Genomic DNA, 56,776 nt, shown 5'->3' on the forward strand with positions numbered 1-56,776 from the left:
GACTGGGCTTGCGGCCGCCGTCATCGCCACCTGGCTCATCGCCACGCAGGGTGACCCCAGCGCGCTGTACCTGCCGCTCATGGGCCTGGCGTGGGGTATCGCGAACGGGCTGTCGGTGGCGTTCTACATCATGTACCCGAAGAAGCTGTTCGCCCGTTGGGGAAGCTTCGCGGTCACGGGCATCGGCATGTTCATCGGCGGTATCGTGGCCGCAGCGGTGTACTTCAGCGGCGTGGCGCTTGGCGAGCCGCTCGCGCTGCCGGCGCTCGATGCTGCAGGCGCGGCCGTGTTCGCAGCGTTCGTGCTAGTGGGCACGTTCGCGGCGTTCGCGCTGTACCTACACGGCGTGTCGGTGGTGGGGTCGGTGCAGGGAAGCCTGCTGGGCGCTGTCGAGCCGGTCAGCGCCACGCTGTTCGCCACGCTGTGGCTAGGCACCGCGTTCACCGGCGCCGACCTGGCGGGGTGCGCCCTCATGATCGCGATGATTTTCCTGGTGACAGGGGAGAAGCCGAACGTCCGGCAAGACGGCGCGCAGGCGGTTGAAGAGAGTCACTCGGCGAAGTCGTAGTGCTTTCGGTAGTACACGTACGAGGCGACGATGCTCGCGCCGGCTGCCGCCAAGAGGATGGCCACCATGGCGGGCATGACCAAGTTCATGGGCAGTGCGAGCCCGGCTACGACGGTCAGCACGCCCGAGGCGATCATCGCGTACCCGCCGAAACGCTGCGATTTGCGCCACACCTCGTCGTTGCTCAGGCTCCAGGGCGTGCGAAGGCCGAAGGCTTCGTTTCGATCGGATTTCGGCATGATGTTGCCGCAGATGACGAAGGCGATGCCCGCGACGAGGGCGGCGCCTCTTCCCACGTTGAGGTCGAGTGCTGCGAACGGCGAGCCGCTGCTGGAGAGCCCGTCCGCGAACACGAACAGCGAGAACACCGCCATCAGGGCCAAGAGCACGACATCGGCCTTCAAGAGCTTGTCGCCGTCGTGCGCGTCGCTTCGTTTCGCGATGAACGGAAGCCCCAGGCCGAACGCGAGCGCCAGCGCGGGAAACCATAGATGCTCGTACTTGCTTCCGATGCGGTCCGCCTCGCCGCTCGCGCCGAAATGCACGGCGACCTGGTCGGGCGCGAGCACGAGAAACGCCGCGTCCACGACGAGGTTGAGGACGATCAGAGCGTAGATAACCTTACGGATGTTCTTCATTCTGCCTGCTCCTTCAAATTCGCGATCCAAAGCAGCGTCTCTTCCAGCACGGACGCCTTCAACTCGTAGAAGATGTACTTGCCCTCGCGGTAGTCGCGCACGAGGCCGGCGTTCTTGAGCACCGAGAGGTGCCGGGACACGGCGGGTGCGGAGATGTCGAACAGGTCGGCGATGTCGCCGGCCGGCATGCGTCCGTGCTTGAGGTGCTCGAGGATATCCCTCCTCACCGGGTCGGACAGCGCTTTCAACGTCTCCTGGATGCCCATCGTCCTTCTCCGCAATATTTAACAATATGGTTAAATATAACGCTTTGCAGCTGGAAGGGCAAGCGGGGAGCGGGGCGTGTCGGTTGCTGGGCTCAAAACGGCGCCCATGACAGTTTCGAAGCGCATCTCCTTGGCGTTGCGTCATCTGGTATGAGCAAAGCCCCAGATGGCGAAAAACCAGCGTACCTCTTCTTCGGTCAAACCGGCCCTCGTAGTGTCATGGGAGTCGATTTGCGTCCAAACCTCGAGATGCTCTCGGTAGCCGACGCACGCTTTCCAATCGGATTTCACATCGGCGCAATGGCTCGCGGCACGCCGGCGAAGGGCGCCACGCGTTTCGCGACCGTCTTCGTTTTGTGCGCGTTCGCCTGGACGACATTTTCTCGGACGCCGTCTTTGCTACGATGATCGGGATCGATCGGGCCGGATTCGATGCTGCGCGAATTTGCGCCGCTTTTGCTCTATCGGCCCGGGATACGACGAGGAAGGATGCGCGATGGGTTTGTTCATGACGCTTGAGGGGCTGACGGAGGAGGACGCCGTGCGGCTCGCGAGCGAAGAGGCCGTGCCGGCGGATCGCCTGCGGGTGTTCGACCTGCACTGCGACACGCTCGACCGGCTGGCGTTCCACGGCGACGCGTCGGTGCCGGGCGGCTTCGCCGCGCACGACGCGCGCATTCCCGCGCACCGCATGGCCACGCTCGCCGACAACGATGCCCATGTCTCGCTTGCGCGCACGGGAGGGTTCGCCTGGTGCCAGTGCTTTGCGGCGTTCATCCCCGACGAGGTGCGCGGCGACGAGGCCTGGACGCTGTTCCGGCGCGTGCAGTCCGTGCTGGAGCGCGAGCTGGAACGCTGCGGCGATAAGCTGGCGCAAGCGCGCACGATAGCCGAAGCCGACGCCGCTCTCGCCGCGGGCAAAACTGCAGCCGTGTTCACCGTGGAAGGCGCATCGTTTCTGGAGGACGACGGCGCAGCCGAGGGTCGCCTTGACGCGCTGGCCGACGCGGGCGTGCGCATGGTGACGCTCACCTGGAACGGACCGAACGCGCTGGGCAGCGGCAACGACACGAGCCACGGGCTGACCGGCTTCGGCCGCTCATGCGTGGGCGAGCTGGAGCGCCGCGGCATCATCGTTGACGTATCCCATCTCAACGACGCGGGGTTCAAGGATGTGTGCGCAACGGCGAGGCGCCCTTTCGCCGCCTCGCACTCGAACGCGCGCGCCGTGTGCGGGCATCCGCGCAACCTGGCCGACTGGCAGCTGCGCGAGCTGGCCGATTGCGGCGGCATCGCGGGGCTCAACTTCTGCACGCAGTTCCTGACCGATCGCCTGGCCGATCCGACGCGCGACGACGTGTTGCGTCACGTCGACCATGTGTTGGAGACGGCGGGCGAGGACGTGCTGGCGTTGGGCAGCGACTACGATGGCTGCGACGTGCCCAGCTGGCTGGAACCGTGCGACCGCATCGGCGCGCTGCACGAGCTGCTGGCTTGCGAGTTCGGCCGCGACATCGCCGACAAGGTGTTCTTCCGGAACGCGCGCGATTTCTTCGAGCGGGTCGAGTCCGTATAGCGGCCCCTGTCATCCTGAGCGTAGGCGCGCAGCGCCGAAGTCGAAGGATCCCGTGCGGCGATAGCTGGAAGTCTCACGGTTGGCGCCGCGCGCGATCCTTCGACTGCGCTCCCTGCGGTCGCTCCGCTCAGGATGACAGGCCGTTGCGCTTCGCTCGCCTAGAAAAGCCGGCAGCCTACGACTGCGAGCGCATGATGGTTTCGTGAACCCTCTTTACGAGTCTGATATCGTACTTATACTTTCTCGAGTACGAAATCAGACTCGTTAAGGAGCGAAGCGAGACATGGATACGCGCAACGACCGTGCGAATCGGAAATACAACAACCTGTTCAGGCTCGAGAACGAGCTGTACCACGACATAGCCGTGAAGATGGGACTGTCCGACAGCGCTTTCGGTATCCTGTACTGGCTCGACGATTTGGGCGACGGCTGTCTGCAGCGGGACGTGTGCGTGGCGTCGGGCCTGACCAAGCAGACGGTGAACTCGTCGGTGCATAAGCTCGAGCGCACGGGCTTCGTGGAGCTTCGGGTGGAGCAGGGGCGCGGCACGCACCTGCACCTTACCGAGGCTGGTCGCGCGTTGGTGGAGGAGCGCGTCCGGCCGGTGGCGGAAGCCGAGACGGCCGCGTTCGTTGCGATGGGCTCGCGAGACAGCGAAGAGCTGCTGCGGCTGACCCATCTGCATCTTGAGCTCCTGCGCGAGCAGGTGGAAGCTCTGCCGTACCCGGACGGACGGTGATCGTCGTGGCCATCAAGCTATCCGACCATTTCACCTACGGGCGCCTCGTGCGCTTCGCACTGCCCTCCATCGCCATGATGATATTCACGTCCATCTACAGCGTGGTGGACGGCCTGTTCGTGTCGAATTTCGCCGGCAAGGAGGCGCTGGCGGCCGTGAACCTCGTGTTCCCGCTGGCCATGGCGCTGGGCTCCATCGGATTCATGCTGGGCACGGGCGGCGCCGCCCTGGTGGCGAAGACGATGGGCGAAGGCGATGCCGAGCGGGCGAACCGCCTGTTCTCGTTCATAACGATCGCGGCGGCGGTGGCGGGCGCCGTCTTGATCGCGGTAGGCGCCGCAGCGCTCGAGCCGGTGCTGCTCCTTTTGGGCGCTCAAGGCAGTCTTTTAGAGCAAGGCCTTCTGTACGGGCGCATCCTGCTGGTGGCGTTGCCCCTGTTCATCGTGCAGAACGTGTTCCTGAGCTTCTTCATCGCGGCGGAGAAGCCGCAGGTGGGCTTCGCGGTGACGGTCGCAGCGGGTGTGACGAACATCGTGCTGGACTACCTGTTCATCGCCGTTTTGGGCTGGGGGATAGCGGGCGCCGCGGTTGCGACCGCGGCGGGCCAGGCGCTTGCCGCAGCGGTATCGGTCGCGTTCTTCGCGCGCAGCAAGACGAGCCGCCTTCGCTTCATGCGCCCGGCGGTGGACTTCCGCGCGCTGGGGACGGCCTGCGTCAACGGTTCGTCGGAGCTGATGACCGAGGTGGCCGCGTCGGTGGTGAGCATGCTGTACAACTACCAGCTCATGATGCTGGCCGGCGCCGACGGCGTGGCGGCGTACGGCGTGATCATGTACGTGAACTTCATCTTCACGGCGGTGTTCTTCGGCTTCTCCATGGGAACAGGGCCGGTGGTGAGCTATCACTACGGCGCGCAGAACCGGACCGAGCTCAAAGGGCTGTTCCGCAAGAGCTTCATACTGGTGGGAACCACAGGCGCCGCGATGTTCGCCGCCTCGCAGCTGCTGGCGGCGCCGCTGGTGAGCGTGTTCGTGGGCTACGATCCGGAGCTCGCCGCCATGACGCTGCACGGGTTCCGCATCTACGCGGTGGCGTTCCTCGTGTGTGGGTTCAACATATACGGCTCGGCGTTCTTCACGGCGCTCAACAACGGCAAGGTATCGGCGCTCATCAGCTTCATGCGCACGCTCGTGTTCGAAACGTCCACGGTCATGCTGCTGCCCATCGTGTGGGGCATCGACGGGGTGTGGAGCGCCATCATCGTGGCGGAGGCGTGCGCGCTCGTGCTGACGATGTTCTTCCTGGTGTACCTGCGCAAACCCTACGGCTACGCGTAGGGTTTGCCTGTCCGTCCCCCTATCTCGCGGAAGCGCGAGGAGCCGCGGCTAGCGATAGCAGGTGGCGGTCATCTTCGCGATCTGCTTGCCGAGGTCGTCCTCGACCGTGACGGTGTAGAATCCCAGATGGCGGCCCGGCTTGTCGCAGACGGCCGTGGCGGTGAGCGCCGCGCCCTGCGTGGAGCGGAAGAAGCTGATGGAAGAGTCCACCGACACGGTGGGCTCTTCGCCGATGTTGCAGCATATCGCCAGCGCGAAGTCGGCCAGCGTGAAGATGGCCCCGCCCATGACGTTGCCCATCGCGTTGCGGTGCACGTCGGCCAGCTCCATCGAGCATACGGCGCGCCCGCGCTCGCCCGACACGACGCGGCAGCCCGCCGCCTCGGTGGCGAAGCGATCGTTCGCGAACACGGCCTCGATCTCCTCGAGCGTGGGATCGTCGGAAAGCATCGCGCGCCTCCTATTCCGCCGGCGTGGCGACGGCGGCGAACAGCTCCAGCCATTCGCCGTCCTTCACCGTGACCGTCTGGGTGCCGCCTTTCAGGACGTACTTCGTGTCGATGATGGTATCGCCGTCGAAGTTGAGGCTGTTCATGACGTAGGCCGCACTGTCCTGGTCGGCAACGGCCGCCGCCTCGTCCTGCACCGTGATGGCGTAGGCGCCCGCCGGGATGTCGGTGCCCACATGGTACAGCCCGCTCTTGTAAGGCGCTTCGGGTTTGAAGTTGGCCTGGTCGGCCGGGTACATGCGGTCGTCGCCCGCGCCCATGAACACGACAAGGTCGCCTTCCTCGAGGTCTGCGAAATAGTTGCCGAAATACGTGAAAACCGATTTCACGTCGTAGCCGCCCGACGAACCGTTGCTCGCGAACACGGTGAAGTAGCCTTCCTCGTCCATGCTGCCCTCGAAGAAGTAGCGGCCCGCTTCGATGTCCTGGCCTGCGCCCACGCGGTACACGCCCGAGGAGCACTTACCGTCCGCGATTTCGCTCGGCAGGTCGCCGGCGGCTTCCTTGATGGCCTCGTAGGTGTGGTACCCCGAGCCGTTCGAGTTGCCGCCGGAGCTGCCGTCGAAACCGTCGAAGGGGAAGCTGTAGCCGTAATCATCGAAGAGGTAGGAACCTCCGTATTCGTACGGGCTGCCGTAGCGGTCGTCCAGCATGACGGCGCACGATACGCAGCCCACGCAGCCGCCGATGCCCAGCAGGAGCACGAGCAGGCAGCCCGAGAGCACCCATGGCCACGCCCGCCTCTTCGGCTGCGCGGGCTCGGCGGGGTACGGCGGCTGCGCGGGCTGGCCATACGGAGGATGGGGCATGCCGTAGGGGGGCTGTTGAGGTTGCGGCTGCTGAGGAGCGTACGCATTCCCCGGCAGCGGAGGGGGCACGGGAGCGCCGCCCGTCGGGGCAGCGGGCGGGTTCTGCCGGCCGTCGAGGCCGCCGGGCTCGTTCCGGTCGTCGCGTTCGTCGGCGGGTTGCTCGGGTGCGGTCATGCGATGCTCCTTGCCTCGAGGGCTAATCGGTCGGGGGTTCCGGGTTCTCGTCTTCGTCGGGGAGGAATACGGCCGCGGTGGCTTCGACGAGCTCGATCGCCTGCTGCGGGCACGCGTCCACGCACAGGCCGCATCCGATGCAGTAGCGCGCGTCGAAGGACAGCTTGCCGTTCTCGGGGCTGGGGAAGCGCGCGCCCGTGGGGCACGCGGCGACGCAGTCCAGCGAGTTCGTGCAGCGGCTGCGATCCGTTTCGGACAGCACCACGGGCACGCGCGCCGCGATATCCGGGTTGCGGTCGATGGCCTCGAGCAGCAGCTGGCGCTTCGGCCACATGACGTGCTTCGTGCGGCCCTGCGGAACGAAGTCGTTGAATTGCACGCCGTCCACGAGGTTGAGGCGCGCCCGGGCTCGTGCGCGCTCCTTGCGCTCGTAGAACTGCTGCAGCACGTCGGAGTTGCGCAGGCGGCGCTTGCCCGACGCGATGTCTCCCACGTCGCTCACGAGGTTCGTGAACGCGCTGCGGCGGTCGACGCCCTCGGGGTTCGCCAGGTCGCGGACCAGGTTCTCCTTCTCGGGGATCTCGTCGAGGTAGCCTACCTTCGCGCCGCTCCACTCCTCGGCTGTCTCCACGGCGTGGGCGTACAGCATCTCGCCCATCTCGCCCGCCCGCTCGCAGTCGGCGCAGTAGGCGAGGTCGGCCGCGATGCGCACGGGGATGTTCTCCGTCAGCACGAGCGTCCAGAACTCGGGCGACAGGCATGCCAGGCACGGCAGCACCACCACGTTGGCGGCGGGCTCCAGACCGGGAAAGACGTTTTCCTTGCAGGTGAGCACCACGTCCTCGCCGCGCAGCGCGATGCGGCGGATGCGCGCGTGCACGTCGATCATCGTGACGCGCGAGGACGAGAACGCGTCGCAGATGCCTAAGCAGATGCCGCAGCGCGTGCAGACGTCCGCGTCGATGGTCGGGCGGCCGTCCTCAGCGAAGCCGATCGCGTCGTGCGGGCAGGCCAGCGCGCAGCGGCTGCAGTCGGCGCCGCGCACGCGGGTGCAGTAGTCGCGCAGCACGACGATCTGGTTGGGACGGCCCTCCGTATCGGCGGAGGGGCCGTCGGCCTGCTCGGGCATGTTGTCAGGGGCGTCAGCCACCGAACACCTCTTTCGTCACGTAGTCGATGCGGGCCAGCACGTCTTCGCGGGACAGCAGCTCGATGCTCTCGAACAAAGGCGGCGACACCATGTTGCCGCACACCGCCACGCGCAACGGCTGGAACAGCAGCTTCGGCTTGAGCTCCAAGCGCTCGCCCTCGGCGCGGCACGCTTCCTGCAGCGCTTCGGCCTCCCAGGCCACGTTCTCGTCGGCCAGCACGCCGCGGCAGGCGCGCAAGGCCTCGTCGGCGCGCGCGCCCTCCTTCTTCAGCACCTTGTTGACGCTCTTCTCGTCGAGCTCGCGCACCTCGGGGCCCCAGAACATATAAGGCAGTTTTTCGGCGGCATCGGTTAGGCGCGTCTCGCGTTCGGCAAGCAGGGGATAGAGCCTTGCGTACCATTCGGTTCGAACGTCGATGTCGGCCAAAGCCGCCCGATGAACCGAATCGTCGGGAAGTGCAAGAGGAGAGTAGACGGGTTCGCCGCGAAGCGTTTCGCTGACTTCCGCGGACGGTTCGGCCCGCTCTCCCGTCTTGCCGACAACCCGAGCCTCGGCAAGCCATATTTTCGATGCCTGCACCCAGGCGTTCGCTCCCATCTCCTTGATGTACTGGCCGTTCATCCAATCGAGCTTCGTCTCGTCGAACACGGCGTCCTTTTTCGTGACGCGGTCGAGGCTGAAGCGCTCGCATAGGGTTTTGCGGTCGATGAGCGTCGTTTCGCCGTCCAGCGACCAGCCCAGGAGCGCCAGGAAGTTCACCATGGCGTCGGGCAGGTAGCCGCGCTCGCAGAACTCCTCCACGCTGGCCGCGCCGTGGCGCTTCGACAGCTTCTTGCCGTCGGGGCCCAGGATCATGGACAGGTGGGCGAAGGTGGGCACGTCGAACCCGAGCGCCTCGTAGATGAGGATCTGGCGCGGGGTGTTGGACAGGTGGTCGTCGCCGCGGATGACGTGCGTGACGCCCATGTTCGCGTCGTCGCACACCACGGCGAAGTTGTAGGTGGGGGAGCCGTCGGTGCGCACGACGATCATGTCGTCCATCACCTCGGCCGGGAAGCTGACGTGGCCGTACACGGCGTCGTCGAACTCGATGGCCCCGCGCTCGGCGGGCACGCGCAGGCGCCACACGTGCGGCTCGCCGGCCTCGATGCGCCTGGCCGCCTCGGCCGGGTCGAGGTCGCGGCAGGTGCGGTCGTAGCCCGCGTAGCCGCCCTCGTTCGCCTCGGCTGCGGCGCGCTTGGCGTCCAGCTCCTCCTTCGTGCAGAAGCAGGGGTACACGCTGCCGCGCTGCTTCATCTGCTCGAGCGCCGCGGCGTAGGTGTCCGTGCGTTGCGTTTGGAAGTAGGGTCCGGCGGCTCCCCCCACCTCGGGGCCTTCGTCCCAATCGAGCCCCAGCCACTTCATTGCGTTGAGGATGACCTGCACGTTCTCCTCGGTGGAACGCTCGGGGTCGGTGTCTTCGATGCGCAGGATGAAGTCGCCGCCCATGGCGCGCGCGAACACCCAGTTGTAGATGGCCGTTCGTGCGCCGCCCACATGCAGGCGGCCGGTGGGGGAAGGTGCGAAGCGCACGCGGACTTTCTTGTTCTCGTCAGTCATGGTTGCGGTGATCCTCCAGATTGGATGATTTCTCGTTTCAAGTCCTCGAAACAGGGTTTCGGGGGCGAATGCCAGTATAGACAACCTGGCTCAAGCCGCAAACCGCGCGCGCCGCATCCTCATCAAAATGCTCGACCGCCGCGCTCGCGGCGCATTGGCGCGCGCTTCAATGCGGGCGCGTCGGGCCTCGGTCGTGTCGGGCCGGAATCCCGCATTCCGGGTGGCGGAGGAGCCGCCCGATTGGCCCCCTGCCGCGAAAAACCGCGTTTTCTCCCATGTGCCGGACTTATGTGCACCTCTGCTTTGGGAAAACGCCCCTTGTAGGAGGTGGTGCGACCCTCTGTTTGAGAAAACCGCAGGTCAGAAATTAACCAAGTCATACTTTTTCCTTTTCGGTGCCCTGAGAGGTGCGCATAAGTCGGGCACATGGTGTTTTTCGGCCCTTTTCGATGACGCGAGCGCGCACAACTCAAGGACTTGTCCCCGTTTCGGTTTCCGTGCGCTGCGCAAGGGGTGCTGGGGAGAGGGGCGGGGCGGTCGCCTTTCATAGCGCTCGCTTCGCCTATCGCTGCACCAGCAAGCGGTGGAGCTCGATGCGACGGTTTGCCCATGCGTCCCAGCCCGGTCCGAACTTCTTGCCCAGGGCGCTGGCCACCAGCAGCGCGACGCGTTCGAATTCGTAGTAGTTTCGAGCTTGCCCCCAAGTGAGGGTCACGACTCGTGTGCCCAGGTGCTCGATGCCGTTGCGCCGGATGGCGTCCTCGGAGGCCTTTCGGTCGCCTCGATGGTGCTTGTCGCTGTCGTATTCCACGGAGATGTTCGCGCGGGGCCAAAACAGATCGGGAAGGTACGCCGATTGCGGCAGCGCACGGCGGTTTTTCCTCGTCACTTCGAAACGCGGGTTCAGCTGCGGTTTCTCCAGGCCGAAGCCTCCCATGCGCGGATCGAATACCATGGTTTCCGCGATGTCGGTCTCCATCGGCGACAGCGAGTTGTCGCACGCGTAGCGCAAGGCCCGCTTCACGTCGGCGGCTCCGCGCACTCCTCGAGCCTTGTCGGCGAAGCGCTCGATGCCGGCGACGGTCGTTGCGGGTGGCAACTCGGTGGCGTCGCCTCCTCGGCCGTCGGGCAGGCGGTATCGTCCGCAGAGCTCGTACAGGAATTCGACGAGCAAGGGGAACGGCGTCGACGGCGCGATCGACAGGCAGGTGAGCTCGGGCGAGGCGACCATCACGTGGCGCGACAGCTTGACGAAGGATCGCTCCGGTAATCGATGCGAGCACACGTGGAGCTTCGTTCTCTTGCATCGACGGCGCGACGACGCATCGGGCGCGAGGAGGTGGATTGGCTCGGAGAGCCATCCGACCCCCGCCTCCTCGAGGGCTGCGAGGTCCGAGGCGCTGAACGGAGGCGTCTCGCGATCCTGTCCGAACGGCGTGGCCGCCCTCGCACGGGTCTTCGCGCTCGGATCGGCTCTCCTCCAGTATTCGACGGCCGGCGCATCGGCAAGGTACAAGGTCATGTCGCTCCTTCCCGGTGGGGCCGACTGCGAAACGAATGACATCTTACCAGTTCAAATACTAAAAATATACCGATTTGAGCGCTGGAAACGCGCTGGGTTTTGGCTAGATCCGCGTAGCATTTCCGCTAGATCCGCGTCGGTTCTGCGCGGCTTCGCAGGTGGGAGGGGCGCCCTACGCCCGTTTGCGGCGCAGCAAGGCGCCGACGACGACGGATGCGATGGACAGCAGACCCGTCGCAGCGAGCCACACCGCCCCCATCCCTATCCAGAACTCGGGCGGGTACATGGTGATGAGCAGCGAGTCGTAGGAGAACGTCCACGTGCCGTTCGCGAAGAACAGCGAGTGGAAGGCGGCGAAGAAGCCGTTGAAGTCCGCGACCACCCATGCGGCCAGAAGCGCGAACACCGCGATGACCGCGATGCCCGCCGCCATGAGCACGCCGCCGAGCGCACGGCGCCCCACGCGGACGGCCATGTGCGCGCAGGCTGCTACGGCCACGAGCGCGACGACGATGAGCCCGATGCGCGCGCCCGCCACGACGTGGTACACGTCGTCGAGGTGCGACAGGGCGTCGGCGGGCAGCGTGTACTCCTCGGGCGCGGCGGCCAGCTCGTCAGGGGCGGCGTCGGCGTAGGGGGTGCCCGCGCTCTCGTTGATGGCGTGCAGCATGGAGAACACGGCCTCGCGGTCGTTCGACCCTACGGTGTAGTCGCGCGTGGCGACGGCCGCCTGCACCAGCTCGTCGTGCGAGAACGGCGTGCCCGGGTTGCCGTTGCCGGAGAACGCTTCGGCCAGCATCTCGGTGGTCTGCGGAAACGCCGCGCATGCGGCGAACCCGGCCGCTACGAGCGTGATCGCCAGCGACGCGGCGGCCACCACGGCGGCGAGCTTGTTCATCAGATCGGTCATCTCTCGTCTCTCTCTTCTCGCGACGTTCCCGCGGCATGCTGCGCCGGCAGGGCGCCCCCGCCCCGCCGGCGCCGAAGTTCCTAGTCCACCCAGATCGTGGCGGCGGTCATGCCCTGCATGTCCTTCGAGATCGTGGGCAGCGGCCCCAGGCGGCTGAACACGCCCTGGAACACGCCGTCGTACAGGTACAATCCGTTCAGGTTGTTGTACAGCTTCGGGGCGTCGGACACCTCGTCGTCGGTCAGCTGGTCGATGCCCGTGTCCGGCGGCAGCGTCTCGGTTTTGAAGGGGCGGATGTAGCGCTGCACGATGAACGGGGAGCCCGCGCGACCGTTCGCGAACTTGTCGATGAGACCCTCCCATTCCTCTTGCGACACGTAGCAGCCGGCGTACACGTCGTCGGCGCCGTAGTGGTCGGTGGGCTTGATGATCCACTCGTCCTTGTTCGCGCGGATCTGCGGCACGTTGATGTAGTCGTCGTCCAGAAAGGCCGTCATCGGCACGGTCTCCTCGATGAACGAGATCTCGTCGCCGTCCAGGAACTCCAGGGTCCGCTCGTCGAACAGCACCTTGAATATCTGCTTGTCGTGTACGATGTGCCCGGCGAAGCTGCCGATGAGCGCCACCTTCTCGGCGCGCACCGCGTTGAGAAGCTCCTGGGAGTCGTCCCAGTGGTCGATGACGTCGTTGGTCACGCAGCGCCGCCAGATGGCGTCGATGCGCTGGCCGTCCTTGTCGTGCAGCGCCTCGCCGTCGAAGGAAAGCTCGCGCACGTCGGCCACCACGCACTCGACGCCGCGCTGGCGGAACAGGTCGGCGTAGATGTGGAACTCGTCCACCACGCCGTTCTCCAGGTAGTCGCAGATGGCGATGCGCGGGTTCTCCACGCGGCGGGCGTAGGTGGCGTAGATGTCCAAGAACGCCTGCACCCACGACTCGAACAGCTCGCATCCCTCCACCTGGTGGCGGCTCGCGAACTCCTTGAACGTTTCTGACTGCGCCACCGACGTGGTGATCTCGCGGTTCTCATTCATGCCCGACGAGCCGTCGGCGTTGAACTCGCAGAACTTCACCCGGTAGTCGTCCTCGTCCAGGAACGTGTCCACGCGGGCGAACGGCAGAACCGAGTCGTAGCCGCGCGGCAGCAGGATGAGCTCTTCCAGACGCGGGTCGAAGTCGAAGGCGCGCCGGTACTCGGGGTCGGCCAGGTACCGCTCGATGACCTTGACGAGGATGCGGTGCGCGGTTTCCGCCGTCTCTTTCATCGTGTCGTAGGTTTTTCTATTGAACAGGCGGGGGATGAACGAGCACGCTACCACGCGGTGGTGCACGATGGCCGTGGAGCTCTGCATGTAGTCGTAGGCGGCGCGACGTCCGGCGACGTCGCCGCCGAGCGCGTCCATGATCTGGAAGTACTCGCGCGTGTAGTCGGCGTTGGTTGGCATGGCGATCCTTTCGGGACGCCGCTCCCGAAGCGGCGGGACGTGCTCGGGGCGGAGGCTGGATTTCAACCAAAAAGTCTACCACGAGCCGCGCGCCGCGATCGGGGAAGTTGCCGTATCGCCACATGAACGGCAACGTCACGGAATCTTTCCGGGCTCGGTCGAGGGGCGGGCGAGCGCAGCCGACGGGGCGTTGCCGTCGTGCGGAGCGCGCTTCGCCGGGGCGCGCGCCGCATGCGAACGGCGCGGTCGTGGGGGTTGCGCGCATGCGGGGTTTTCTCTATTGCGCGGACGGTTCTTTCGGGGTACCATCGGCAAGGTTTCACGGGGATTCCGGCTTTTCGCACGGTTCTCTGTTTTATCAAGAGTCGGGGGAGAGAGTTGGCTCTGTGATCCCGACACCAACCTGGCGGATACGCCAAGGTGGTCCGGCCTACAGCGATGAAGGAGGAACGTATGGCCGAAGAATGCTCTACCTATTTGTTCACGTCCGAGTCAGTCACCGAGGGTCATCCCGACAAGGTGTGCGACCAGATATCCGACGCGGTGCTCGACGCCATCCTGGCCAAGGAGATCGAGCTGGCCGCCGCCGGCTACGTGGCTCCCAGCGGGCAGCCCGCCGATCCCGCGCAGGTGCGCGTGGCCTGCGAGACCATGGCCACCACCGGCATGGTCATCGTCACCGGCGAGATCCGCACGCAGGCCTACGTCGACGTGCCCGCCATCGTGCGCGAGGTGCTGCGCGACATCGGCTACGACCGCGCGAAGTACGGCTTCGACTGCGACACCTGCGGCGTGCTGAACGCCATCCACGACCAGAGCCCCGACATCGCGCAGGGCGTCGACGAGAGCTGGGAGGCCCAGCACGGCCTGGACGAGGGCGACCCCTACGAGCGCGTCGGCGCGGGCGACCAGGGCATGATGTTCGGCTACGCCTGCGACGAGACGCCCACGCTCATGCCGATGCCGGTGTATCTGGCCCACCGCCTGGCCGAGCGCCTGACCGAGGTGCGCAAGAACGGCACCATGCCGCTTCTGCGCCCCGACGGCAAGACCCAGGTGTCCGTGCGCTACGAGGGCGGCCGCCCCGTGCATGTGGAGAAGGTGGTCGTGTCCACGCAGCATGCCGAGGAGATCGCCCACGACGAGCTGCGCGCCCAGATCGTCGAGAACGTGGTGAAGCCGGTGCTCGAGCGCGAGGGCGTGGCGCTGGCCGACGACGCCGAGATCCACGTGAACCCCACCGGCCGCTTCGTGGTGGGCGGCCCCATGGGCGACGCGGGCCTCACCGGCCGCAAGATCATCGTCGACACCTACGGCGGCATGGGCCGCCACGGCGGCGGCGCGTTCTCCGGCAAGGACTGCACGAAGGTGGACCGCTCGGCGGCCTATGCGGCGCGCTGGGTGGCGAAGAACGTGGTGGCCGCGGGCCTGGCCGCGCGCTGCGAGGTGCAGGTTGCCTACGCCATCGGCATGGCGAAGCCGGTCAGCGTGATGATCGACACGTTCGGCACGAACGCGGTTCCCGAGGCCGACATCATGGCCGCGGTGGACGCGACGTTCGACCTGCGTCCGGGCGCCATCATCGACGCGCTCGACCTGCGCCGCCCCATCTACCGCTTGACGGCCGCCTACGGCCACTTCGGCCGCGAGCTTCCCGAGTTCACCTGGGAGCGCACCGACAAGGCCGACGAGCTGCGGAAGGCTTGCGGCCTGGCGTAAGCGACAACCGTAGAAGCTTGTGGCGAACCGCCCGTTGCGATCGCGCAGCGGGCGGTTTCGCGTTTGCGGCGCGCGGGACGGTGCCCTGAGGGGGGATCGGCGCTTCGCGTGAAGCGTGAGCGTTCGGCTAGGCGCTTGGCAGGTCTGGAAGGGTTTCTGTCCCGCGTTCTCTCCCGCGTGCCGTTTCGTGCTGCCAGCCGGGCTCTTCGCTGTTGAACCAGGGTTAGCAGGGAAAGCGGGGATCGTGGGCGCGAATCGACGTCCGTGACAATTTCGGGGGTCGTTTCGAGCCGTTTCGAGCCGTTCGCGCCGGGTTTCCGGGAAGGCGCTCGACATATGCCCAGGTCGCTGAAACTCGGAACCGTCGCAATATGAGTTCGCCGAAGGCAACATTGTCATGGTGGTCGATTCGTGCCCACGGATCCCGTCGCCCGCCGCCCGGCCGGGAGCGGCGCCGCCCGGCCGGGCCCCCTCCGATCCCGGCTCGACGGCGAAGGATCGATGACAACTCAGGTTTGACGGCGAACCGGGCTCGAAATGGCGAAAAGTCGGCGAATTCGGAAGAGATCGTGCGTTTCGGTCGAGCTCGTTGCGCGATATCGAAAGTGATCTTTCCGGTGACCTGTCCTTATTCGACAGGAGCTTTCTCTGTGCGCTTGAGGTTCGCTTAAGAACTTCCGAATCCGATGGTTTTTCGTCAACGGTAGCGTGTTCCGCGGTTAAACCAAGATTGACATAGCCCAGGTCGGCTCGTCCCTCGAAAACTCGCCGGCGGTTCGGAAGCCCTCTTCGGCCATCGACCAGGCGCTCGTCTCGCCCGATCGCCAGCCGCCCGATAGGGGAAGCGGCGTGCGGCGGTGCATGTCGATCCTGGTTTAACAACGGATAGCGTGTTCGGCTGCAGGGGCGAACGGGATGCCAAGGGATTTCCTGCGGTGGAGCGGTAGGGTTCCTGCGGCAGCTCGGGGTTGGGATATACTGGGGGCATGAAACTCGCATCCGTCATCTTGGACATACCCACGCAGGCGCTCGACGCGCCGTACACCTACGCCGTCCCTGAAGAAGCGGGCGACCAGCCGATCGAGGTCGGCTGCGCCGTGCTCGTGCCGTTCGGGCCGCGGCAGGCCGTCGGCTTCATCATCGGCATCGAGGAGCGCGCCGAAGGCGATTGGCCCGCAGGTCTCGACCCTGCCAAGCTCAAGGGCATCGTGCGCGCGGTGAGCCGCCCGTACTTCGACGAGGAGGGGGCTGCGTGCGCGCAGTGGCTCTCGGAACGCTACATCGCGCCGTTGTCGTCGTGCGTGCGCCTGTTCACGCCGCCCGGCGGCGTGCCGCGCATGGTGCGCGCGCAGGGAGGCTACTGGCGTCTTGAAGAGCCGACGGTGGGGGAGGTCGACGACCGCTGGGTGGTGCCGGGGCCTGCGCTCGCGGACTTCGAGCCGCGCAAGAACGCCGTGAAGCAGGCGTCCATCGCGGCCGCGCTCGAGCGCGGCGAGCTGCGCGTGGCCGAGTTGACGGCCGAGTTCGGCGCGGTGTCGTCGCCCCTCAAGGCACTGGAGAAGCAGGGCGTCGTGCGCATCGAGCACCGCCGCCGCATGCGGGGGATGGCGGAGGGCTCCGCAGGTTCGGCGCCGTCGGCCGACTCGGCCGCCGTGCCGTCGTTCACCCCCTCGCCCAAGCCGCCGCTGACGCGGGGGCAGGCTGATGCGCTCGCGGCCATCGACGCGGCGCGCTCGCGCGGCGCGGGCGAGGTGGTGCTCGTGGACGGCGTCACCGGCTCGGGCAAGACCGAGGTGTACCTGCAGGCCATCGAGGAGACGCTGGCCGCCGGGCGCACGGCGTGCGTGCTCGTGCCCGAGATATCGCTGACGCCGCAGACCGTGGCGCGCTTCCGTGGCCGCTTCGGCGACCTGGTGGCCGTCATGCACTCGCGCATGAGCCAGGGCGAGCGCTACGACCAGTGGGATTTCATCCGCTCGGGTGCGGCGCGCGTGGTCGTGGGCGCCCGCAGCGCGCTGTTCACGCCGCTTTCGAACCTCGGTCTCATCGTCATCGACGAGGAGCACGAAGGTTCCTACAAGCAGGACAGCGCGCCGCGCTACCATGCGCGCGACGTGGCTGTGTGGATGGCGCGGCGCGCCGGGGCCGCCGTGGTGCTGGGAAGCGCCACGCCCTCCATTGAGGCGCTGCACGCCTGCGCGAAAAACCCCTCATGGCATCAGGTGAGCCTGCCCGAGCGCGCGAACGGCAAACCGTTGCCCGAGGTGCAGGTGGTGGACATGGCGAAGGAGTTCAGCGGCGGGTCGCGTTCGATGTTCGCGCTGCCGCTGGCCCGCGCGCTCGAGGAGGAGCTGGCCGCCGGCCGCAAGGCGGTGCTGCTGCTCAACCAGCGCGGCTTCGCGAAATTCTTGCTGTGCCGGGAATGCGGTTTCGTGCCCGAGTGCCCCTCGTGCTCCACGTCGCTCACGTACCACGAACGCGGCAACTTCCTGATCTGCCATCACTGCGGCTATCGGATACCCACGCCGCCCGTGTGCCCGGAATGCGGCAGCCCCTACCTCAAGAAGTTCGGCGCGGGCACGCAGCGGGTCGAGGCCGAGCTGCGCGTGCTGCTCGACGAGATGCCCGGCGTGGACCCGGGGGTGCCCATCGTGCGCATGGACGCCGACACCACGAGCGGCAAGGGCGCGCACCAGCGTCTGCTCGAGGAGTTCGCCGCCGCCGACGCCGCCGTGCTGCTGGGCACGCAGATGATCGCGAAGGGCCTCGACTTCGAGGACGTCACGCTCGTGGGCGTCATCAACGCCGACACCATGCTGAAGCTGCCCGACTACCGCGCCTCCGAGCGCACGTTCGACCTTGTGGAGCAGGTGGCGGGCCGCGCGGGCCGCGCCGAGCTGCCGGGCCGCGTGCTGGTGCAGACCTACGAGGCCGACGCTCCCGCCATCCGCGCGGCCGCCGCCTACGACCGCGCCCTGTTCCTGCGCGACGAGCTGCCGAAGCGCCGCCTGCTGGGCTACCCGCCCTACGTGCGCATGGCGAACGTGCTGGTGTGGAGCAAGGACGAGCCGGCCGTGCGCCGCGTGGCGGCCGAGCTGCAGGCGGCGCTGGAGGAGGCGGTGCGCGACTTCGGCGGCGACGGTTGGAGCGTGCTGCCCGCCACGCCGTGCGTGCTGGCGAAGCTGCGCGGCACGTACCGCTGGCATATTGTGGTGAAGTGCCCGGCTGACGCCGACCTGTCCGATGCGCTGCTGCCCCTCTTCCGCCGTCGCAAGCCCGACAGGGATGCGAACGTGGCCGTGGACGTCGATCCCGACGATCTGCTGTAGCGCGCTCGCGCCGCGGCTTGCTGACGTTCGGCCTACCAGCCCTCCATGAACCAGGCGACCGTGAACGCCACGCGCTCGCCCCAGGCCAGACCCGCGATGTCCTCGTCCGCAATGGGCGCGCGCAGCGAGGATCGGTTCGCGTACGCCCAGTCGTACAGCGCTGCGGAATCGACGAATCGCTGCGGCTTCGAGGACGACCCCAGCACCACGGCGTAGTACTTGTGCCCGTCTCCGCGGTTCACGGCCGACGCCGCGCAGGGCCCGGCGGCCAACGTGTAGCCGGTCTTGGCCGCGCACGCGCCCGGGTAGCTGCCCAGCAGGGCGTCGGTGTTCTCCAGCGCCAGCGTCACGGGCGCCCCGTCGCGCTGGACCGTGATGTCTGCCTGCGAGAACCCGATGTTCGCTCGGACGAGGTCGATCTGCATGGCCGCGCGCAGCATCGTCGCCACGTCGGCCGCGCAGCTGTACTGCCCCTGGGCGAACGCGTCGAAGTCCAGGCCGTGCGGGTTCGCGAAGAACGAGTTCTCCAGCCCCAGCTCGGCCGCCTTCGCGTTCATGGCCTCGACGAACGCCGCCTCGCAGGCGTACGCGTCGCCGCCCGACCCCTCCTGCGCCAGCATCCGCGCTCCGGCCGCTTGGGCGATGGCCGACGCCGCGTCGTTGCCCGAAGCCGTGAGCAGCGCCTTCAGCGCGTCGTCGAAGGTCATAGAGTCGCCTTGCGCGAGCCCGGCGCTCGATTCGCCGACGCTGGCGGCTTCGGGCGTGACCTCGATCATCGTCGATGCGTCCAGCCAGTCCGCCGCCACGATCGCGGTCATGATCTTCGTCAGCGAGGCGATCTGCGCGGCGTCATCGGCGTTGCGGCCGAACCACAGCGTGCCGTCCTCGTCCATGAGCGCGGCACAGGATGCGTCGAAGTCGGGAAGCCGGTCGGGCGGCAAGGCGCGCTCGGCGGCGCTGAGACGGAGCACCATGTCGTCCTCGTTCACGGAACCGAAGGCGGCCGCGAGCGGCAGGCACGCCAGGAGGCCGACCAGGGTCAGGCAGGCGGCTGCGCGGAGATGGCGGCGTCGGGCGTTCATCGGCTGCTCCTCGGGTGCGTGCGGAGGGTTCGTCTGCGTAACAGTTTACGCGCTGGAGAGCGTCGCATGGGAAGCGGCTTAAAACGGTTTTATCGGTTCTTGCGGGCCTCCGTTCATGTCGGATCGTAGGTTTTCGGCAAGACCGTGGTATCCTAGCTGATCGTGAGACGTTCTCGCGGGTGTCGAAGGAGGGATGGGCTGTGGGAAAGAGAGCGGCGCGTTGCGTCTGCTCGGCGATGGCCGCATTGCTGATGGCAACAACCGTCTTCGTCGTTCCCGCGGCGGCCGATGTCGGCGGTTCGCGGGATGCATCCGAGGACGTTCGAGTGGTGCGCGTGGCGTTCCCCGAGGTCGAAGGCATCAGCGAGACCGATGCCGACGGCGTGCGCTCCGGCATCCTCTACGATTGGCTCGCGGAGGTTTCCAAGTACACCGGATGGACCTATGAGTTTGTGGACGGCGATGTCCAAAGTCTCATGAAACGGACGTCTGCGGGAGAGATCGACCTCATGGGCGGCATGTACTATCGGGAGCAGCTCGTCGATTCGTTCCAGTATTCGAACTTCGCCATCGGTGCGAACCACGCCCTGCTCATCAGCCTCGAAGAGAACGACGATGTCGTCGTCTTCGACTCTCGCACGCTCAACGGCAAGACCATCGGCGTGTTCGAGAACGCTACCGAGAAGATTCGCCGTCTCGAAAACTACCTCGATTTCAACGATATCCACTGCATCGTCCTGCCGCTCGACTACGATGCCTACTCGAAATGCCTGGACGACGGCACCGCCGACGTGGTGCTGGGCGGTGACGTGGACGTCACCGAAGGCCGCAGGGTCGCCGCCGAGTTCGACGGCGAACCGTACTACATAGCCATGCCGTTCGGAAGCGATCTGAAGGACGATCTGGATGCAGCGATGACGTCGATCTACACGGCGAATGCCGAGTTCGCGAACGAGCTCGATGCAAAGCACCTGCCGTCCCGCCGCCAATGCGCCATCAAGTTCTCCGAAGCCGACCGTGCGTTCATCGACAACGCAGGCGAGATCAGCGTGGCCGTCATGCAGGGCCGCTACCCGCTGTACTACGAGCGCGACGGACTGTACCAGGGCATCGAGAAGGATGTGCTCGACCTGGTCACCGAGCGCACGGGGCTCGCGTTTCGCCTCGTGCATGCCAGTACGTACCAAGATGCCGTCGACCTGGTTAAATCGGGGGAAGTGGACATGATGGGCGGCTTCTTGGACGACGGCTACGCGGCGGACGGCCAACAGCTCGCCATCACCGAGAGCTTCGCGTCGCTCAACGAGGTGGTGTTCCGCAACAAGCTGGCTTCCTCCGGGGAAACGGTCTTCGCCCAGATCGAAGGGCGTGATGGCACCGACGGCGTGGAGGCTTCCGAGGTCGTGCACTACCGTACCTACGAAGACTGCCTCGAAGCGGTGAACTCCGGACGCGCCGACGCCACCAGCATGCCCGTCGCGTTCGCGGAAGGCCTGTTCATCGACCACTCGTTCAGCAACATCACGCCGGCAACCTCCGAGCATCATGAGGCGGGCCTTTCGTTCGCCCTCGCCAAGCCCGTGGACACGGAGCTGTACTCGATCATGAGCAAGGCGGTGAACAGCTTCTCGCAGGACGAGCTGGACACCATCGCGTCGCACAATAGCATGCCCTCGTTCGGCAAGCAGCGCACCATTCAAGCGCTCGTCTCCGAGAACCCCTTGCTCGTCGTGGCGTTGAGCCTCGTGCTGTGCCTGTTCGTGGGCGCTATAGTCATCGTGGTGTCGGTGGCGAAGGTGCGCAACCGCATGATGGAGATGAAGCTGGAGAAGGTGGAGGAGATGGGCCGAGCGAAGACCGACTTCCTCTCGCGCATGTCCCATGAGATCCGAACGCCGATGAACGCCATCATCGGGCTTTCGAGCGTGGCGTCGCTGTCGGGGGAAGCCACGCCGTCCATTCGCTCGAGTCTCGAGAAGATCAACATGTCGGCCCAGTTCCTGCTGTCGCTCGTGAACGACATCCTCGATATGTCGAAGATCGAGAACGACAAGATGCGCATAGAGACGGCGCCGCTCCGCCTGCGCTCGTTGGCCGAGCGTCTGCAGAGCATGTTCTTTCTCCAGGCCGAGGACAAGGGAGTCCTGTTCGAGACCCGCTGCGATGCCGACGACGTCGTGGTGGGCGACGACGTGCGGCTGCAGCAGGTGCTGGCGAACCTCTTGTCCAACGCGCTCAAGTTCACCGATCCGGGGGACGCCATCCGGCTGAGCGTGGTCGTGCTCATGCGCGACGAGGGAAGCGCGCGCGTGCGCTTCAGCGTGGAAGATACCGGCGCGGGCATCCGCGAGGAGGATCTCGAGCGCATTTTCGTGTCGTTCGAGCAGGCGTCCGAGAATCGCCGCAACGCGCAGGGGACGGGTCTCGGCCTGGCTATCAGCAGCAACCTCGTACGACTCATGGGCGGAAGGCTGGACGTGCAGAGTCGCGTCGGCGAGGGTTCGGAGTTCTTCTTCGTGCTGGAGCTGCCGACGGCCGACGAGGAGGCTTTGGGGGACGAGGAGACCCCTGCGGAAACGGCCGACCGGTCGCTTGCGGGCTCGCGCGTGCTGCTTGCCGAAGACAACGATCTGAACGCCGAGATTGCCGTGGCGCTGCTCGACATGCAGGGCGTCGAGGCGCGGCGTGCGGCGAACGGGCGCGAAGCCGTGGACATGTTCGAAGCTTCGGAGCCGGGAGCGTTCGATTTCGTGTTGATGGACGTGAAGATGCCGTTGCTCGACGGCCTCGAGGCGGCGATCGAGATCCGCGCGCTCGATCGGGAAGACGCTCGCACGGTGCCCATCATCGCGCTCACGGCCAACACGTTCCAGGAGGACCGCGAGGACGCGGCCGCTGCCGGGATGGACGGCTTCATCCCCAAGCCCTTCGATGCCCAGCAGCTCTACGAGACGCTGCGCAGCTACCTGCCGCGCAAGGGGTAGGCCCACGGTTGCGGCGCAAGTTCGCGAGCCTCGCAAAACCTGCGCAAGCGTCATATTCGTCAGCAAGATGACGGAAAAGTGTGGTATATTATTTGGCTGTATCTTTGCGCCTGGTGCGTATGTATACTCATGCCCTGCGCGCAGTCCGGTCGGAAAGGAAGATCACGTGGCCCAAGCCTCAAGCAAGCAAGCCCAAGAGCGGAACAACGCGGCGGTTGCCTCGATCGAAGCCGAAGACATCCTGGAGGAAGACGCCCTCGACGACGAGCCCGATGTGGTCGACGCCGGCGACGGACTCGACGACGATAAGCTTGAAAGCCCCCTGTCCGATGACAGCGACGACGAAGACCTGCTCGAAGGCATTCCTGAAGAGGAGCTTAAGGCGACGGTCGAGGTTCAGCTGCCCAAGGTGGCGGGCAAGAGCAAGGTGCGCTCCGTGCGCAAGCGCAATGCCGACGCCAGCGTGACCATGCTCACGGGCGACCCCGTCCGCATGTACCTCAAGGAGATCGGCAAGGTCCCGCTGCTCACGGCCGCCGAAGAGATCGACCTCGCCATGAAGATCGAGGCCGGCGTGGCCGCCATGGAGGAGCTTGAGAAGGCCGAGGACGAGGGCATCGAGCTCGAACGCCGCGAGAAGCGCCGCCTCGGCCGCATCGAGCAGGTGGGCATCGACGCGAAGCAGCAGCTTATCGAGGCGAACCTGCGTCTCGTCGTGTCCATCGCCAAGCGCTACGTAGGACGCGGCATGCTGTTCCTCGACCTTATCCAGGAGGGCAACCTCGGCCTCATCCGCGCCGTCGAGAAGTTCGACTACACGAAGGGCTTCAAGTTCTCGACGTACGCCACCTGGTGGATCCGCCAGGCCATCACGCGCGCCATCGCCGATCAGGCCCGCACCATCCGCATTCCCGTGCACATGGTGGAGACCATCAACAAGCTCGTGCGCATCCAGCGCCAGCTGTTGCAGGAGCTCGGCCGCGAGCCCAGCCCCGAGGAGATCGGCAAGGAGATGGGTCTGCCCGCCGAGCGCGTGCGCGAGATCCAGAAGATCTCGCAGGAGCCCGTGTCGCTGGAAACGCCTATCGGCGAGGAGGAGGACTCCCAGCTGGGCGACTTCATCGAGGACGACGCCGCCGTGGTGCCGCCTGACGCCGCCTCGTTCAGCATGCTGCAAGAGCAGCTGTCGAAGGTGCTCGACGGCCTGGCCGAACGCGAGCGCAAGGTGATCAGCCTGCGCTTCGGCCTGGAGGACGGCCATCCCCGCACGCTCGAGGAGGTCGGACGCGAGTTCGGCGTCACGCGCGAGCGCATCCGCCAGATCGAGAGCAAGACGCTGGCGAAGCTGCGCCACCCGTCCCGCTCGAGCAAGCTGAAAGACTACCTGGAAGATTAAGGTTCCGGCGGCCTGACGGCCGTCGGAACGGGCCGACGCTGCGAAGGACCCTGGCGCCCCGCCTTGGCGCGATGGCGAAGACTCGCGTACGCAACGTACGCTTCGCCTTCTCCATCCCGCCAATTCGGAACGCCAGGGTCCTTCTCGCTGACTTACTACGCCAACCTGCGGCATGCGAAGATTGGATCTGCGCTGTATGGATAACGAAAACCTCGAACTGTTCGCTAGCTGCCTGTCCGGTTTGGAGGCGCCGCTCGCCGAAGAGCTGAAGCGTCTGGGCATCAAGCGCGTGCGCCCCCTCGGCGGGGGCGTCGCCTTTTTCTGCGACGTGCGCCATGCGTTGTCGGCGTGCCTGTGGTCGCGGCTGGCTTCGCGCATCCTCGTGGTGGTGGGGCGCGTGAACGCAGGCGATGCGAACCTGCTGTACGAGGGCGTGCGGCGCATCGCCTGGGAGGGCGTCATCGTTCCGGGCGCGAGCATGTCCGTGCAGGCGCACGGCATGAACGACGAGCTGCGCAACACCCGGTTCACGGCGCTCAAGGTGAAGGATGCCGTATGCGACCGTTTGCGTGAGATGCGCGGCGAACGTCCCGACGTCGACGCCGATCATGCCGACGTTTCGGTGGATGTGCGCGTGCGGGAGGGGCGCGCCACGATCTCGCTCGACCTGTCGGGCGAATCGTTGTACCACCGTTCCTATCTCACGCCCGACGACGGTCCTGACGCCCCGCTGTCGTGCGCGCTCGCGGCCGGACTTCTGGCGCTGGCAGGTTGGCGCACCCGCGGAAGCCGCGGCGAGGCACTGGTCGATCCGGCGTGCGGCGACGGCTTCCTGGTGGTGGAGGCGGCATCTGCCGCGTGCGACCTGGCTCCGGGCCTTACGCGCGAGCGCTGGGGTTTCTTCGGCTGGGTGCCTTCGGATCCTGACGTCTGGAACGAGCTCATCGACGAGGCGGACGAGCGGTTCGAACGCGGCCTCGCGTCGGCCACGGCGCCGGGCGCGCTCGACGGCCCCGCGTCGGCACCGCCCGATCCGGCGCATGTGCGCTTCGCGGGCGCGTCCACGTCGTCTCCGGCCATAGCGCGGGCGCGCGTTCATGCCAAGCGCGCGGGCTTGCGCCAGGCCGTCAGCATCGAGCTTGCGGACGCGCAGAGCGTCGATGAGCTGGTGTCGCGCGTGTGCGCCGCTGCCGGCAGGGAGCGCGGCGGAGAGGCGGCCTCGTGCACGGTCGCCAGCGTGCTGCCCACGGGCGAGCGGGCCCAGTCCGACGCGCGCTCGCAGGCTGACGCGGCCGCGTTCGTGCGCGCGGCTTCGGTCGCTCCGGCGGGCTCGACGTTCGCCGTGGCCGGCGGCGAGATTGTGGAGGCGCGCTTTGGCGTCGCGCCCGCGGTGCGCGCCGTGCTCGGCCGCGACCGCGTGGAGACCGAGGCGCTCGTGTTCGACAAGCCTCCCATGGAGGCCGTGAAGGTGGTCGTGCCCGATCCCGCGGGCGGCGCCGAGCATGTGGTGGAGGTGCTGGAGCCGACGTCCGAGCAGTTCGCCGCACGGCTGCGCAAAACGGCCAAGGAGCGCCGCAAGTGGGCGCGCCGTGAAGGCGTGTCGTGCTACCGCGTGTACGATGCCGACCTGCCCGACTACGCCGTGGCCATCGACGTGTATCCGGGCGCGGGCGATGCCGAGGGCAACCTGTACCTGCACATCGCCGAGTACGCGGCGCCCTCGACCATCGATCCCGGCAAGGCGCAGCGCCGCTACGACGACGTGCTGGCGCTCGCGCCCGTGGTGCTGGGCGTGCGCCCCGACCACGTGTTCTCGAAGGTGCGCCGCCGCGACAAGGGCGGCAGCCAGTATCGCGACTCGGGCCGGCGCTCGTACGTCACCCAGGTGCGCGAGGACGGCTATCTGTTCGAGGTCGATCTGGCCGGTTACCTGGATACAGGCCTGTTCCTCGACCATCGTCTCACGCGCGAGCTGGTGGGGAAGAAGGCCGAGGGGAAGCGTTTCCTCAACCTGTTCGCCTACACGGGTTCGGCGAGCGTGCATGCAGCCGGTGGCGGCGCCAAGAGCACTGCGACGGTGGACTTGTCGCAGACCTACCTCGACTGGGCCGCGCGCAATATGGCAGCCAACGGCTTCGAGGGGGAGCAGCATACCTTCGAACGCGGCGATACGATGGCGTGGGTCACCGAAGCGCGCCGCACCGGCCGCCGCTTCGACCTCGTGTTCGTCGATCCGCCCACGTTCTCCAACTCCAAGGCCATGGGCAAGCGCACGTGGGACGTGCAGCGCGACCATGTGGAGCTGCTCATCGGCGTGTCGCGCCTGCTGTCGGAAGAGGGCGAGGCCGTGTTCTCGTGCAACCTCCGTTCGTTCAAGCCCGACGAGGAGGCGCTGGCCAAGTACGGCGTCACGCTCGAGGACATCACGGCGCAGACCATTCCCCACGACTTCGAACGCAACCCCCGTATCCATAAATGCTACCTGGTTAAAAGAACCCAGTAACCCGTCTTCCTGTTCCTCGACGCGGCGTACGGGCTGCCGACGGTGCCGGTGATGGCGAAAAAGCATCGAATTCGGAAATCTCGCACCGGTTTTCGCGGGTGCCGGTCGGCTTCCTTTTGCGAAACGCCTGGTCGCGCAGTGGCCTTTCCTGCATACATTGTGCCGAGTGTGTCCGAAAGGACGCGGCGGTTTCCAAATTCGACGTCTTTTCGTCATTTTCAGCCCGATGCGCTGCAGCGTCGGGCTTTTGCTCGGTCTTCTCGTATTGCAAGATATTCGCAGATCAGAAATATTTAGTATTGCTAGGTGATAGAGAGAAGGGTTCGGAATGCAGCTCCGGTTCGCGCAGCAGATGAAGAAGGGCGCGCTCGACATGCTCGTCTTGAAGCTGCTGCAGCACGAGGAGAAATACGGCTATCAGCTGATCAGCGAGCTTCGCGACCGCTCGAACGGCGCGCTCGCGCTCAAGGAGGGCACGCTGTACCCCATCCTCTACCGGCTTGAGGACGGCGGCCTCGTGACCAGCCGCATGAGCGCGCACGTTGCGAAGGAGCCCGCGCGCAAGTACTACGCGATCACCGAGGCGGGGCGCGACGCGTTGCGCGAGATGTACGAGATCTGGAACGAATTCGACGGACATGTGCGGTCGATCATGGAGGAGGAGCAATGAACAAGGAATCCTATGTGAAGGCGGTTGCGAAGCGTCTGACCTGCTCGAAAGCGCGCCAAGCCGAGTTCGTGCGCGACCTCGAATCCGACATCGCCGCTGCTCTGTCAGCAGGCGAGACCTGGGAGCAGGTGGAATCCCGCATGGGCGACCCGCGTCAGGTGGCGCAAGAGTTCAACGAGGATCTCTCCGAAGCGGAGCGAGCCGCCGGCAAGAAACGCAAGCGCACCAAGACGATAGCTATCGTGGCGACCGTCGCGGTGGCAATCGTCGCGATCGTAGGCGCGGCCGCATGGTGGGCTGCGCCGAAATTGTCTCCCGCAGGACAAAGCTCGAATCTCGGCGAGCAGCAGGTGATCGAACAGGCTCAGAAAGTGGCTGAGGTTGTGGGGGAGGGCGACTACGACAAGTTGCGTCCGATGCTCGACGATGCCGCTGCCGAGGCGCTCACCGAGCCGGTCATGAACGATGCCCATGCATTGTTCGGCGACGATTGGGGTGCTCTCAAGTCGTTCGGAAACACGTATGCAACGGGAGTCTCGCAGATGGGGATGACGGGCAACGCCGTCAATCTGGTTGCAATATACGAGAATACTACGGTGACGTTCGATATAGGTTTTAACGAAGATTTGAAGATCATCGGATTGAATATGAGGTAGGAGTCCTATGGGGTTCGCCCTCGCACGCGTCGTCAGCGCAGTCGGCATGGTTTACGGGTCGTTTCCGCTCGCTGGCGACGGTCGTCTCTCAGATCAAGCAGTATGCCGACGTATTGAAGGAGCATCATGGGTGAGCCGATGAGGTTCGCGGGGAAAGTGGACGGGTGGTATTACGCGTTGACGGTGGGCGTCAACGTCATGCTGGCGTGGCCGCTCGCGTCGTTCTTCGCCGATCCTGCGAAAGAAGGAGCGCTTATAGGCCTTGTCGTCGGGTTGCTGTGCCTCGTCCTCTGCGACATCTTCATCATCCCTACGCTTCTTCGCAACTACGTCGAGTTCGACGGGAAGGGCAACCTGCTCATCGTGTTCGGCTTCCAGAAGGCGACGTATCCCGTCTCGAAGATCCGCCGGTTGCGCGAGACGTCCAACTCGTTGGCTTCCCTGGCGGCGTCGTTCGACCGCATCGAGCTGCGCATCGGCTACGAGGAGCTGATGATCGCCGTCAAGGACAAGGAAGAATTCTTCGCCGAGATCGAGCGGCGGTGCCCCCAGGTCGAGATCGTGCGAAGGGCCTCCGTTTCCAAGTCCAGGTGAGCTCCGGGCGACCCGGCGACCGCCGCATAAAAAACCGGTTGCGCGAGTCGTAGCGCAACCGGTTTCGATTTTCCTGGTGGGCCCAGCAGGGCTCGAACCTGCAACCAAGGGATTATGAGTCCCCTGCTCCACCATTGAGCTATAGGCCCGTAAAGCGTCCCGCTATTCTATCCCAAAACGGGCGCCGATGCCAAGGGGATATCCGCAAGCCGATGCAAATCCTCTTCGAGAAATTTTCGAAAAAGGGGCTTGCGCGTATTCGAAACTACCGGTAAAATACTCAAACGTTGCGAACGACGCAACCGAAACGGTCGCTTGGCTCAGCGGGAGAGCATCGCCTTCACACGGCGGGGGTCACAGGTTCAAATCCTGTAGCGACCACCATGAATTCAAAAGCCTTCCTTTCGGAAGGCTTTTTCATATCCTCACGCTTTCAGCGTGAACTTCCAAGCGCAATTGCAGGAGTCGTCCGTCATATCGGGGAAACAGCTCAGGCATTCGCAGGAGATGCGGTCGTCGATGCTCTCGGCGAACACCCCGTACTCCACCACGCCCACGCTGCGGCAGGGATGGAACCCCATGCCTTTGCGCTTGCGCGCGTTCTGCACGCGGCAGTCGACGATGCGGTAGGTCAGCTCGTCGCCTTCCACGAGGATCTCGTCGACGTTCGCGGCCGACTGGCAGCGCAGCGCGAGCGCGCGGGCCAGACCCTCGATGCCGGGGCGCTCGTCCAGCCCGAGGAACTTCTTGATGCGTCGCGCCTCCGACACGCTGAAGCGCCGCCACGCCTCGATGTCATGGCGCACGGCCGTATCCATGCCCTCTTCTCGTTCGAGGGACTGAAACCAGGTGCCGTCGAGGGCGATGAGGTTCTTCGCGTATATCTCCAGAAGCTCGACGAGCTCGTCTTTCCCAAGGTTGCGCAAGGTGTCGTTCATGTGGGTGCTCCATCTTCTCGCTTTGGCTGGCGCGTATATCGCGTACGTAGGAATTATACTGCGCGCGAACGGCTCCGGTTTTCCTCCCGCGTTCCTCAAATGGGCGGATCTATGGGTCTCGCCCTTCAGGTCGAGCGCAGGGCGGGCGTTCGGACGGGCTGCCGGAGCTTCGGCGATTGCTGTACCGAACGGCGAAAACCGTTATACTGAATCGTTGCAACCATCCAACGAAGAGCTTCGATCAACGGAGAACCGACACTATGAGCATCGATAGTTTTGAAGCGAGCCGCAAGCGCTCCGACGAGATCCGCGCCGATCTTCCCATCCACCCCGAGAAGTACACCATGCTCACGGGCGACCGTCCCACGGGCCGTTTGCACATGGGCCACTACTTCGGCACCATCCGCGAACGCGTCGCGCTGCAGGACATGGGCATAACCACGCGCATCATCATCGCCGACTACCAGGTGATCACCGATCGCGATACCACCGAGCACATCCAGGACAATGTGTACAACATGGTGGTGGACTACCTGGCCTGCGGCATCGACCCCGAGAAGACCATCATCTTCACGCATTCGGCCGTTCCGGCGCTGAACCAGCTCATGCTTCCTTTCCTATCGCTTGTCACCGAGGCCGAGCTTCTTCGCAACCCGACCGTGAAATCAGAGATGGACGCGTCGGGCCACGCGCTCACGGGGCTTCTGCTCACGTATCCGGTGCATCAGGCGTGCGACATCCTGTTCTGCAAGGGCAACATCGTGCCGGTGGGGAAGGACCAGCTGCCGCACATCGAGCAGACCCGTCAGGTTGCGCGCCGCTTCAACGAGCGCTACGGCCACGTGTTCCCCGAGCCCGAGGGCGTGCTGAACGACGCGGTGGAGATCCCCGGCCTCGACGGGCGCAAGATGTCGAAGAGCTACGGAAACGCCATCAGCCTGTCGCTGACCGCGGAGGAAACCGCCAAGCTCATCAAGAAGTCGAAGACCGACGCCGACCGCATGATCACCTACGACAAGGAGAACCGTCCCGGCGTGTCGGCGCTCCTCACCACCGCCGCGCTGTGCACGGGCCGCACCGAGGTCGACATCGCCGAAGAGATCGGCGACGGCGGGTCGGGCACGCTCAAGAAGTACGTCACCGAGAGCGTGAACGAGTTCCTGGCGCCTATTCGCGAGCGTCGCGTGCAGCTGGCCGGTGACATGGACTACATCAAGGATGTGCTGCACGAGGGCAACCGCCGTGCCAACGAGATCGCGAACGCCACGCTCGATGAGGTAAGAGAAGCCATGAACATGGTTTATTAGACTTTTTGGCTTATGACCTGGCCTTATCATTGGAAATCTTGCAAGTGCCCAATTTTTGAAAATTCGGTATTGCGAAATGATGAGGTTCCGGTATAATCTTCACTTGCGCGATCAAGGGCGCACATTCCTCGGTAGCTCAACGGCAGAGCATCCGGCTGTTAACCGGAGGGTTGTAGGTTCGAATCCTACCCGGGGAGCCAGAATTTAACGGCAGGCCAGACGAACAGTCTGGTCTGTTTTTTTATTCCGTCGCATCCGGCACCTTTCGCCTCGCGCACTTCGAAAAGTGCTGATCTTGTGTGCGAGCAAGTATCGGGCTCTGCTCCTCGGATTCTCCGTTGCAGGGCTTATACTGAGGTAGGCGACAACACGTCGCTTATGATCGCAACGCTGACAACACGGTTGCATGCGTCGCAGTATGAGCCCTTCGGGGTGGAAAGCTAGGTTTGTATGTCTCAAGGTACGGTTAAGTGGTTCAGCTCTGAAAAAGGTTACGGCTTCATCTCCCAGGAGAACGGCGAAGACCTGTTCGTCCATTTCAGCGAGATTCAGGGCGACGGCTACAAGAGCCTCGACGAAAACGCCAAGGTGGAATTCGTGATCGCGTCCGGTTCCAACGGCAAGAGCCAGGCCACGCAGGTGTGCGTGCTCTAAAGCTTTGAACGCATGAACGAGCAAAAGCGGCCCTTAGGGGCCGCTTTTTTTGCATGCAAGGCCGGGCTCTGCGGATCACGCTTCGCCGCGCAGCTTCTTCTCGCAGTCACGGATGGTCTTGTCGTAGTTGTCGATCTTGAAGTTCAGGCGATCGAGGCCGGCCTGCATCTCGGCGATGCGCTGCTCCACGAGCGCACGTTGCTCCTCGAGCAGTGTTTTGCGCGCTTCGAGGGTCGAGTCGCCCTGGTCGTACAGCGCCATGTACTCGATGAGCGCCTCGATGGACACGCTGGCGGCCCGCATGCACTTCACGAACTGCACGCGCGCGCAATCTTGCTCGCTGTAGTCGCGGATGCCGCTTGCCGTGCGGGTGACGTTCGGCAGCAGGCCGATGCGCTCGTAATAGCGCAGCGTGTCGGCGGACAAGCCGTATTCCTTGCTCACTTCGGCGATCTTCATGGGAAGCTCCTTACCTCGTAGGTGCATTGATGAACCACATGGAACCCACTCCAAGTCAAGCGATGGCGGGCGAATCTGCCCGGATTCCCGTAGCATGGCCCTTCCTTTCGCATGCGATGACGGATGGCAGCAGCGTGCGATCCAGGCGGCTTTCCGCCGTCGCGCCGACATCGGCGCGCGCCGGCTTATGGCAGCGTGGAGCCCGGCGGCCTGAGGACGTGCCGGTTGCCATCTAGCGGCAAAGGCCGATTTGGAAACAATGCGCGTTGCATGAACGGTCGGTTTGCATTTTCCTCTTGACTTGGAGCCGGCTCGAAGGAATAGGATCGGTTCGTCAGACAGTCGAGACGAGAGGAAAGGCACAATGGCGAAACGCATTCTGGTGGTGGCGGCGAGCCCGCGCAAGGACGGCAACTCTGATCTTCTGTGCGAGCGGTTCATCGAAGGGGCGCTCGAGGCGGGCAACATCGTGGAGGAGGTGTTCCTGCGCGAGCAGGTCATCGGCTTCTGCCGCGCGTGCGATTACTGCCGCGACCGCGACGGGGCGTGCGCGCTGCGCGACGACGCCGCATCCGTGCTGGACAAGATGGCCGAGGCCGACGTCGTCGTGCTGGCCACGCCCGTGTACTTCTACACGATGGACGCCCAGATGAAGGTGCTCATCGATCGCACTGTGGCGCGCTATGCGACGCTTGCGAACAAGGAGTTCTACTTCATTGCGACGATGGCCGACGGCGACAAGGCGCTCATGGAGCGCACGTTCGAGGGCCTGCGCGGATTCACCGACTGCCTGCCAGGCGCCGTCGAGCGCGGCGTCGTGTGCGGGGCGGGCGCGTGGGCGAAGGGCGACATCGAGGGGAGTCCCGCCATGGACGAGGCGTACGAGATGGGCCTGCGCGCGTAAGCGCATGCCGCGAACGAAAGGAAACCCAATGGACATGAAGGAGAGCCTGGGCCCTGCAGCGGTGTTCCCGCTGGGCGAGGAGAACGAGGCGTACGCGCAGTACTTCGTCGGCAAAAGCTATCTGGCGCCGCTGACCGGGGCGGACGCGGGCGTGGGGGTGAGCAACGTGACGTTCGAGCCGGGATGCCGCAACCATTGGCACGTGCACCATGCGGGAGGCCAGATACTGCTGGTCACGGGCGGGCGCGGCTACTACCAGGAATGGGGTCGGCCTGCGCGAGAGCTCGAGCCGGGCGACGTGGTGAGCATCCCGCCCGAGACGAAGCATTGGCACGGGGCGGCGCCGGACAGCTGGTTTTCGCACGTGGCCATCGCCGTGCCGGCCGAAGGCGCGTCGAACGAGTGGCTGGAGCCCGTCTCGGACGAGGACTACGCCGCGCTGGCGTAGGAGGGGATCGCGGCTTGCTGCTCCGGCCGCGTCGGCCCGGCCCGTCCGTTTCGCGCAACGGTGCGGAGGGGGAGGAGGCTAGCCGATATAGGAGCTTTCTGCGATTGAAGAACCCGTTTCACCGCAAGCGGCTTCTTCCGGTATCATAGACAAGTTGCGCCTGCGGGCGCAGCACCGCACCGAACTGCAAGCAGAAAGCGCGCACGCACCATGATCATGCAGCTTGAACATATCTCGAAGTCGTTCGGAGGGCGCCAGCTCTTCCGCGACGTGACGTTCCGCCTGGAAGAATACGAGCGCCTGGCGCTCGTGGGCCCGAACGGCGCCGGCAAGACCACTATGCTCAACATCATCTCGGGCGCCGAGGATCCCGACGAGGGCCGGGTGCTGTTCGCGAAGGGCGCGCGCGTGGGCTACCTCGAGCAGGAGGCCATCGAGATGGCCGACCAGCCCATCTTCGAGGAGGTCATGTCCTCGCAGGTGGAGGTGCTGGAAGCCGAGCGCCGCCTGCACAAGCTGGAGGCCGAGCTGGGCGAGGCCCCCACGCCGCAGCAGCTTGCTGCCGCCGGGCGCGCCCGCGACGCCTACGAGGTGCTGGGCGGCTACACCATCGAGGCGAAGGTGCGCAGCGTCATGTTCGGCCTGGGCTTCAAGGAGGACGACCTCGCGCGCTGCACCACCGAGTTCTCGGGCGGCTGGCAGATGCGTATCGCGCTGGCGAAGCTGCTCATCCGCAACCCCGAGGTGCTGCTGCTCGACGAGCCCACCAACCACCTCGACCTGGAGAGCGTGAAGTGGCTCGAGGGCTTTTTGCGCGGCTACGCGGGCACGGTCATCGTGGTCAGCCACGACCGCGCGTTCATGGACAACATGGTGGACCGCGTGGCCGAGGTGGACAACGGCCAGGTGAACCTCTACAAGGGCAACTACTCGGCCTACCTCAAAACGCGCGAGGAGCGCCTGGAGCGCCTGCGCGCCGAGGCGGCGAAGCAGGCCGAGGAGATCGCCCATATGGAGGCGTTCATCGAGAAGTTCCGCTACAAGGCCACGAAATCCAAGCAGGTGCAGGATCGCGTGAAGAAGCTCGAGAAGATCAAGCGCATCGAGCTTCCCGAGGAGAAGAAAACCGTCAAGTTCAACTTCAAGCAGCCGCCGCGCACGGGCGACGAGGTGGTGCGCGCCCGCGGTCTCGTGAAGCGCTACGGCGACAAGGCCGTGTACGACGGCTTCGACTTCACCATGTACCGCGGCGACAAGATCGCGCTCGTGGGCCCCAACGGCGCGGGCAAGTCGACGCTGCTCAAGATGATCGCGGGCGCCATCGAGCCCGATGCGGGCACCATCGAGTACGGCGTGCACGTGTCGAAGACCTACTACGCGCAGCACCAGCTGGAGGAGCTGCACCCCGGCAACACCGTGTTCGAAGAGCTCGACCGCGTGGCGCCGGGTTGGAGCGTCTCGCAGGTGCGCACGCTGCTGGGCGCGTTTTTGTTCACGGGCGACGCGGTGGACAAGAAGGTGAGCGTGCTGTCCGGTGGCGAGAAGAGCCGCCTCGCGCTGGCGAAGATGCTGGTGGCCCCGCGGCCGCTTCTGTGCCTCGACGAGCCGACGAACCATCTCGACATCGCCAGCGCCGACATCCTGGAGCAGGCGCTCAAGGTGTTCGAGGGCACGATACTCTTCATCACGCACGACCGTCACCTCATCCGCGGGGTGGCGAACCGCATCGTGGAGATCGAGCCCGGGCGCGCCACGAACTACGACGGCGACTACGACTACTACCTGTTCAAGAGCGGACAGCTGGACGGCGACGGCCCTAGCGGCCCGTCGCTTGTGGACGAGATGCTGGACGAAGGCCCCAAAGCGAAGGCGGCGGGGAAGGGCAAGGACGCCAAGGGTGCGAAAGGGAAGGCGGTTGCTAAGACTCCGGCTGCGGCGAGCGGGTCCCAAGCCGAGCTCACGGCGCCGCGCGCGAGTTCGCCCAAGACCAAGGAGCAGAAGCGCCGCGAGGCCGAGGCGCGCAACCGCGCCTACGCCGCGCTCAAGAACCATCGCAAGCGAATCGCCGAGCTGGACAAGCAGATGGAGCGCGACAACGCGCGCATGGCCGAGCTGCTGGAGCTCATGGCCGACCCCGCCTTCTACATCAACGAGGACGCCTCGTCTGACGCCGTGGCTGAGCACGCCAAGCTCAAGCAGCGCCTGGCCGCCGCCGAGGAGGAGTGGTTCCTGCTCACCGAGGAGCTGGAGGAAGAGATGGCGAGGCAGGCGGAGCAGCTGTGACGCGGCCTTTGAACATCGTGCTGGTGGAGCCGGAGATCCCGCAGAACACCGGCAATATCGCGCGTACGTGCGCCTGCACGGGAGCGCGGCTGCACCTCGTAGAGCCCATGGGATTTCGCCTGACGCAGAAGAACCTCGCGCGTGCGGGCTGCGACTACTGGGACGAGGTGGATATCGTGCGCTGGCCGTGCGCCGAGGCGTTCTTCGAGGCTCATGCGGCCGACGAGCTGCACCTGTTCACCGGGCAGGCCTGTCGCGGGTTCGGCGACGTGGCGTACGGGGAGGGATCCTTCCTCGTGTTCGGCCGCGAGAGCCGGGGCCTGCCCCTCGGCCTCATCGAGGCGCACGCGAACCGCTGCGTGCGCATACCCATGCGCGAGGGCCTGCGCAGCCTCAACCTGTCCAACGCCGTGGCGGTGGCCGCCTACGAGGCCCTGCGTCAGCAAGGTTGGCCGGGGCTGGGGTAGGAGCTGCAGGTTGACCCAGCCGTCCAAGCGGGCATTTTCGCGCTTTAGCAAGATAAAGCGCGCGGAGGACGTGGAACGCGTGTATACTTGACCGCATTGTCTGCGTCACGTATCAAGGAGGTCGTTCCCATGGCTCGAGTGTACAACTTCTCCGCCGGTCCCGCCGTTCTGCCCGAGGAGGTGCTGCGCGAAGCCGCTGACGAGATGCTCGACTACCGCGGTTGCGGCATGTCCGTCATGGAGATGAGCCATCGCTCCAAGCCCTTCGCCGCCATCATGGAGGCCGCCGAGCAGGACATCCGCGACCTCATGGACATTCCCGACAACTACCGCGTGCTGTTCCTACAGGGCGGCGCGTCCACGCAGTTCGCGATGATCCCCATGAACCTCATGAAGAACAAGGTGGCCGACTACATCGTCAGCGGCTCGTGGTCGAAGAAGGCGTTCAAGGAAGCGAAGATCTTCGGCGATGCCCGCTGCGTCGCCTCCTCCGAGGACGAGAACTTCAGCTACGTGCCCGACGTGCGCGCCCTCCAGCTGTCCGACGACGCCGACTACGTCTACATCTGCCAGAACGAGACCATCTACGGCACCGTGTACCACGAGCTGCCCAACACGAACGGAAAACCGCTGGTGGCCGACGTGTCGTCGTGCTTCCTGTCCGAGCCCATGGACGTGTCGAAGTACGGCCTCATCTACGGCGGCGTTCAGAAGAACGTGGGCCCGGCCGGCGTGACTATCGTCATCATCCGCGACGACCTCGTGTCCGAGCCTTTGCCCGGCACGCCCACCATGCTGCGCTACGACACGCATGTCGACGCGAAGAGCCTGTACAACACCCCGCCCGCGTACGGCATCTACATGTGCGGCAAGGTGTTCCAGTGGCTGAAGGCCCAGGGCGGCCTCGAGGCCATGAAAGAGCGCAACGTTGAGAAGGCGCAGCTTCTGTATGACTTCCTTGACCAGAGCGCGCTGTTCAAGGGCACCGCGCGCAAAGAGGACCGCTCCATCATGAACGTGCCGTTCGTCACCGGAAGCGACGAGCTGGACGCGAAGTTCGTCGCCGAAGCGAAGAAGGTCGGCATCGAGAGCATCAAGGGCCACCGCAGCGTGGGCGGCATGCGCGCCAGCATCTACAACGCCATGCCCCGCGAAGGCGTCGAGGCCCTCGTGAGGTTCATGGGAGAGTTCGAGCGCGAGAACGCGTAGGCGACGGGAAACGCCTGCGATCGACGAAGCGCCCGGCCGACGGCCGGGCGCTTCTCATTGGGGCGATGGTGGACCGGGGCTCCTAGTACGCGCTCCAGCCGCCGTCGATGGTGAGGGTCTCGCCGTTGATGAAGCCGGCCTGGTCGGAGGCCAGGAACGCCGCGGCGGCGGAGATCTCCTCGGGGGTGCCGGAGCGGGTGGCGCCGGCGTAGCCCGTCGTTGCCTTCGCCATGCCGCGCTCGCTAGGCTGGCGCATCCCGACGCCGATGTTGGTCTGCGTGTTGCCGGGGCAGATAGCGTTGCAGCGGATGCCGGTGTCGGCGTACATGAACGCCACGTTCTTCGTCAGGCCCACAACGGCGAATTTCGAGGCCGTGTAGGCGCAGCCTCCTCGTCCGGCGCACAGGCCCGACAGCGACGCGGTGTTGATGATGACGCCGCCTTCGCCGCGCTCCATGAAGTAGCGGACGGCTTTGCGCGTGCCGTACATGACGCTGTTCAGGTTCACCTTCATGAGACGCTCCCATACGTCGTCATCCATCTCAGCGATGGGAAGCAGGTTGTCCATGATGCCGGCGTTGTTCACGATGATGTCCATCTGCCCGAACGTCTGGACGGCGCGGTCGACCATGCCCTCCACGTCGTCTCGGTTCGACACGTCCACCTTGACGACGTCCAGCTTGTCTCCGTACTCGGCCAGCTCCTGCTTGAGCGCGGCGAGAGCCTCCTCGTTGAGGTCGGCGGCCAGACAGCTTGCGCCCGCCTCCAGGAAGCGTTGGACGATGCTCTTGCCGATGCCGGAAGCGCCTCCGGTGATGACGGCGGTCTGACCTGCGAGAACGGGGTTGTGGCGTGCTTCTGACATGGCGATGGCTCCTTTTCGCGATCGGGAAATCATGCACGAAGCGTACCATGCGCGCCGGGTCGCGCTGAACCGGTTCCGCGGCGAAAGGCCTGTTCGGCGCTGAACGCGGGGCTCGCGCGACACGAGCGGCGCGAAAACGTTTTCCAGCGGCGCTGGCGCCGGGCATCTTCGCTCCAAAAACACGCCTCAGCGACTGAGGCGTGTTTTTGGAGCGAAGATGCGTTTCCGCATGCCGAGTCCGGCTTCGCGGCGTTCGCTCCTTGTGAAGTTTCCCTCCCGGCGCATGTCGCCCTCTGCGGTTGCGGTAGACTGATCGCACTATGATTTCGATACCCTACCTCATATGCTCCATTCTGAGCTTCGTGCCCGCCATCGTGTGCCACGAGGCGTGCCACGGCTTCGCCGCCTACAAGCTGGGCGATCCCACGGCCAAGCGCGCGGGACGGCTGTCGTTCAACCCGCTCAAGCACATCGACCCCTTCGGCACGGTCATCATGCCGCTTCTGCTCATGGCCATGAACATGCCGGTGTTCGGCTACGCGAAGCCGGTGCCGTACAACCCAGCCTACTTCAAGGACCCGCGCAAGGGCGACCTCATCGTGGGCCTCGCCGGGCCTGCGGCCAACCTCGTGCTGGCCGTCCTGGGCGCAGTCGTGTACACGCTCGTCATGCTCGTGCTGCCGGTGAGCGCGCTGGCGCAGAACGACGTCTTCTACTACTTCCTCACGTTGTTCCTTCCCATGTTTTCGCTCATCAACCTGTACCTCATGTTCTTCAACCTGCTGCCCATCCCGCCGCTGGACGGCTCGTCCATCTTCGCGTTCTTCCTGCCGCAGAAGTATCTGCCGCAGTATTACAAAGTGCAGCGCTACGCGATGCCGGTGTTCCTCATCGTGGTGCTCCTCGTGCCGTACGTGCTGCATTTCAATCCTATCGGCATCTATCTGGACGCGACGGCCGGCAACGTGTTCGACCTGCTGTTCTCCTTTGGCAGGTAGCAGGGCGGCTCCATGTCGTACAAGGTTCGCATAGACAGCTTCGAGGGGCCGTTCGACCTTTTGCTGTACCTGGTCAGCCGGCAGAAGGTGGATATCGGCGCTATCTCCATCACGCAGATCGCCGATCAGTACCTTGCCGAGGTGTCGCGCATGGACAACCTCGATCTCGACGTGGCAAGCGACTTTCTGTTGGTGGCTTCCACGCTGCTGGAGATCAAGGCCGAAAGCCTGCTGCCGCGCGAGCGCGACGCGGTGGCCGAAGAGTTCGAGGAGCTGGCGCCCAGCGAGGCGCGCGACATCCTCGTTGAGCGTCTGCTGGCCTACAAGCAGTACAAGAACGCTGCCAGCGCGCTGCACATGCGCTTCGTGTCCGAGGGACGCATGCATCCGCGCCCGTTCGGGCCCGACGCGTGCTTCCTGAACCTCATGCCCGACTACCTGAAGGACGTCACGATGGACGGCCTGGCGCTGCTGGCCGCCCGCGCCTTCGCGCGCCGCGACGTGTTCCTGCTGGAATCGGAGCACATCGCCGCGAAGCCCATTCCCGTGGAGGTGCACGTGCGCGCCATCCACCAGCGCATCCAGAACAAGAAGACGCTGCGCTTCTCGGAACTGGTGGACGAGCGCACGCCGGTGCCGGTGGTGGTGGTGACGTTCCTGGCTGTGCTCGAGCTGTACAAGCGCGCCATGGTGAAGATCGAGCAGGCCGAGCTGTTCGGCGATATCGACATACGCTACATCGAAGGGTCGGGCGAGCTCGTGCTCACGGGCGATGACTCGCTGACCTCGGTGGAGGAGGGGTAGGATCCATGTTCCAAGGCTTGCAGGACAACCAGCTGAAGGGCGCGATCGAAGCCATGCTGTTCGTCACGGACGAGCCGGTGGGCACCATCGCGTTGGCCGACATGCTGGAGGTGGAGCCTGGCCAGGCGGAACGCGCGCTCGTGGAGCTGCGGGATCAGCTGGAAGGCGAGAACCGCGGCATCCAGTTGCGCGAGGTGGCCGGCGGCTGGCGGCTGTACACGCACCCCGCCTACCACGAGCTCATTGAGCGCTACGTGCTGTCGTGGGACACGCGCAAGCTGTCGCAGGCGGCCATGGAGACGCTCGCCATCGTTGCGTACCTGCAGCCGGTGACGCGCTCGGGCGTGGCCTCGGTGCGCGGCGTGAACTCCGACAGCTCCATCAACTCGCTCGTTGAGAAGGGGCTCGTGCGCGAGGCGGGCGTAGCCGACGCGCCCGGCAACCCCACGCTTTACGCTACCACGCGCGCGTTCTTGGAGAAGTTCGGCCTGCGCTCCACGGCCGACCTGCCCGATCTCGACCAGTTCGCGCCCGACGATGACACGCGCGCGTTCATCCGCGAGCGCTTGAGCGCCACGCGCGAGGACGCGTTTGTCGCCGATGACGCGCGCCTGGACGGCGATGAGGCCGATCCTCTGGACGGCGTGCGCTTCGAGCTGGACGACGAAGGACCGGGGAGCATCGCGGAAAGTCCGCGCGAGGAAGCGGCCTCCGACGCGGCTCAGCAGATGCTCGCCGAGGCTATGGCCAGCGGGTTCGGCCTCGTGGAGAAGATCGACTTCGACAACCTGACGTTCGAGACGGACGATGAGTAGGCCTTCCGCGCTCGGCGCCGGCGGCGGCAATGCCCAGTCGCTCGGACAGTCCTCGCTTCGCTGCGGAACTCGCTTGGTGGGCACCGCCGCCGCCGGCGCCGAGCGCCGTGCGTCTTGCGTCGTCGTCTCGAACGACGGGTTTCCGAAGATCGGAGGCAGGAGGTGAGCGACATGGGGGAATGTGGGGATCGTGTCGTTCCCATGCGGTTGCAGAAGTTCCTTGCTCGGGCGGGGGCGGCTAGCCGGCGGGGGTCGGAGAACCTTATGACGGCGGGGCGCGTGACCGTGAACGGCAAGGTGGTGACCGAGCTGGGAAGCAAGGTGGATCCGCTCGTGGACGAGGTAGCGGTGGACGGCGCGGTCGTGCGCCTGGCCGACGGGCCCGTCACCATCATGCTGCACAAGCCGGCCGGGTTCGTCACCACCATGTCCGATCCGCAGGGACGGCGTACCGTGGCCGAGCTCGTGCCGACCGAACGCTATCCGGGGCTGTTCCCCATCGGGCGGCTGGACTTCGACACCACGGGCCTGCTGCTGTTCTCCACCGACGGCGAGCTGGGCAACGGCCTGCTGCATCCGAAGCATCATGTGACGAAGCGCTACCTGGCCTGCGTCGAGGGTCGTCCGACCGAGCGCGATCTGGCGCTTCTGCGGCGCGGCATCGAGCTGGACGACGGCCCGACGCAGCCAGCCGACGTGCGCGTGGTGGAGGGCGGGGCGGCTCGCCATGCCGAGCGTCTGCTGGAGATCCCCGCCGCCGTGCCGCCGCGCTCCTCGAAGGAGTATGCGGCCGTGTGCGAAGGGCGCGCGACGCGACGCTCCATCGTGCGCTTGGGCATCCGCGAGGGCCGTAAGCGCCAGGTGAAGCGCATGCTGGCCGCCGTCGGCCATCCGGTGCTGGCGCTTCATCGCGATTCGTTCGGCCCGCTCGAGCTGGGCGATCTGCCGCGCGGGGCGTGGCGCGCGCTCGATGCCGAAGAAGTGGCGGCGCTCCACCAGGCCATCGGACGTGCCGAATAATGCTAGAATGAAACCCGCAGGAGACCGCGCAGCGGGAGCCTGCGGAACACGGAATGAACCCCTATGCTAGAAAGGCGCTCCCGTTTCATGGCACACCAGCATACAACGCAACCTGATCAGGCGTTTCGCCGTATAGCGGTGGTAGGTTTCGGACTGGTGGGCGCCTCGTTCGCCGCCGCTGTGCGCGCGGCGTATCCCGACACGCGGGTGCTGGCTGTCGACATCGACGAACGCACGCTGGCCGAAGCCGTCGAGCGCGGCTGGGCCACGGACGGCGCGCTGCCCGACGACCCTGCGTTCGAACGCTTCGTCGGCGACGGCTGCGACCTCGTGGTGCTCGCTACGCCCGTCGGCGCGGCGGAGCGCTACTTCGAAGACCTCGCGCGGTGGGGCTATCGCGGCATCGTCACCGACACCGCCTCCACGAAAGCGCGCATCACGGCTTTGGCCGAGCGCGTCCTGCCGCATCCCGAGAACTTCGTGCCCGGGCATCCCATGGCCGGCTCGGAGGTGAACGGCATCGAAGGCGCGCGACCCGACCTGTTCAAGGGCGCGCACTGGATCCTCTGTCCCGACGCCGACACGCCCGCCGAGCACTTCCCGCGCCTGCACGAGCTGGTCACCTCCATCGGCGCGCGCGTCATCGCGCTGCCGCGCGAGGACCACGACGAGGCGGTGGCCGTGGTCAGCCACGTGCCGCATATTATGGCGTCCTCGCTCGTGCAGCTGGCCAGCCGCCACGCCGACGACCAGCAGGCGCTCATGCGCCTGGCCGCCGGAGGCTTCAAGGACTCCACGCGCATCGCGGCCGGTTCGCCCGAGCTGTGGTGCGGCATCGCCTTCGACAACAAGGACGCGCTGTCCGACGGGCTCGACGAGATCCAGGGCATCATCGGCGCGTTCGCCGACGCGCTGGCATCCGACGACCGCGCGTCGCTCACTGCGCTTTTGGCCGACGCGGCGGCCGCGCGCCGCGCGCTGCCGGCCGCCTGGGTGCCCTCGACGGAGCGTCTGCTGGAAGTGCGCATCCCCATGGAGGACCGTCCGGGCGTCGTGGCCGAGGTGACCACCGTCACCAGCTCGGTGGGGTGCAACATCCAATCCATCGAGATCGACCACGTCACGGAGGACAGCGCCGTGCTCAGCCTCGTGCTCACCGACGAGGGCGATATCGGCCAGCTGTCCGCCCAGCTCATCAACGCAGGATTCTCAGTATCGTTCAGTCCCTTGACGGCAAAGGAGCATACCCATGTCGCATGAAGCAAACGCCACCGTCGTCAACCCGCTGCCGGCGCCCCTGCGCGGCTCGGCCTCGGTCCCGGGCGACAAGTCCATATCGCACCGCGCCGTGCTGTTCGCCGCCATGGCCGAGGGCACCTCGCGGCTTTCGGGCGTGCTCGACTCCGAGGACGTGCGCTCGTCCATCAGGGCCGTAGGCCAGCTGGGCGCGCAGGTGTCGCTCGAGAAGCAGCCCGACGGCAGCTTGGCGGGAGGCGTCACGGGGTGGGGCGCCGCCGGCCCCTCGCAGCCCGAGGCTCCCATCGACTGCGGCAACTCCGGCACCACGGTGCGCCTGCTCATGGGCGTGCTGGCGCCGTGGAACGTGCGCGTGGAGCTGACGGGCGACGACTCGCTGCAGCGCCGTCCCATGCGCCGCATCACCGCGCCGCTCATGAAGATGGGCGCGCGCTTCGAGCCCGAAGGGCGCGAGACGCTGCCGCTCACGGTGTGCGGCTCCGAGGGCCTGCGCGCGATAACCTACGACGCCCCCATGGCGTCGGCCCAGCTCAAAACCGCGGTGCTGCTGGCCGGCGTGTATGCGCGGGGCACGACGACGCTCAACGAGCCCTCGCCCTCGCGCAACCATACCGAGCTCATGCTGCCCGAATTCGGCGTGACCACCACAGCGGCCGACCGCACGGCCAGCGTGACGGGTCCCGCTGCGCTTCGGGCCTGCGAGGTGCAGGTGCCGGGCGATCCGTCTTCGGCGGCGTTCCTCGTCTGCGCTGCCGTGTTGAAGCCCGACAGCTCCATCCAGGTGGAGAACGTCAGCTTGAACACCGCGCGCATCGGGTTTACGCGCACGCTCGAGCGCATGGGCGCCGATATCAGCGTGCGTCACACGGGAGCGGCGGGCAAGGAGCCCTACGGCATCGTTTCGGCGTGCTACACGCCGAACCTGCATGGGTGCGAGGTGCCGGCCGACAAGATCGCCACCATCGTCGACGAAGTGCCGGTGTTGGCGGTCGTGGCGGCTCACGCGCGCGGCGTCACCGTGTTCCGCGAGGTCAGCGAGTTGCGCGTGAAAGAGACCGACCGCCTGGCCGCCATCGTGGAGGGGCTTGAGACTCTCGGTGTGGACGCGTGGATCGACGGCAACGACCTGTTCGTGGAAGGCCAGCCGGGCTTGCAAGTGCCCGTCGGCGCCGCATTCGACTCGAAGAACGACCACCGTCTGGCCATGACCTGGGCGCTCGCCGGCCTGTGCGGCAACGCTCCCGTCGAAGTGGAGAACTTCGACTCCGTGAAAATCAGCTATCCGCAGTTCCTCACCGATATCGAAAGGTTGGCACGATGATCATTGCCATCGATGGCCCCAGCGGGGCCGGCAAGTCCACGGTCGCGAAGGCCGTCGCCCGCGAGCTGGGCTTCTCCTGCCTCGACACGGGCGCGATGTACCGCGCCGTCGCCTGGCGGGCGTTGCAGGACGGGGTTCCCTTCGACGACGACGAAGCGCTCGGCCGCCTCGCGCGCGCCCACGACATCGCCTTCGCGCACGAGGAGGGCGAGCCGGTTCCTCGCCGCGTTTCCATCGGCGGCATCGACGTGACCGATGCCATCCGCACGGCCGAGATCGACCGCGCCGTGAGCCCCGTGTCGGCCGCGCCCTCCGTGCGCGCGGCGCTCGTTGAGCAGCAGCAGCGCATCGGCCGCGCGGGCGACTACGTGGTGGAGGGCCGCGACATCGGCACCACCGTGTTCCCCGAGGCTCCGGTGAAGGTGTTCCTCACCGCATCGGCTGAGGAGCGCGCGCATCGCCGCGTGCGCCAGAACGTCGACCGCGGCGTGGGCTCCGTCGACTACGACGAGGTGCTCACCGACATCCGCCGTCGCGACGATCAGGACTCCTCGCGCGCCACCTCGCCTTTGCGCCCGGCCGACGATGCCGTGCGCCTGGATTCCACCGGCCGCTACATCGAAGAGGTCATCGAGGACATTTGCTCCCTTGCTCTACGAGCAAGGGAAAGAGCCGATGCTGCGGCTTCCACCAGCACCCGATCCGCGGAAACCCTCGCTGACCTTATGAACGACCAGGAGGGTTCCTGTCGATGAGCCTGTTCCTCCCGTACGAGAAGATGTGGGATATGCCGCTGGGCGGCACGTCCGACGAGAAGCAGGTGCCGCACTGGGCCGGCAACCTCATCTGGGGCTTCTTGGCTTTCGTGTTCAAGATCTGCTTCCGCTACCGGGTCGACCACCGCGAGAGTTTGCGCGGTTTCAAGGACAAGACCGGGGTGGTGGTCGTCGGCAACCATACGTCGTTCCTCGACGTGGCGTTTATGTACCTGGCCGGACGGCCCTCGCAGTGGGTGCGCTTCCTCGGGCGCGAGAACCTGTTCGGCAACGCGCACGGCCTGGTGGGCCAGGTGCTGTCGCGCGTGGGCGCGTTTCCCATCAAGCGCGACGCGGCCGACCGCACCGCCATCAAGCGCGCCACGCGCATGCTGAAGAGCAACGAGATCGTGGGGATCATGCCCGAGGGAACCCGTCGCGGCAAAAGCGATCGCACGCCCGAGCTGCACTCGGGAGCCGCGTTCATCGCGAAGATGGGGCACGCGCCCATCCTTCCCATGACCGTGCGCAACGCCGAGCACGTGAAGCACAAGGGCGAGCGCTTCCGTTTCCCGAAGATCACCATCGAGTACGGCGACCCCGTCCTCGTCGAAGACTTCGACTTCCTGCCGAAGGAAGACCGCTTGGACGGCTGCTCGTGGTACGCCATGCGCGAGTGCTTCGCGCTGTCGCTGAATGTGCCGCGCGAGCAGGTGGACATGCCGGCGCTGTTCCCCGGCGGCAAGGACTTCACGGCCGTGTTCGCCGAGCACCCCGTCCCGCATCATACGACGGCCGAGGTCGTCGCCGGCATCGAGGCCAAGGCGGCCGCGAAGGCCGCGAAGGCGGCGAAGGTTCAGGAGGTCGCATGAGAGTGGTGAAGGCAAGCTACGCCGGGGCGTGCTACGGCGTGCAGCGCGCGCTCGACATGGCCGTCGAGGCCAGCGCCAGCGGCGAGGGCGCATCCACGTTGGGCCCGCTCATCCACAATCCGCAGGTGGTGGCCGAACTGGCGGCGCGCGGCATCCGCGCGGTCGACGGCCCCGAGAACGTCGAGCGCGGCTCGGTGATCATCCGCAGTCACGGCGTGACCCCCGCGGTGCGCCGCGCGGTTGAAGAACGCGAGCTGCCCCTCATCGACGCCACGTGCCCGCACGTCGCCCGCGCACAGAAGGCCGCCGCCGATCTCGCACGCCGCTGCGGCTGCGTCGTGGTGGTGGGGGAGGAGGGCCATCCCGAGGTGGAAGGCCTTGTGGCCTACGCGCGCGAAGCGGGGGGCGAGGTGTTCGTGGTCGCCGCCCCGGGCGACCTGTCTGCGAGCATCGAGGCGCCGGTGGGCATCGTCGTGCAGACGACGCAAACCCGCGAGGCGCTGGACGCGGTGGTCGAGGCGCTCGCCGCGCGCGGCATCCGGCCCGAGGTGAAGAACACCATCTGCTTCGCTACGCGCCAGCGCCAGGAATCGGCCGCGGCGCTCGCTGACGAGGTGGACGCCATCGTGGTCATCGGCGGCCGCAACTCGTCGAACACCACGCGCCTGGCCGACATCTGCGCCGCCGCGTGCCCGCGCACCCACCACGTGGAGGCGCCCGAGGAGCTGGATCCCTCCTGGTTCGTCGGCTGCGAGAGCGTCGGCGTCACCGCCGGAGCCTCCACTCCCGAAGACCAGATAGCCGCCATCGTGGAGCGTCTGGAGGCGCTGTGAGCGCGGATGCCGGAGCGCGTCCGATGCCGCCGGTGTACCCGTCGGGCGATATCGATCGCGAGGCGGCGGCCAGGCAGCGCGGCGGCTGCGGCGCGCTGCGCGAGGCGCCGCGGGCTCTCGTGATCGCCGTCGCGCCCGACAGCCCGGCCGACGATGCGGGGTTCGAGCCTGGATGCTACGTGACCACGGTGGACGGCAGGCCCGTGCGCGACCTCATCGACTGGCGCTGGCTTGCGGCCGACGACGTCATGGATCTGGGCTACGTCGATCTCGACGGCGACGAGGGCGTCGTGGAACTGGAGCGCGAGGAGGGCGAGGACTGGGGCTTCGAGTTCGAAGGCGTCGTGTTCGACGGCGTGAGGCAATGCCGCAACGCCTGCACGTTCTGCTTCATGCGCCAGCTGCCCGACGATATGCGCTCCTCGCTCACCTTACGCGACGACGATTTTCGCCTGAGCTTTCTCGCGGGCACCTTCGTCACGTTCACCAACCTGAAGCCCGAAGACGAACGGCGCATCGTCGAGCAGCGCATATCGCCTCTGCGCCTGTCGCTGCACGTGGCGGATCCGGAGGTGCGCCGACGCATGATCGGCAAGCACGCGCAGCACGGCATCGACGTGCTGGAGCGGCTGCTGGAAGCGGGCATCGAGTTCCACGCCCAGATCGTGCTCGTGCCCGACCAGAACGACGGCGCCGTGCTGGAAGACACGCTTGCCTGGGCGTACGCGCGCCCCGGCATTCTCGACGTGTGCATCGTGCCGCTGGGATTCACGAAGCACCAGAGCGTCTTCGACCGCAGCTTCAACGACCCCGTGTCGTCGCGCGCGGTGATGGACCTCGTCATTGCGTTCCAACGGCGCGCTCTGGCCGAGCGCGGCAGCATGTGGGCCTTCCCGGCCGACGAGTTCTACCATAACGCCTACGGCCCCGAGCTGTTGCGGAACCTGCCGCCGTCGGAGCACTACGGTGACTTCGGCATGTTCGAGGACGGCGTGGGCATCATCCGCTCGTTCGTTGACGACTGGAAAAGGGCAGAGCGCGCGGGGCTCGTCGAGCGTTGCGCCGCGGCTCTGCGCGCCGCCGACGCGCGCGTCCACTACGTGGCCGGCTGCGCGACGCGCCACTTCCTGGGCCCGCTCATCGATGCGAGCCCGCTCAAGGGGCTGCTGATCCCGCTGTTCGTGAAGAACGAGTTCTTCGGCGGCAACGTGGACGTGACGGGGCTTCTATGCGGCTGCGACATGGCCGATGCCGTGCGTGCCGAGCGCGAGCGCGGCTTGCAGCTGGCGCTCATCCCGCGCGTCGTGTTCAACGACGACGCGGTAACGCTCGATGACATGAGTTTGGAGGATATGGAAAAGCGGGCGGGCGCGCGCATGTCCGTGGTATCCTGTAACGCATCGGATTATCTCCTCGAGATCATCCACCTGGTCGGACGAACCGATCCGACCTCCTGACCGCACCAATCGAAGCAATCTGCGAGGTAGCAATATGCCTTTACCCATCGTCGCGGTGGTCGGACGGCCGAACGTCGGCAAGTCCACCTTCGTCAACCGCATAGCCCAGGCCGACGAGGCCATCGTCCACGAGATGCGCGGCGTCACGCGCGACCGCTCCTACCATGAGGCCGACTGGAACGGCGTCGACTTCAAGCTCATCGACACCGGCGGCATCGAGATGGGCGACGACGACGCCTTCCAGGGCTCCATCCGCAATCAAGCGCTGGCCGGCGCGAACGAGGCGGACGTCATCCTGTTCCTCGTGGACGGCAAGACCGGGGTCAACGCCGACGACGAGGCCGTTGCGCGCATCCTGCGCAAGACGTCCAAGCCCGTGTTCCTCGTGGTGAACAAGCTGGACACCCCGAACCGTATGGACGAGGTGTGGGAGTTCTACCAGCTAGGCCTGGGCGATCCGTGGCCGGTCTCGGCCATGCACGGCCACGGGACGGGCGACCTCTTGGACGAGGTCGTGAACGAGCTGAAGAAGGTGGACCTGCCCGCCGACGCCGACGAGGAAGACGGCATCAACGTGGCCATCATCGGCCGCCCGAACGCCGGCAAGTCGTCGCTCACGAACAAGCTCACCGCCAACGACCGCTCCATCGTCTCCGACGTGGCGGGCACCACGCGCGACGCCATCGACACCCATATCGTCCACGACGGCCAGCGCTACACCATCGTGGATACCGCGGGCCTGCGCCGCAAGAGCCAGATCGACGAGGACGTGGAGTACTACGGCTTCGTGCGCGCCATGCGAGCCATCGACCGCGCCAACGTTGCGCTGCTGGTCATAGACTCCACGCTGGGCCTCACCGATCAGGATCAACGCGTCGCCGGTTTCGCGGCCGAGCGCGGCTGCGCCATGGTCATCGTGCTGAACAAATGGGATCTCATCGAGGGGCCTGAGGCGAAGGCCGAGATCCGCGAGCGCATCGCCGACCGTCTCACGTTCGTAGGCTATGCTCCGGTCATCGCCATCTCGGCGCTCACGGGCAAGAAGGTCGATCGCATCTGGGACGCCGTGAACGCGGCCTATGAGAACTACAGTCAGACCATCCCCACGAACCGCCTGAACACGTGGCTTGCAGGCATCCGAGAGTTCGGACACACGGTGAGCAAGGGCAAGGCGGTGCTGCGCATGAAGTACGTCACGCAGACGGCTACGTGTCCGCCGCAGTTCACGTTCTTCGCGAACCGCCCGGACCTCGTGGACGACAACTTCGAGCGCTACCTCGAGAACCGCTTGCGCGAGAACTTCGAGCTCGTGGGCACGCCCATCAGGATCAAGTTCAAGAAGAAGGATTAGGGGTCATGGGGGATTTGCTGGTTGCGGCCGGCCTGTTCGTCGCCGCGTTCCTGTTGGGATCCATTCCCTTCGGGCTGATCATCTCGAAGGTGTTCTACCATACCGACCTGCGCGAGCACGGCAGCGGCAACATCGGCACCACCAACGCTATCCGCACGATGGGCAAGGTGGGCGGCTACGCCGTGTTCGTGCTGGACTTCGGCAAGGGCCTGCTGTCGGGCGTATTGGCTTGGGCGTTCAGCATGCAGTTCCTGCCGGGCGGCGGCCTTGAGCCCGGCGCGCTCGTCACGTACGACACCATGCTGGCCGTGGCGTTCCTCGGCTGCGTGTGGGGCCATATCTTCTGTCCGTGGCTTGGCTTCAAGGGCGGCAAGGGGATCGCGGTGGCCGTGGGCTGCCTGTTCGTGACGTTCGGCTGGATCGGCGCCTGCCTCGAGCTGCTCATCTTCATCGTGCTCGTCGTGGCGACGAAGCGCGTGTCCGTCGGCTCCATCGCGGCGGCTGCGGCCTGCCCGTTCTTCGCGCTGTACTTCTTCTGGGGCGATTGGCTGGCCTGGCTGTTCTGTACCGTCGCCGGCCTGACCGTGGTCTGGGCGCACCGCGAGAACATCAAGCGTCTGCGAGCCGGCACCGAAAGCAGGATCGGCGACAAGGGCAAGAAGAAGGAAGCGTAGGGAGCTCACATGAAGATCGCGGTTATCGGGGCGGGGTCGTGGGGGACGGCACTCGCGCAGCTGCTGGCATGCAACGGCAACGAGGTGGGGCTATGGGCCCGCAAGCCCGAGGTGGTGGAGGCCGTCAACGCCTCGCATGCGAACCCGCGCTACCTGAGCGAGGTGGAGCTTTCCCCGCGCATCGTGGCCACGACCTCCTACGAGGAGGCCTTGGCGGGCGCGCAGGCCGCCGTCATCGTGACGCCGTCGAGCGTCATGCGCGACGTGGCCGGCGTGCTGGCCGAGGCGGTGGACGACGATTTCCCGGTGATCATCTGCTCGAAGGGCGTCGAGGAGGGAAGCGGCCTGCTGCCCGTGGAGGTGTTCGAGGCCGAGATGGGCAACGCGAGCCGCCTGGCCGTGCTGTCGGGGCCGAATTTCGCCGCGGAGGTTATCCGGGGCATCCCGTCGGGCACCGTCATCGCCAGCTCCAACGAGGAGACTGCGGCGTTCTTCCAGCAGCTGTTCGCGTCCGAGACGTTCCGCACCTACGTCAGCGACGACGTGTGCGGCGTGGAGCTGTGCGCGGCGTTCAAGAACGTAATAGCCATCGCCGTGGGCGTGTCCTACGGCCTGGGGTACGGCGACAACACGGCTGCCATGCTCATGACGCGCGGCTTGGCCGAGATGAGCCGCCTCGTCGTGCGCTGCGGCGGGCAGGCCATCACCTGCATGGGGCTGGCCGGCACGGGCGACCTCGTGGCCACGTGCACCTCCGAGCATTCGCGCAACCGTCGTTTCGGCAAGCTTCTGGCCGAAGGCGGCACGCTCGAGGAGTTCGCCGCGCAGACGCACATGGTCGCCGAAGGGGCGCTCGCGTGCAAGACGCTCAAGACCCTGGCGGACTGCTACGACGTGGAGCTTCCCATCACCGACGTCGTGCGCAGCATCGCCTGGGAGGGCGCCGACCCTCACGATGTGGCCAAGACCCTCACCAGCCGTCCGCTCACCACCGAGTTCTACGGGCTCTAGCGCGTCAATCCACACCGAGGCAACAAGGCGTTGACCGGGGGTTCACCGAACGCGCGAGCGTATTGTCGCACGGCCACAGCGCGGGTACTCTAGTCCTTGCCAACCGAAAGGGCGGCTTTGACAATCTATCCGAGTGCCCGTCGTCTCGTCTCTCGTGTGAACCCCCCCCCTCTCTCTCACTCTCTCAAACCTTCGACGGGCCGTGAGCATGCGCACCTTCCCCCTTCTCCTCTGTGCGCACTGCATAGCCTCCCTCGGGTCCCCCCAACCCAAGGGAGGCTTTTTTACGCCCGCTCTTCGGCTTCCAAGTACTTCGATGCGTCCACGCCGAGCTTCGCCAGCTTCACGGCGCCGACCCATGGGGCGCCCGCGGAGGCGACGAGGCCCGGCTTGTAGGCGAGCATCGTCACGGTAGCATCGGCGGCGAACGTCGGCCGCGCCGCGGCTCCGGTTTGCGCCGAGAGGCCGCTGGGGACGTCTGCCGCCACGGCGAACGGGGCGTCCTTGGCTTTCGCAGGCAGCGAGCGCCGCGGCCGTTCGTGCTCGCCTCGCTCGTGCGTGCGCTTGCGATGCCGCCCGCGGCCCTTGCCGCGCTTCCCCTCGAAGCGCCGGCGGTTGGCGGCCCGTATCCATCCGGCGTACGGCTCGCGTACCTCGCCGCCGGAGAAACCGGTGCCCAGCAGCGCGTCCACCACGGCCTCGGCTTCGTCGACGGCATCGGCCAGCACGTCGGCGTCGGGCGCGATGAGCACGGACAGCGGAAGGCCGTCCTCGGCGGCTCGGGCGAACGTTTCCAGCGCCGCGGAACGCGCCGGTTCGGCATGCAGGCGCTCGGCCAGGTCGGGGGCGACCAGCGTCACGGGGTAGCCGGCCTCCGCCAGCACGCGGGCCGCCACCCACCCGTCGCCGCCGTTGTTGCCCGATCCTGAAAGCACCACGACCGGCGCCGGGTCGGGCACCCAGGCGCGCACCTCGTCGGCCACGGCACGCCCCGCCCGGTCCATGAGCTCGGCAAGGGGCGTGCCGTCCTCGGCCACGGCACGCTCGAGCGCGGCCATCTCGTCGACGTCGAGCACGCCGCGGCGCTCGCGCGCCAGCTCCACGCCGGCCTCCGTCATGACGCGCGTTCCCGACAGCACGCCGTTCAGCATGACGAACGACCGCTTCCTCGCGCCGGCTCGCACGGCGCGCACGGCCAGCGACACGGCCCAGGCCGTCATGAAGGCCGTCCACGCCCCCACGACGGCCGCCCGGTGTTCGGCGGCGAACGCCGCGAGGGCGTTCATCTCGCCGACCTGTGCCGCGTCGAGGTCCAGCACGCCGAACAGCAGCGCGAACGGCGCCCAGCCGAACAACGCCAACAGCCCGTAACGTGCGAGGTACTGGTACCAGCGCGCCGGGATCGCGTCCGTCCTCACGATGCGCAGCCTCAGCAGCTTCTGCGCCAGCGTCTGCCCGCGGGTGAGTGCGGGAACCAGCGCGAAGAACGCTGCGAACGATACCGCGTCCGCGGCCTGCACCGCCGTGCCCCAGCTCGCGCCGGCGGCCTCGACGGCTGCGCGAGCGCCCAGCGCTTCGGCTGCGGCCGTCGCCGCCCCGGCCGCAGCCAGGGTGATCGCCAGATCGATGAAGAACGACAGCGCGCGCTTCGTCACGCTGGCGCGCATGCCCGCCTCGCGCGCCTCCTCGTTCACGAGCCGGATGTCGGGCAGCACGCGCATCGCGGGCCCAACCGTCCAGAATCCGATCATCGCTCCCAGCGTGTTCAGCATGAGGTCGTCGACGTCGAACAGGCGGTACGGATGCTCGTAGAGGCCCCAGAGCCCGGTGAGCTGGGTCGTCTCGAACGACAGCGTCACCAGAAAACCGATGGCGAGCGTCTGCCACCACGTGCGGCGGAAATAGTAGCGCAGGTACATGCCCAGCGGCACCAGCAGCAGCACGTTGAAGAACGCCTCGTAGACGTACGGGTCGCGCAGCGCGGCCAGCCAGGTGGACGGATCGCTCAGCGAGAACGTCGTTTCGGCCAGGAACCCGCGCACGAAGTTGAGCGGCACGAGCTGCGGCGTCTGCGCGTAGGGCACGACGGCCGAGCGGTCTTCGGGCAACGGCAGCAGCACGAGGAAGTACGCGCATAAGAGGTAGAACGCGAACGAGTACACCACAAGCGTGCGCAGCCAGGGTATAGAGCCGAACCTGCGGTACTGGTAGATCATGTAGGGAAGGGTGATGAAGAAGGCGATCAGCGGAAACGAGAGCGCGGCGAACAGGATGTTGGAGACGTAGACGTTCATGCGGCAAGCGCCTTTCGGGTATAGGTCGGGAAGCGGGAAGCGGGGGAGAGGTCAGCTGCCTTCGCCCGCGCTCGCGCGCTCCAAGGCCAACAGCGCGCCGCGCAGCCGTGCGTTCGCGCCGAGGGGCGCGCCGCCCGCTCCCACGATGCGGTGATCGGGCACGAGCACCGCCAGCGGGTTCTTGTGCACGGCGTTGCCCACCGCGCGGTACGACGACGGCTTGTCCAGAAGGGCGGCGACGTCGGCGGTGGTGAGCGTCTCCCCGTAAGGGATGCGTTCCAGCTCGCGCCACACGGCCAGCTGGAACGGGGTGCCTGCGGGTGCCAAGGGCACGTCGAACGCGCGTCTTTTTCCGGCGAAGTACTCCAGCAGCTCGGTGGCCGTGCGGTTCGCCAGCTCGCTCGGGCGTCGCTCGCCCGGAAGCGGTGCGTCGCCGAAGACGACCCGGGTGACGCCGCGATCGCTCGTGGCGATGGTGACGAGGCCGTGCGGCGTCCGATATGCGTAATGCGTGCCAACGCGTGCAGCCATGGAGCCTTCTTCCAGAGGGGAATCCCATTATAATGCAGCGCGCCGCATCGCGGGGAGGCGGTCGGCCCCTCGCCGTCATCATGTTGTTTTCCTCCATCGCTCGGGGCAACGTCGCGGCGGGAGCAGGCCTTGCACATTGGTGAAGCGAGTCGCTCTTTGGCCGGTTCAGTCCCAGATCAGCGTGATACGCCCATCTTTTGCAGGGGAAACCTCGCCAACGCGGCCCAAGTACGCGGTCATCAAATCGACGTTCGTCCCCGCGTCCGCATGCGCTTCCAAGACGGATCCGATGTACGACTCGTCGATCGACCCGGCCCAGGCGGCCACCGTGTACTGCGCGTCGTCGGAGATCTCGGTCCCGTCGGGCAACGTCAGGCTCAGCACGTTCTGGTCGGCGGCGCGCCAGGGCGTGTATTCCATCTTGAGACCCGAGAGCGCGTACGTCGCGTTGATCTCTTCGCCGCCGATCTTCGGATGCTCCATGAGCTTTTTCAGATCCGTTCCGCTGATCTCGTATGTCGTCAGGACATCGTCGGTCGTGACGCTGCGCAGGTTGAAGCGGTCGGCCAGGGAGATGTCCCCTTGATAGAGCTTTCCGGAATTCCCTTTGTAATAGTAGTTGTTGATCAGCAGCGCTACGTCGGCACCGGAGGCGTCGCGCATGGCGTCCGCTATAAGGTTGCTGGTCTCCAGCACGGTGAAATCCTCGGCCGCTTTTCCGATGACGGGGGTCTCCATCGATTCGTACAGATTGCAGGGTGCGAAGTCGTCGGTCGCCTTTATGATTTCCTGCATGGTCATGTTGCCGCGCATCCATTCGAATGCGGTTTCGAAATCGGACGTCATACCGACTCTGTCGGCGAAGTAAATGGAGCCTGCGTCAAGGCAGTTCTTCACGTCCCAGAACTCGGGTCGAATGTTCTGTTGGTACGATTTGACGTTGCTTATGCCGCTGAAGCACTCGAACAGGACGGCCTGCCCCTCGTCCGAGCTCAGGAAGTCCAGCGCGTCAAGCAGGATGCGCTTCTTCTGCGGGTCTTCCATGGACTTTTGGGAGGCCATCATGTTCACGCCCAGAGACATCTGCATCCATCGCTCGTTGGGCGTGTCGGTCGGAAACCCTATGAAGTCGATCTCGCAACCGGGTTTTTCCTGCTCGTACAGACTGTACATCGACAGATCGCTGGGGATCATCGCAATCTCTCCGGCATACATGGCCTGACGGTTTTGGGTAAGGCTCGACGTGAAATCGCTTTCCACCACGATCCCTCGATCGTACAGCTGCTTGAGCGTCTCGTAGTACGGTTCAAGCAGTCCTTCGCAGGAAGCCTCTTTGTTGACCACGTCATCGTACCGGGCGCGCTTTTCCGACGTGCCGAACACTTCTCGGCTGGTCAGACCCAAACCAACGTCTTGCACGGAATATTTCAGGCAAGGGACGAAGGGACGGATGCCTTCGGCTGTGATGGCATCGCAAAGGTCGTAGAACTCATCAAGGGTTGTCGGGATTTCCCAGCCGTGCTCCTCGAAAAGCGTTTTGTTGTAGAAAATGCCTTTGACGGAGCTGTTGATGGGCAGTTGCCGCAAAGCTCCGTCAACGCTCAGCTTTTCAAGCGCCGAAAGGTTGTAGCGGCCCGTGAACCCTTCCGCGGACAGATCGTACGCGTATTCGCCCGACCCCACGCGCATGCCGCTGAAAACCATATCGGGTAGGTCGTTGCGTTCAGCCTGCTCTTTGACGTACGCCCTCACGTCGTTGGTGCCGGGGGCGTCGACGAAGGCGAAGCTCGCCTCGGGTATGCGCTCGCTCAAAGCCTTTTGCAACGGCTCCGAATTGAATATGGTGTAGCGACCTATGGTGATGACGGTTTTGGTCGTGTCCGTCGGCTCGTAGGTCACGATCTCGTTTTCCGTGCAGATGGGGTAGCCGGGTTCCGGTTGCGAGTGCGCGCATGAGGTCAGCCCCGCCATCGTGGCCATGACGGTCAAAGCCGCTATAAAGGTGCGTGCCCGGGTTTTCATTGCGGTTCCTCCTGTTGGTCTATAAAGCGATGGAATACGTCGCGAACGTCGTCGAGATTCATCGGTTTGGACAAATGATCCTGCATGCCATGGTGCAGGGAACGCTGCACGTCCTCTTCGAATGCGCCTGCCGAAAGCGCGATGATGGGAAGGCGCGCCGCGTCGGGATGGCCCGACGCCCTGATGGCGGATGCGGCTTCGAGTCCGTTCATGACGGGCATCTGGATGTCCATGAGCACGAGTGCGTAGCGCCCGGGCTCGGAGGAGGCGACCATTTCGAGCGCTTCGGCGCCGTTGCATGCCGTTTCCACGTCAACGCCGAGATCGGAGAGCAGATCGACGATGATCTCGCGGTTCATCTCGTTGTCTTCCGCCAACAGGATGCACGTGCCGCTGTAGTCCGGTCTCGGGGTTTCCGAATCGCGGTCGTCTGCGGGGCGGCATGGCTCGTCGAGGGGCTTCAACGGTATCTCCACCACGAAGGTAGTGCCTGCGTCCTGTGCGCTTTCGACGTGCACGGTACCGCCCATCAGGCTCACCAGGTTGTGCACGATGGGAAGCCCCAATCCGCTGCCGATCTGGGTGGAGGTGAGGGATGATTGCTCTTGCTCGAACGGCTCGAACAGCCTTTTCATGAACGACTCGCTCATGCCGATGCCGGTGTCCTTCACGGTGAACCGTATGCGCGAATCCGACCCTTCCTGTGCGAGCTCTTCGCAAGAAACCAGGACGGTTCCTTGCTCGGGCGTGAATTTCACCGCGTTCGAAACCAGGTTGACCAAACATTGCTTGATTCTGGTGTCGTCGCCGAGGAAGCGCTCGTGAACAAGATGGCGCGAAGACTCCTTGAGCACCACGCCCTTCTTCTCGGCAGGACCGCTTTGCAAAACGATGATGGAATCCAGAAGATCGGGCAGTGCGAACGGACGGTTCGCCATGGTCATCTTTCCGCTTTCTATGCGGCTCAGATCCAGCATGTCGTTGATGATGGAGAGCAGGTACTCCCCGGATTTCCTCGAGGTTTCCAGGTGTTTTTTCAGGGTCTTTGAAT

Annotated in this window: 49 protein-coding genes, 3 tRNA genes and 1 riboswitch (2 of these 53 only partly in view); of the genes, 34 read left to right on the forward strand and 18 right to left on the reverse strand. The window is 65.7% G+C overall.

Features of this window, described 5'->3' with window-relative positions; genetic code table 11:
* Nucleotides 1-568 carry the 3' portion of a DMT family transporter gene (locus tag ELEN_RS06460; protein WP_009304581.1) on the forward strand. The gene continues 428 nt to the left of window position 1, outside the view, so 568 of the gene's 996 nt are visible here — the last part of the coding sequence; the start codon falls outside the window, past its left edge; the stop codon is at nt 566-568.
* On the opposite strand, the gene ELEN_RS06465 is transcribed toward ELEN_RS06460, so the two are convergent.
* Nucleotides 550-1,206 carry an SdpI family protein gene (locus ELEN_RS06465; protein WP_009304580.1) on the reverse strand — a complete coding sequence of 219 codons (657 nt, stop codon included), beginning with the start codon at nt 1,204-1,206 and terminating at the stop codon, nt 550-552. The two genes, ELEN_RS06460 and ELEN_RS06465, sit on opposite strands and share 19 nt — an antisense overlap.
* A complete protein-coding gene (locus ELEN_RS06470) occupies nt 1,203-1,472 on the reverse strand; it encodes an autorepressor SdpR family transcription factor (RefSeq protein WP_009304579.1) in 270 nt (89 codons plus the stop codon). The genes ELEN_RS06465 and ELEN_RS06470 overlap by 4 nt, the downstream gene beginning before the upstream one ends.
* Before the next feature lie 496 nt (nt 1,473-1,968).
* Between ELEN_RS06470 and ELEN_RS06475 the strand changes: the two genes are divergently transcribed.
* The 3 genes from ELEN_RS06475 (at nt 1,969) to ELEN_RS06485 (ending at nt 5,124) form a co-directional block, all read left to right on the forward strand.
* Nucleotides 1,969-3,048 carry a dipeptidase gene (locus ELEN_RS06475; RefSeq protein WP_009304578.1) on the forward strand — a complete coding sequence of 360 codons (1,080 nt, stop codon included), beginning with the start codon at nt 1,969-1,971 and terminating at the stop codon, nt 3,046-3,048.
* A gap of 283 nt (nt 3,049-3,331) precedes the next feature.
* Nucleotides 3,332-3,787: a MarR family winged helix-turn-helix transcriptional regulator gene (locus tag ELEN_RS06480; protein ID WP_009304577.1), complete on the forward strand. Its 456-nt coding sequence runs from the start codon at nt 3,332-3,334 to the stop codon at nt 3,785-3,787.
* Nucleotides 3,788-3,792: 5 nt separating this feature from the next.
* Nucleotides 3,793-5,124, forward strand: a complete 1,332-nt coding sequence (locus ELEN_RS06485; protein ID WP_231566102.1) for an MATE family efflux transporter — start codon at nt 3,793-3,795, stop codon at nt 5,122-5,124.
* A gap of 48 nt (nt 5,125-5,172) precedes the next feature.
* Here the strand turns inward: ELEN_RS06485 and ELEN_RS06490 are convergent, their stop codons facing one another.
* The 7 genes from ELEN_RS06490 to ELEN_RS06520 all read right to left on the reverse strand — a co-directional run bounded on the left by ELEN_RS06490 (nt 5,173) and on the right by ELEN_RS06520 (nt 13,243).
* Complete coding sequence (locus tag ELEN_RS06490; RefSeq protein ID WP_015760506.1) at nt 5,173-5,574, reverse strand: PaaI family thioesterase; 402 nt, start codon at nt 5,572-5,574, stop codon at nt 5,173-5,175.
* A gap of 10 nt (nt 5,575-5,584) precedes the next feature.
* Complete coding sequence (locus tag ELEN_RS06495) at nt 5,585-6,616, reverse strand: hypothetical protein (RefSeq protein WP_015760507.1); 1,032 nt, start codon at nt 6,614-6,616, stop codon at nt 5,585-5,587.
* Nucleotides 6,617-6,638: 22 nt separating this feature from the next.
* Nucleotides 6,639-7,766, reverse strand: coding sequence for a 4Fe-4S binding protein (locus tag ELEN_RS06500; protein ID WP_015760508.1), 1,128 nt, complete (start codon nt 7,764-7,766; stop codon nt 6,639-6,641).
* Nucleotides 7,759-9,366: a glutamate--tRNA ligase gene (gene gltX, locus ELEN_RS06505; RefSeq protein WP_015760509.1), complete on the reverse strand. Its 1,608-nt coding sequence runs from the start codon at nt 9,364-9,366 to the stop codon at nt 7,759-7,761. The genes ELEN_RS06500 and gltX overlap by 8 nt, the downstream gene beginning before the upstream one ends.
* A 562-nt stretch (nt 9,367-9,928) precedes the next feature.
* Complete coding sequence (locus ELEN_RS06510) at nt 9,929-10,888, reverse strand: hypothetical protein (protein WP_015760510.1); 960 nt, start codon at nt 10,886-10,888, stop codon at nt 9,929-9,931.
* A 172-nt stretch (nt 10,889-11,060) separates the two neighbouring features.
* Entirely contained in the window at nt 11,061-11,798 is a 738-nt protein-coding gene (locus ELEN_RS06515) for a lipoprotein intramolecular transacylase Lit (protein ID WP_015760511.1), read from the reverse strand.
* An 80-nt stretch (nt 11,799-11,878) separates the two neighbouring features.
* Entirely contained in the window at nt 11,879-13,243 is a 1,365-nt protein-coding gene (locus tag ELEN_RS06520) for an ATP-grasp domain-containing protein (protein ID WP_015760512.1), read from the reverse strand.
* Nucleotides 13,244-13,595: 352 nt separating this feature from the next.
* A riboswitch (SAM riboswitch) is annotated at nt 13,596-13,688 on the forward strand.
* An 8-nt stretch (nt 13,689-13,696) separates the two neighbouring features.
* Here ELEN_RS06520 and metK point away from each other — a divergent pair.
* Together metK and priA are read left to right on the forward strand one after the other, a co-directional pair.
* Nucleotides 13,697-14,962 (forward strand): methionine adenosyltransferase, encoded by a 1,266-nt coding sequence (metK, locus tag ELEN_RS06525; protein ID WP_009304567.1) that lies wholly within the window; start codon nt 13,697-13,699, stop codon nt 14,960-14,962.
* A gap of 986 nt (nt 14,963-15,948) precedes the next feature.
* Nucleotides 15,949-18,291: a replication restart helicase PriA gene (gene priA / locus ELEN_RS06530; RefSeq protein ID WP_015760514.1), complete on the forward strand. Its 2,343-nt coding sequence runs from the start codon at nt 15,949-15,951 to the stop codon at nt 18,289-18,291.
* A gap of 32 nt (nt 18,292-18,323) precedes the next feature.
* Here priA and ELEN_RS06535 read toward each other — a convergent pair whose 3' ends face one another.
* On the reverse strand, nt 18,324-19,373 hold the full coding sequence (locus ELEN_RS06535) for a D-alanyl-D-alanine carboxypeptidase family protein (RefSeq protein WP_009304565.1): 1,050 nt from the start codon (nt 19,371-19,373) through the stop codon (nt 18,324-18,326).
* 200 nt (nt 19,374-19,573) lie between these two features.
* Here ELEN_RS06535 and ELEN_RS06540 point away from each other — a divergent pair, with 200 nt between their 5' ends.
* The 6 genes from ELEN_RS06540 to ELEN_RS06565 all read left to right on the forward strand — a co-directional run bounded on the left by ELEN_RS06540 (nt 19,574) and on the right by ELEN_RS06565 (nt 28,176).
* On the forward strand, nt 19,574-22,357 hold the full coding sequence (locus ELEN_RS06540) for an ATP-binding protein (protein WP_015760515.1): 2,784 nt from the start codon (nt 19,574-19,576) through the stop codon (nt 22,355-22,357).
* A 166-nt stretch (nt 22,358-22,523) separates the two neighbouring features.
* Nucleotides 22,524-23,753, forward strand: coding sequence for an RNA polymerase sigma factor RpoD (rpoD, locus tag ELEN_RS06545; RefSeq protein WP_009304563.1), 1,230 nt, complete (start codon nt 22,524-22,526; stop codon nt 23,751-23,753).
* Between the two features lie 196 nt (nt 23,754-23,949).
* Nucleotides 23,950-26,256, forward strand: coding sequence for a bifunctional 23S rRNA (guanine(2069)-N(7))-methyltransferase RlmK/23S rRNA (guanine(2445)-N(2))-methyltransferase RlmL (gene rlmKL, locus ELEN_RS06550; protein WP_015760516.1), 2,307 nt, complete (start codon nt 23,950-23,952; stop codon nt 26,254-26,256).
* A gap of 328 nt (nt 26,257-26,584) precedes the next feature.
* Complete coding sequence (locus ELEN_RS06555) at nt 26,585-26,926, forward strand: PadR family transcriptional regulator (RefSeq protein ID WP_009304560.1); 342 nt, start codon at nt 26,585-26,587, stop codon at nt 26,924-26,926.
* Nucleotides 26,923-27,582: a DUF3887 domain-containing protein gene (locus ELEN_RS06560; RefSeq protein WP_015760517.1), complete on the forward strand. Its 660-nt coding sequence runs from the start codon at nt 26,923-26,925 to the stop codon at nt 27,580-27,582. Before ELEN_RS06555 ends, ELEN_RS06560 begins: the two co-directional genes overlap by 4 nt.
* A 126-nt stretch (nt 27,583-27,708) precedes the next feature.
* A complete protein-coding gene (locus ELEN_RS06565; protein ID WP_015760518.1) occupies nt 27,709-28,176 on the forward strand; it encodes a PH domain-containing protein in 468 nt (155 codons plus the stop codon).
* A 74-nt stretch (nt 28,177-28,250) separates the two neighbouring features.
* Here the strand turns inward: ELEN_RS06565 and ELEN_RS06570 are convergent.
* Nucleotides 28,251-28,325 (reverse strand) — tRNA-Ile (locus ELEN_RS06570).
* Between the two features lie 160 nt (nt 28,326-28,485).
* On the opposite strand from ELEN_RS06570, the gene ELEN_RS06575 reads away from it, so the two are divergent.
* Nucleotides 28,486-28,560 (forward strand) — tRNA-Val (locus ELEN_RS06575).
* A gap of 41 nt (nt 28,561-28,601) precedes the next feature.
* Here the strand turns inward: ELEN_RS06575 and ELEN_RS06580 are convergent.
* Complete coding sequence (locus ELEN_RS06580) at nt 28,602-29,114, reverse strand: DUF6125 family protein (RefSeq protein ID WP_009304556.1); 513 nt, start codon at nt 29,112-29,114, stop codon at nt 28,602-28,604.
* Between the two features lie 260 nt (nt 29,115-29,374).
* On the opposite strand from ELEN_RS06580, the gene trpS reads away from it, so the two are divergent.
* The 3 genes from trpS (at nt 29,375) to ELEN_RS06595 (ending at nt 31,075) form a co-directional block, all read left to right on the forward strand.
* A complete protein-coding gene (trpS, locus tag ELEN_RS06585; protein ID WP_009304555.1) occupies nt 29,375-30,421 on the forward strand; it encodes a tryptophan--tRNA ligase in 1,047 nt (348 codons plus the stop codon).
* A gap of 125 nt (nt 30,422-30,546) precedes the next feature.
* A tRNA-Asn gene (locus ELEN_RS06590) sits at nt 30,547-30,621 on the forward strand.
* A 250-nt stretch (nt 30,622-30,871) separates the two neighbouring features.
* On the forward strand, nt 30,872-31,075 hold the full coding sequence (locus ELEN_RS06595; RefSeq protein WP_009304552.1) for a cold-shock protein: 204 nt from the start codon (nt 30,872-30,874) through the stop codon (nt 31,073-31,075).
* A 75-nt stretch (nt 31,076-31,150) separates the two neighbouring features.
* On the opposite strand, the gene ELEN_RS06600 is transcribed toward ELEN_RS06595, so the two are convergent.
* Nucleotides 31,151-31,534, reverse strand: coding sequence for a MerR family transcriptional regulator (locus ELEN_RS06600; RefSeq protein ID WP_015760519.1), 384 nt, complete (start codon nt 31,532-31,534; stop codon nt 31,151-31,153).
* A gap of 364 nt (nt 31,535-31,898) precedes the next feature.
* On the opposite strand from ELEN_RS06600, the gene ELEN_RS06605 reads away from it, so the two are divergent.
* From ELEN_RS06605 to serC, 5 genes are all read left to right on the forward strand, one after another.
* A complete protein-coding gene (locus ELEN_RS06605) occupies nt 31,899-32,438 on the forward strand; it encodes a flavodoxin family protein (RefSeq protein ID WP_015760520.1) in 540 nt (179 codons plus the stop codon).
* A gap of 28 nt (nt 32,439-32,466) precedes the next feature.
* Entirely contained in the window at nt 32,467-32,886 is a 420-nt protein-coding gene (locus tag ELEN_RS06610; protein ID WP_015760521.1) for a cupin domain-containing protein, read from the forward strand.
* Nucleotides 32,887-33,096: 210 nt separating this feature from the next.
* Nucleotides 33,097-35,169 carry an ABC-F family ATP-binding cassette domain-containing protein gene (locus ELEN_RS06615; RefSeq protein ID WP_015760522.1) on the forward strand — a complete coding sequence of 691 codons (2,073 nt, stop codon included), beginning with the start codon at nt 33,097-33,099 and terminating at the stop codon, nt 35,167-35,169.
* Complete coding sequence (locus ELEN_RS06620; RefSeq protein WP_015760523.1) at nt 35,166-35,636, forward strand: tRNA (cytidine(34)-2'-O)-methyltransferase; 471 nt, start codon at nt 35,166-35,168, stop codon at nt 35,634-35,636. Before ELEN_RS06615 ends, ELEN_RS06620 begins: the two co-directional genes overlap by 4 nt.
* Nucleotides 35,637-35,765: 129 nt before the next feature.
* Entirely contained in the window at nt 35,766-36,845 is a 1,080-nt protein-coding gene (gene serC / locus ELEN_RS06625; RefSeq protein WP_015760524.1) for a 3-phosphoserine/phosphohydroxythreonine transaminase, read from the forward strand.
* Between the two features lie 82 nt (nt 36,846-36,927).
* On the opposite strand, the gene ELEN_RS06630 is transcribed toward serC, so the two are convergent.
* Nucleotides 36,928-37,710 carry a glucose 1-dehydrogenase gene (locus ELEN_RS06630; protein ID WP_015760525.1) on the reverse strand — a complete coding sequence of 261 codons (783 nt, stop codon included), beginning with the start codon at nt 37,708-37,710 and terminating at the stop codon, nt 36,928-36,930.
* A 320-nt stretch (nt 37,711-38,030) separates the two neighbouring features.
* Here ELEN_RS06630 and ELEN_RS06635 point away from each other — a divergent pair, with 320 nt between their 5' ends.
* The 13 genes from ELEN_RS06635 (at nt 38,031) to ELEN_RS06695 (ending at nt 50,878) form a co-directional block, all read left to right on the forward strand.
* Nucleotides 38,031-38,708: a site-2 protease family protein gene (locus ELEN_RS06635; protein ID WP_009304545.1), complete on the forward strand. Its 678-nt coding sequence runs from the start codon at nt 38,031-38,033 to the stop codon at nt 38,706-38,708.
* 12 nt (nt 38,709-38,720) lie between these two features.
* Entirely contained in the window at nt 38,721-39,512 is a 792-nt protein-coding gene (locus ELEN_RS06640; protein ID WP_009304544.1) for a segregation and condensation protein A, read from the forward strand.
* 5 nt (nt 39,513-39,517) lie between these two features.
* The gene (gene scpB / locus ELEN_RS06645) at nt 39,518-40,327 is read left to right on the forward strand and encodes an SMC-Scp complex subunit ScpB (protein ID WP_015760526.1); all 810 of its coding nucleotides are present in this window, start codon (nt 39,518-39,520) and stop codon (nt 40,325-40,327) included.
* A gap of 171 nt (nt 40,328-40,498) precedes the next feature.
* Complete coding sequence (locus tag ELEN_RS06650) at nt 40,499-41,347, forward strand: pseudouridine synthase (RefSeq protein ID WP_015760528.1); 849 nt, start codon at nt 40,499-40,501, stop codon at nt 41,345-41,347.
* An 87-nt stretch (nt 41,348-41,434) separates the two neighbouring features.
* A complete protein-coding gene (locus ELEN_RS06655; RefSeq protein ID WP_015760529.1) occupies nt 41,435-42,607 on the forward strand; it encodes a prephenate dehydrogenase/arogenate dehydrogenase family protein in 1,173 nt (390 codons plus the stop codon).
* Nucleotides 42,597-43,925, forward strand: coding sequence for a 3-phosphoshikimate 1-carboxyvinyltransferase (aroA, locus tag ELEN_RS06660; protein WP_015760530.1), 1,329 nt, complete (start codon nt 42,597-42,599; stop codon nt 43,923-43,925). The genes ELEN_RS06655 and aroA overlap by 11 nt, the downstream gene beginning before the upstream one ends.
* Nucleotides 43,922-44,680, forward strand: a complete 759-nt coding sequence (cmk, locus tag ELEN_RS06665; RefSeq protein WP_015760531.1) for a (d)CMP kinase — start codon at nt 43,922-43,924, stop codon at nt 44,678-44,680. The genes aroA and cmk overlap by 4 nt, the downstream gene beginning before the upstream one ends.
* Nucleotides 44,677-45,552 carry a lysophospholipid acyltransferase family protein gene (locus ELEN_RS06670; protein WP_015760532.1) on the forward strand — a complete coding sequence of 292 codons (876 nt, stop codon included), beginning with the start codon at nt 44,677-44,679 and terminating at the stop codon, nt 45,550-45,552. The genes cmk and ELEN_RS06670 overlap by 4 nt, the downstream gene beginning before the upstream one ends.
* The gene (ispH, locus tag ELEN_RS06675; RefSeq protein ID WP_015760533.1) at nt 45,549-46,385 is read left to right on the forward strand and encodes a 4-hydroxy-3-methylbut-2-enyl diphosphate reductase; all 837 of its coding nucleotides are present in this window, start codon (nt 45,549-45,551) and stop codon (nt 46,383-46,385) included. The genes ELEN_RS06670 and ispH overlap by 4 nt, the downstream gene beginning before the upstream one ends.
* A gap of 23 nt (nt 46,386-46,408) precedes the next feature.
* Nucleotides 46,409-47,842, forward strand: coding sequence for a DUF512 domain-containing protein (locus tag ELEN_RS06680; protein ID WP_015760534.1), 1,434 nt, complete (start codon nt 46,409-46,411; stop codon nt 47,840-47,842).
* A gap of 34 nt (nt 47,843-47,876) precedes the next feature.
* Nucleotides 47,877-49,193 carry a ribosome biogenesis GTPase Der gene (der, locus tag ELEN_RS06685; RefSeq protein WP_009304535.1) on the forward strand — a complete coding sequence of 439 codons (1,317 nt, stop codon included), beginning with the start codon at nt 47,877-47,879 and terminating at the stop codon, nt 49,191-49,193.
* A gap of 5 nt (nt 49,194-49,198) precedes the next feature.
* Entirely contained in the window at nt 49,199-49,867 is a 669-nt protein-coding gene (plsY, locus tag ELEN_RS06690) for a glycerol-3-phosphate 1-O-acyltransferase PlsY (protein ID WP_009304534.1), read from the forward strand.
* Nucleotides 49,868-49,876: 9 nt separating this feature from the next.
* Nucleotides 49,877-50,878 carry an NAD(P)H-dependent glycerol-3-phosphate dehydrogenase gene (locus ELEN_RS06695; protein ID WP_015760535.1) on the forward strand — a complete coding sequence of 334 codons (1,002 nt, stop codon included), beginning with the start codon at nt 49,877-49,879 and terminating at the stop codon, nt 50,876-50,878.
* A 284-nt stretch (nt 50,879-51,162) separates the two neighbouring features.
* Here the strand turns inward: ELEN_RS06695 and ELEN_RS06700 are convergent, their stop codons facing one another.
* The 4 genes from ELEN_RS06700 to ELEN_RS06715 form a co-directional block, all read right to left on the reverse strand.
* Entirely contained in the window at nt 51,163-53,172 is a 2,010-nt protein-coding gene (locus ELEN_RS06700; protein ID WP_015760536.1) for an NAD(P)H-hydrate epimerase, read from the reverse strand.
* Between the two features lie 51 nt (nt 53,173-53,223).
* Nucleotides 53,224-53,703, reverse strand: a complete 480-nt coding sequence (locus ELEN_RS06705; protein ID WP_009304530.1) for a methylated-DNA--[protein]-cysteine S-methyltransferase — start codon at nt 53,701-53,703, stop codon at nt 53,224-53,226.
* Between the two features lie 165 nt (nt 53,704-53,868).
* Nucleotides 53,869-55,725, reverse strand: coding sequence for an extracellular solute-binding protein (locus ELEN_RS06710; protein WP_015760537.1), 1,857 nt, complete (start codon nt 55,723-55,725; stop codon nt 53,869-53,871).
* A protein-coding gene (locus ELEN_RS06715; RefSeq protein WP_015760538.1) for a hybrid sensor histidine kinase/response regulator crosses the window boundary here: on the reverse strand, nt 55,722-56,776 show its end. The gene runs 1,087 nt beyond the window's last position; the window shows 1,055 of its 2,142 coding nt (coding positions 1,088-2,142); its start codon lies off the right edge, out of view; its stop codon occupies nt 55,722-55,724. The genes ELEN_RS06710 and ELEN_RS06715 overlap by 4 nt, the downstream gene beginning before the upstream one ends.

It is taken from the genome of Eggerthella lenta DSM 2243 (assembly GCF_000024265.1).
Classification (GTDB): domain Bacteria; phylum Actinomycetota; class Coriobacteriia; order Coriobacteriales; family Eggerthellaceae; genus Eggerthella; species Eggerthella lenta.

Excerpts from the sequence above, each read along its gene's own strand:
- ELEN_RS06465 (WP_009304580.1), bottom strand. The coding sequence starts at position 1,206 with ATGAAGAACATCCGTAAGGTTATCTACGCTCTGATCGTCCTCAACCTC.
- ELEN_RS06470 (WP_009304579.1), bottom strand. The coding sequence starts at position 1,472 with ATGGGCATCCAGGAGACGTTGAAAGCGCTGTCCGACCCGGTGAGGAGG.
- ELEN_RS06475 (WP_009304578.1), top strand. The coding sequence starts at position 1,969 with ATGGGTTTGTTCATGACGCTTGAGGGGCTGACGGAGGAGGACGCCGTG.
- ELEN_RS06480 (WP_009304577.1), top strand. The coding sequence starts at position 3,332 with ATGGATACGCGCAACGACCGTGCGAATCGGAAATACAACAACCTGTTC.
- ELEN_RS06490 (WP_015760506.1), bottom strand. The coding sequence starts at position 5,574 with ATGCTTTCCGACGATCCCACGCTCGAGGAGATCGAGGCCGTGTTCGCG.
- ELEN_RS06495 (WP_015760507.1), bottom strand. The coding sequence starts at position 6,616 with ATGACCGCACCCGAGCAACCCGCCGACGAACGCGACGACCGGAACGAG.
- gltX (WP_015760509.1), bottom strand. The coding sequence starts at position 9,366 with ATGACTGACGAGAACAAGAAAGTCCGCGTGCGCTTCGCACCTTCCCCC.
- ELEN_RS06510 (WP_015760510.1), bottom strand. The coding sequence starts at position 10,888 with ATGACCTTGTACCTTGCCGATGCGCCGGCCGTCGAATACTGGAGGAGA.
- ELEN_RS06515 (WP_015760511.1), bottom strand. The coding sequence starts at position 11,798 with ATGACCGATCTGATGAACAAGCTCGCCGCCGTGGTGGCCGCCGCGTCG.
- ELEN_RS06520 (WP_015760512.1), bottom strand. The coding sequence starts at position 13,243 with ATGCCAACCAACGCCGACTACACGCGCGAGTACTTCCAGATCATGGAC.
- metK (WP_009304567.1), top strand. The coding sequence starts at position 13,697 with ATGGCCGAAGAATGCTCTACCTATTTGTTCACGTCCGAGTCAGTCACC.
- priA (WP_015760514.1), top strand. The coding sequence starts at position 15,949 with ATGAAACTCGCATCCGTCATCTTGGACATACCCACGCAGGCGCTCGAC.
- ELEN_RS06535 (WP_009304565.1), bottom strand. The coding sequence starts at position 19,373 with ATGAACGCCCGACGCCGCCATCTCCGCGCAGCCGCCTGCCTGACCCTG.
- rlmKL (WP_015760516.1), top strand. The coding sequence starts at position 23,950 with ATGGATAACGAAAACCTCGAACTGTTCGCTAGCTGCCTGTCCGGTTTG.
- ELEN_RS06555 (WP_009304560.1), top strand. The coding sequence starts at position 26,585 with ATGCAGCTCCGGTTCGCGCAGCAGATGAAGAAGGGCGCGCTCGACATG.
- ELEN_RS06560 (WP_015760517.1), top strand. The coding sequence starts at position 26,923 with ATGAACAAGGAATCCTATGTGAAGGCGGTTGCGAAGCGTCTGACCTGC.
- ELEN_RS06565 (WP_015760518.1), top strand. The coding sequence starts at position 27,709 with ATGGGTGAGCCGATGAGGTTCGCGGGGAAAGTGGACGGGTGGTATTAC.
- ELEN_RS06580 (WP_009304556.1), bottom strand. The coding sequence starts at position 29,114 with ATGAACGACACCTTGCGCAACCTTGGGAAAGACGAGCTCGTCGAGCTT.
- trpS (WP_009304555.1), top strand. The coding sequence starts at position 29,375 with ATGAGCATCGATAGTTTTGAAGCGAGCCGCAAGCGCTCCGACGAGATC.
- ELEN_RS06595 (WP_009304552.1), top strand. The coding sequence starts at position 30,872 with ATGTCTCAAGGTACGGTTAAGTGGTTCAGCTCTGAAAAAGGTTACGGC.
- ELEN_RS06600 (WP_015760519.1), bottom strand. The coding sequence starts at position 31,534 with ATGAAGATCGCCGAAGTGAGCAAGGAATACGGCTTGTCCGCCGACACG.
- ELEN_RS06605 (WP_015760520.1), top strand. The coding sequence starts at position 31,899 with ATGGCGAAACGCATTCTGGTGGTGGCGGCGAGCCCGCGCAAGGACGGC.
- ELEN_RS06610 (WP_015760521.1), top strand. The coding sequence starts at position 32,467 with ATGGACATGAAGGAGAGCCTGGGCCCTGCAGCGGTGTTCCCGCTGGGC.
- ELEN_RS06615 (WP_015760522.1), top strand. The coding sequence starts at position 33,097 with ATGATCATGCAGCTTGAACATATCTCGAAGTCGTTCGGAGGGCGCCAG.
- serC (WP_015760524.1), top strand. The coding sequence starts at position 35,766 with ATGGCTCGAGTGTACAACTTCTCCGCCGGTCCCGCCGTTCTGCCCGAG.
- ELEN_RS06630 (WP_015760525.1), bottom strand. The coding sequence starts at position 37,710 with ATGTCAGAAGCACGCCACAACCCCGTTCTCGCAGGTCAGACCGCCGTC.
- ELEN_RS06635 (WP_009304545.1), top strand. The coding sequence starts at position 38,031 with ATGATTTCGATACCCTACCTCATATGCTCCATTCTGAGCTTCGTGCCC.
- ELEN_RS06640 (WP_009304544.1), top strand. The coding sequence starts at position 38,721 with ATGTCGTACAAGGTTCGCATAGACAGCTTCGAGGGGCCGTTCGACCTT.
- scpB (WP_015760526.1), top strand. The coding sequence starts at position 39,518 with ATGTTCCAAGGCTTGCAGGACAACCAGCTGAAGGGCGCGATCGAAGCC.
- ELEN_RS06650 (WP_015760528.1), top strand. The coding sequence starts at position 40,499 with ATGGGGGAATGTGGGGATCGTGTCGTTCCCATGCGGTTGCAGAAGTTC.
- ELEN_RS06655 (WP_015760529.1), top strand. The coding sequence starts at position 41,435 with ATGGCACACCAGCATACAACGCAACCTGATCAGGCGTTTCGCCGTATA.
- aroA (WP_015760530.1), top strand. The coding sequence starts at position 42,597 with ATGTCGCATGAAGCAAACGCCACCGTCGTCAACCCGCTGCCGGCGCCC.
- cmk (WP_015760531.1), top strand. The coding sequence starts at position 43,922 with ATGATCATTGCCATCGATGGCCCCAGCGGGGCCGGCAAGTCCACGGTC.
- ELEN_RS06670 (WP_015760532.1), top strand. The coding sequence starts at position 44,677 with ATGAGCCTGTTCCTCCCGTACGAGAAGATGTGGGATATGCCGCTGGGC.
- ispH (WP_015760533.1), top strand. The coding sequence starts at position 45,549 with ATGAGAGTGGTGAAGGCAAGCTACGCCGGGGCGTGCTACGGCGTGCAG.
- ELEN_RS06680 (WP_015760534.1), top strand. The coding sequence starts at position 46,409 with ATGCCGCCGGTGTACCCGTCGGGCGATATCGATCGCGAGGCGGCGGCC.
- der (WP_009304535.1), top strand. The coding sequence starts at position 47,877 with ATGCCTTTACCCATCGTCGCGGTGGTCGGACGGCCGAACGTCGGCAAG.
- plsY (WP_009304534.1), top strand. The coding sequence starts at position 49,199 with ATGGGGGATTTGCTGGTTGCGGCCGGCCTGTTCGTCGCCGCGTTCCTG.
- ELEN_RS06695 (WP_015760535.1), top strand. The coding sequence starts at position 49,877 with ATGAAGATCGCGGTTATCGGGGCGGGGTCGTGGGGGACGGCACTCGCG.
- ELEN_RS06700 (WP_015760536.1), bottom strand. The coding sequence starts at position 53,172 with ATGAACGTCTACGTCTCCAACATCCTGTTCGCCGCGCTCTCGTTTCCG.
- ELEN_RS06705 (WP_009304530.1), bottom strand. The coding sequence starts at position 53,703 with ATGGCTGCACGCGTTGGCACGCATTACGCATATCGGACGCCGCACGGC.
- ELEN_RS06710 (WP_015760537.1), bottom strand. The coding sequence starts at position 55,725 with ATGAAAACCCGGGCACGCACCTTTATAGCGGCTTTGACCGTCATGGCC.